The following is a 55,762-nucleotide window of genomic DNA, read 5'->3' as shown; positions in this document are numbered from 1 at the left end:
GCCGACGCTGGGATGCCGCACGGTGGCGGTGACCACGGTGGCGACGCGGGCGCCCGCCTCCTCGGCGCGCAGCCGGTACTCGTGGTCGTCGCCCCAGATGAAGAACTCCTCGCGCGGCAGGCCGATCCGGTCGACGAGCTCCTTGGTGACCAGGACCCCGTTGAACGGGATGACGATGCCGTCGATACGGTCCTCGCGCGCGGCGCGGCGCACGTCGTCGACCGCGTGCACGACGCGGGTGCTGCCGGGCATCCGGATCGGGAAGACCAGGCGGCCCGGGTCGGCCTCGTCGACCACGAGCGGACCCCAGAAGTCGAGGTCGGTCTCGTCGAGCAGCCGATCCAGGCAGTCGACGTCGGGGAGGCCGTCGTCGTCCATCAGCCAGACCAGGTCGGCCTCGCGGTCGATCGCCCACGCCAGGCCGTCGTGGAAGCCGCCGGCACCGCCCCGGTTGGTCGACAGCGTCCGCGACCGCATCGGGACCTCGCCCGTGGTGGGGCGGGCGGCGAGCCACGCTCCCGTGCCGTCGGAGGACGCGTTGTCGATGACCAGCACCTCGGCCAGGCCGTCGATCTCCCCCAGCCTCGCCACCAGCCGCTCGAGCAGCTCGAGGCGGTTGAAGGTGACCACGACCGCGACGATGCGGGGCAGGGGTCCGGTGGTCACGGCGTACACACTAGGGGCCGCCGTCGAGCCGTCAGCAAACCGCGCCGAGGTCCTCCGACTGGTTGGCGGCGTAGCCCTCGGAGAGGGAGCCGATCGAGCCGCCGGTGACGTCGTCGGGGGTGGTGGGCGCCGTCGGGGTGGCCGGCGCGGACGCGTCGTCGCCGGCCGGGGCCGGGGTCTCGGCCGTGCCGTCGGAGCCGGCGTCAGGAGTGGCGTCCGTCGTCGTCGACGCGGCGTCCTCCTCCGTCGGCGCGTCGGCCGCCGGGGCCGCCTCGGCGGTGTCCGGGGCGGGCTGGCGGCCCTCGGCCCGGGCGATCACCGCGGCGACCTTGCGCTGCACCAGGGCGATGTCCGGGTCGGCGGTGTTGATCATCGGCGGCACCAGCGACAGCGTGGCGATCTTCTGGCTGCGGGCCTTGAGGGCGAGCTCGACGAAGCGGTCGACCTCGCCGCGGGGGACGTCGGTGGAGACCATCGCCGAGCTCGCGCCGGCGATCTTCTCGAAGTTGCGCAGCGCGTCCTGGGGGCTGACCTGCTGGAGCATCGCGCTCATCACGCACTTCTGGCGGGCCATGCGGGAGTAGTCGTCGGAGCCCTCGCGGGCCCGGGCGAACCAGAGGGTGTCGTGGCCGTCGAGCGTGCGCTTGCCGGGCTCGATGTAGTGGAACGACTCCTCGTGCGGCAGGCCGACCGGGATCGGCTGGCGCACGTTGAGCTCCACGCCGCCGACCGCGTCGACGAGGTCCTTGAACCCCTCGAGGTTGACCATCGCCCAGTAGTTGATGTCGAGGCCGGTGATGCCCTCGACGCCCTGGACGGTCGCGTCGACGCCCGGGTTCTCCGAGCCCTTGAACAGCTCGGCGTGGTCGAGCGCCCAGGTGGCGAGGCCGTTGAGGTACATGCCCTCGACGTCGAAGCCGTCGGGGAACTGCTCGGCCATCACCGACCCCTCGGCGAACGGGAAGTTCTGCATGTTGCGCGGCAGCGAGATCAGCACGGTCTTGCCGGTCTCGGCGTCGATGCTGGCCACGGTCATCGAGTCGGGACGCAGCCCCCAGCGGCCCGCGCCGGCGTCGCCGCCCATGAGCAGCACGTTGTAGCGGCCCTCGGCGGCGCTCACCGCCGAGCCCTCGCCGAACATCGTGATCATGAACTGGCGCTGCACGCCGACGACGTGGGCGCCGAAGAGCAGGGCGCCGGCGACGCTGAAGCAGAGGAAGCCGTTGACCCCGACCACGGCGAGCCGGTGCTGGCGCTGGAGCGTCAGCGGCTGGCCGAGCCGCCAAGCGTCGACGAAGAGGTAGGCCCAGCCGACCGCGAGCGCCATCAGGCCCACGCGCAGGAGCTGGAGGAGGCCGGTGTTGGTGCCGGCCCAGAAGGCGACGCCGTGCCAGACGTACGACGCCACCGCGGCGACCAGCGCCAGGACGGCCAGCGTCAGCCACGTGCGGAGCGCGATCCTGCCCACCCGTCGGCTGCCGGCGACCAGCTGGGCCGATCCCGGGAGGACGAGGGTCATCAGCATCAGCGTCACCGCACGCCGGAAGCGCACGCGCTGGGCGCGGTGCAGCGTGGTGAACCGCGGCTGGGTCGACCCAGAGGGGACGGACGACATCGCAGGGCCTTTCTTGCTGGGGGAAGTCAGCCCGCCCAGTATCACCAGTCACACCTGTCACAGCCGGTCGCGACGCGCCGGGGCCACGAGGTCGTCGCCCCGGGGGTGGGGATCAGGCGTGGGCCGCGGTCATCCCTCGCGGCCCTCGTCGATCTCGGCCTTGCGCGCCAGCCGGTGCGAGCGCCGGATCTCGGCCTCGCGCCGGCGGCGTACGTCACCGGGGGTCTCGGTCTCCAGCGGCGGGACGGGCCGCGGCCGGCCCTCGTCGTCGATCGCGACGAAGACGAAGTAGGCGCTGGCCACGTGCACCGGCTCGTCGGTCGCGTTGCCCCACGGCTGCGCCTCGACCCGCACGCCGATCTCCATCGAGGAGGTGCCCGCCCAGTTGACCTGCGCGTAGGTCTTGATGATGTCGCCGACGTGGACCGGCGCGAGGAAGGTCATGTCGTCCATCGCCGCCGTGACCGCGGGGCCGCCGCTGTGCCGGTGCGCCACCGCGCCGGCCGTGGAGTCGGCGAGCTTCATGATCTCGCCGCCGTGGACGTTGCCGAGGAGGTTGGCCTCGCTCGAGTGGGCCATGATCCCCAGGCTCACCCGGCTGTAGGACGTGGGCCGCGGATCCGTCATGACCCGCACGGTAGCGTCCATGCGCATGGCTGATCGTCCGCAGGGCTCCGGCATGCCCGAAGAGGGGACCCCGGAGTACGACTGGCTCTACGGCAGCACGCCGAGGACCCCGCCCGGCGACGCCACCCAGCGCATGCCGGCGCAGTCGGCGGGGGGCGGGGGCGCGTCGTCGGCACAGCGCCCCGACGAGACCCGGGTCATGCCGGCCGCCCGTCGCGAGGCGCGCGGGTCCGGTGGGCAGCCGCCCGGCGGCACGCGTACGGCGACCGCCGCGCCGCCACCGCGTCCGCAGCCGGCGAAGCGGCGCTGGCGTCCCCGCTTCCGGCTCGGGCTCATCCCTCTGCTCCTGCTGCTCCTCGTGGTCTACCTCGTCGCCGTCCCGCTCTACCACTGGACCACGATCGACAAGGTCGACGCGGCGCCCGACGGCGACCGCCCGGCCGACCAGCCCGGCACCAACTACCTGATCGTCGGGTCCGACAAGGCCGACGACCTCTCCGCCGAGCAGCGCAAGCTGCTGCAGACCGGACCGCGCGGCGGCACCAACACCGACACGATCATCGTGCTCCACACCGGCTCCGGCGGGCGGACGATGATGTCGATCCCGCGCGACACCCTCACCGAGGTCCCTGGCCACGGCACGCAGATGATCAACTCGGCGTTCGCGCTCGGCGGCCCGCCGCTGCTGGTGTCCAGCGTCGAGGGGCTGACCGGCATCCACATCGACCACTACGTCGAGCTCGGCTTCGGCAGCATGATCAACACCGTCGACGCCTTCGGCGGCGTGGAGATCTGCCCGAAGCAGGACATGAAGGACCCGCTCGCCCGCCTCGACATCAAGAAGGGCTGCCAGGAGGTCGACGGCCTCACCGCGCTGGCGTACTCCCGCTCGCGGCACGTCACCGCGCTCAGCGACCTCGACCGCGTCGCCCGCCAGCGCGAGGTGATCAGCGCCCTCGGCGACGAGGCGCTCTCGCCGTGGACGTTCGTCAACCCGGTCCGCTACTGGGGGATCAACGACGCCGCGTCCGGTGCCATCCGGGTCGACGAGGAGATGAACCCGCTCGACCTCGGTCGCTTCGCCCTGGCGATGACCGGCGACAGCCAGACCTGCACCATGCCCAACCTGCCCGCGCCCAGCGACCCCAACCGGATCGTCGCCGACCCCGAGCGGGCGCCCCAGCTCTTCACCGCGATCATCGACGACTCCGAGGTCCCGAAGGCGGCGTGCACGCCGACCGGCCGCGCGCGCTGACCCTCGCGCACGCTGTGCGAGCCCGCACCCCGAGCGATGAGTGAGGCAGGTTCTGCGATCCCAGAACCTGCCTCACTCACCGCTCGGTGCAACTCCCTTGATCGGCGGCCACCCCCGGCGTACGCTCACGATATATCGCGATACGTCATCGATAGGTCTGCGATACATCACGACCGTCACCGACCGTTCGCTTCGTCTCCGACCATCTGACCGAGGGAGCACGACATGGGACACCACTGGCCCGGCGCCGACTGGCCCGGCAACGACCGCGACGACACGGCTGACCGGACGGACCGGGGCGAGCGCGCCGGCGCCGACTGGGGCAGCACCTGGAGCCACTTCACCTCCGGCGGCGTCGGCCGCGGCCGACGCCCGAGCGGCCCGCCGCCGTGGCTCGGCGAGATCTTCGGCCTCGCCACCGCACCACAGCGACCGCAGCCGCGCGGCCCCCGCGTGCGCCGCGGCGACGTGCGGATGGCGATCATCGACGTCCTGCACCGCGCGCGCACGGCCGACGAGCCGATCAACGGCTACCAGGTGATCCAGGAGATCGCCGAGCTGAGCAACGGCGAGTGGCGCCCCTCCCCCGGCTCGGTCTACCCGACGATCCAGCAGCTCCAGGACGAGGGACTGGTCGAGGCCGACGACGAGCGCGGCCGCCGCACGATCCGGCTCACCGACTCCGGTGTCGCCTGGGCCGCCGACCACGTCGACGAGCTGGCCGGCGTCTGGGCACCCTTCGCCCGCACCGAGACGCCCGCGACCGACCAGCCCTCGGGCCAGGCCGACTTCAAGAGCGAGATCGGGCAGGTGATGAGCGCCGTCTGGCAGCTGGCCACCCAGGGCTCGGAGCAGCAGCGGCGCGCGGCGCTCGACGTCCTCGTCGACACCCGTCGTCGCCTCTACGGCATCCTCGCGGACGGACGGGACGGCGAGCGATGAGCACGCCCGACCCCCGCATGCGGATCGCGGACAGCGACCGCGAGCGCGCCATGGCGGACCTCGCGGAGCACTACGCGGAGGGCCGCCTCGACCACGAGGAGTACGACGAGCGGCTCGACGCGATCTGGACGGCTCGTACGCGGGCGGACCTGGCGGTCCTGTTCAGCGACCTGCCGCGGCCGCGGGCGGCGCAGCCCCCCGCCCGACGTGCGCCGCAGCCGCGACCCGGTCGGTCCCGCGTCCCCCTGCTCCCGGTCCTGGCGGTGCTGATCGTGCTGAGCGTGCTCACCGGCGCCCCGTTCTGGCTGCTTGTCTTCCCGCTCATGTTCCTGCGCGGCCGGGGCCAGTCGTGCGGACAGTGGCAGTCCAGCCACCCCGGTCACGCCGGCCACCCCGGCCACCCCGGGGCGACGGACTACCGGCGACCGCGGGGCTCGGCCGGCTGGTAGGGCCGACCACGAGCGCACGCGCGGCTCTCTGAGAGCATGTGCGCGTGACGTTCGAGGCGAGGGTGGTGCAGGCGCGCGCGCCGCACGGCCTCGCCCGCGCCGCCGCGGCCACGGTCGTGGCGGTCACCGGCGCCGCCGCCGCCCACACGTGGGCCGGCGGCGAGGTGCCCACGGGGCCGGGGCTGGTGCTCGTCGCCGCCGTGGTGCTCGCCGGTGGCTGGCTGGTCCTCGGCCGGGACGTGCCCGCCTGGGCCCTGCTGCCCGTCGTCGCCGCCGCCCAGCTCGGGCTGCACGAGTCCTTCGGCCTCGTCGCCGGCCACGACCACCACGCCGCTGCCGTGCCCGACCCGGGCTGGACCTGGCAGATGGTGGCGGCCCACGCGTCCGTCACGCTCGCGACCGCCGTCCTCTGGTGGGCCGGCCGGCGCGCCGCGTCGTACGTCGTCACGCTGCTCGCGCACGCGTCGCTGCCGGTCACCCCGCGGCTGCGCCGGCGCCCGGCCGACGCCCCCGCGGGCACCACGCTCGTGCACCTGCTCGTCTCCCCGAGGCGCGGACCACCCCTGGCGGTCCTGCTCACCTGAGCCCGGTCCGGGCTCGGGGGCACACGCGACCCCAGACCCGCACCTCACCCAGGAGAACCATGTCCTTCGAGCTGTCCACCCGTGCCCTCACGCGCCTCTGCGTGCTGCCGGCCGCCACCACCGCCCTCGCCCTCTCGCTCGTCTCCCCCGCCTCCGCCCACGTCGGCGCGACGGTCTCGGACGCCTCGGCGGGCGCCTACACCATCGCCACCTTCAGCGTGCCGCACGGCTGCGACGGCTCGCCCACCACCCGCATCGAGATCCAGGTGCCCGAGTCGGTGCTGGCGGTGACCGCCACCCGCAACCCGTTCTACGAGGTCGAGACCACCATCGAGCAGCTCGACGAGCCGGTCACCGACGGCCACGGCAACGAGGTCACCGAGCGCACCGCCTCGGTCGTCTACACCGCCGACACCCCGCTGCCCGACGGCCAGCGCGACACCTTCGAGCTGTCCTTCCAGGTGCCCGACGCCGCCGGCGAGACCCTCGCATGGCCGACGATCCAGACCTGCGCGAAGGGCGAGACCGCCTGGACCCAGGTGCCGGCCGAGGGCCAGGACGCCGACGAGCTCGAGAGCCCGGCCCCGTCCTTCGAGATCCTGCCCGCGAGCGGCGGCGACGGCCACGGCGACGAGACGGCTGCCGAGCCGGCCGAGAGCGAGGCCGAGGCGGAGGCCGTGCCGGCCGAGCCGACCGAAGCGACCGGGGCGACCGAGGCGGAGGCCTCGGCGCCGACGGACGACGGCTCGTCCGCCCTCGGCTGGGCCGGGCTCGTCGCCGGGCTGCTCGGCCTCGCCGCCGGTGGTCTCGCCCTGGCTCGGACGCGCACCACCTCGTGACCTCGCCGGCGCGACCGGCGCGGAGGCGCCGCACCGGCGTCGTGGCCGGGGTCCTCGCCCGGGTCCTGGCCACCGCGCTGGTCGCGCTCGCGACCCTGCTCCTCGGCAGCTCGTCCGCCTCGGCGCACGCCGAGCTCGTCGAGACCGACCCCGCCGAGGGGGCCGTCGTCGAGACCGCTCCCGAGACCGTCACGCTGACGTTCAACGAGCCGGTGCGGCTGACCTCGCAGGAGGTTGCGGTCTACGACGCCGCCGGTCAGCCGGTCGACGCGACGGCCAGCGCCGGCGGCACGGACGTCACGGTCGACCTGCCCGGGGCGGCCGGGCTCGCCGACGGCACCTACGTCGTGTCGTGGAACGTCCTGTCGAGCGACGGCCACCCCTTCTCCGGCGCGCTGACCTTCTCCGTCGGCGCACCCAGCGCGTCGGTGACCGCCCCGCCCGAGCCGACGTCCTCCTCGGCCGCGGTCAGGGTGGTCCGCGACGTGGTCACCGTCGTCTCGCTGGTGGGTCTGCTCCTCGCGGCGGGGCTCGCCGTCTTCGTGGCCCTCGTCCTCCCCCGCTCCTGGGCGGGCACCGACGTCCGTGGCCGGCTCCGCCGGTTGCTGCGGTACGCCGCCGCGGTCGCCGTGGCCGGCGCCGTCCTCCAGGTGCCGGTGGCGTCCGTCTACGGCCAGGGCCTCGAGCTGGGCGACCTGCTCGACGCCTTCGACCAGGCACTCGTCCGCAACGAGATGCTGGCCGCCGCGCTCGTGGCGGCCGGGCTCGGCGCGGCGGTGCCGGCCTGCACGACCGCGCCGCCGGGCCGGTGGGACCGGCTGCTGCTGGCCGGCGGCGCGCTCGTCGCCGTGGCCGGTCCGTCCGTCGTCGGCCACTCCCGCGCGTTCACGCCGACGGCGCTGCTCGTCGCCTCCGACGTCCTGCACGTGGGCGCCGGGGCGATCTGGCTCGGCGGGCTCGTGGGGCTCGCGCTCACCTTGCGGGCGCTGTCCGGCCGCGAGCTGCTCGCCGCCCGGACCCTCGCCCGCTTCTCCGCCCTGGCCGGCGGCGTGCTCCTCGCCGTCGCCGCCACGGGGACCTTCATGGCCTGGCGCATCGTCGGGTCCTGGACGGGCCTGGTCGAGACGGCGTACGGCTGGCTGCTGCTCACCAAGGTCGCGATCGCCCTCGTGGTGGCCGGCGCGGGCGGCTGGAACCGCTGGCGCACCCTGCCCGCGGTCGAGGCGGCCGCCGGGTTCGGCGACCGCGAGCGCGCCGCGGCGGCGGTGACCCGCACGGTGCGCGTCGAGGCGGTGCTGCTGGTCGCGCTCCTCGGCGTGACGGGCTTCCTCGTCAACCAGTCCCCGCGGCCGGCCCCGGTGACCGTCGCGACCGGGTCGACCGGGGTCGGCGCCGCCACGGCGGACGACCTGCGGGTGCTCGCCGTGATGGACCCGCGCCGCACGGGCAGCAACACGCTGCTGGTCCAGGTGCAGGACGCCTCGGGCGAGCCGTACGACCCGCCGGTCAACCCCGTGGTCGAGCTCCGCACCGAGGGGCTCGACGTCGGCGAGGTCGCGGTGACGTCGATCGCCGCGGGCACCTACCGCGGGGAGGTCGTCGTCCCGCGGGCGGGCGAGTGGGAGGTGCAGGTCAGCCTCACGCTAGGCCGCTTCGAGAACCCGGTGACGACCGTCAGGCTGACCGTGCGACCGTGAGCTCGACCGGCACCGTGTGCAGGAAGCCGTCGACGCGCACCTGCACGAACAGCCGGTAGTCGCCGGGCTCCTCGACCTCGGCGTGGAAGGTCAGCTCGGACCCGTCCTCGGTGAGCTCGGGGGCCGCGAGCGGGTGCAGGTGCACCATCGCGCCGGTCCCGGTGTGGAAGCCGGTCACGTGCCCGTAGGCGCCGAGGAACGTGCCGATGTCGACCGGCTGCCCCTCCGCGTCGCGCACCACCAGCCGCAGCAGGCCGTTGTCGCCGGTGACCGGCGCCTCGGCCACCGAGACCTGCACGGCCCGGTCCTCAGCAGCGGTGTCGCCCGGGTCGCCCGGCGGGAGCGCGAGCGGGCGCCCGAGCACCACGTGGTCGCCGTTGCCGCCCTCGTCGACCGCGACGAACTCCGTGACGACGCGGTAGCCACCGGCGTCCGGGACGTCGAAGGGCGCCGTCCACGTGCCGTCGTCGGCGCGGGTGGGGTGCAGGTGGCGGAAGACGGTGAGCTCGTCGTTGACGAGGTAGAGGTGCAGCTCCTTGGTGAGCTCCTCGACGTAGTCCGTGACCGGCCGGCCGTCGGGGTCCTCGATCCGGAAGCGCAGCTCGCCGATGCCGTCGTCGGCCTGGCGCACCTGCAGCCCCTCCAGGGAGTAGCCCACCTCGCTGGTGCGGGTGCCGTCGCCCACGGGCATCGACACCATCGCGCCACCCGCGCCGTGGGAGTGCCCGGCGGCGACCTGGCCCTCCTCGCCGGTGCAGCCGGCGAGCGTGCCCACGACGACGAGGGCGCCGGCCAGTCCGAGAGCGGCAGCGCGGGTCCTCACCGGGTCAGCGTACGAGGTCCGCACCAGCGTGCGGCGCACGCCTGTCGCACCCGTGCGGGACCATCGACCCATGGCAGAGCCCGGCTACGACCCCGACTTCCTCGACACCACCCTCGCGCCCCCGCAGGCGCCCGACGAGCCCGGCCCGTTCCCCGAGCTGGAGCGCCCGCTCGACTACGTGCACTTCAGCCTCCGCATGCACCCCACGCGGCGGCTGGCGTGGTGGGTCGCCTGGAACATCGACGGGCTCCGGCTCTTCCCGGGTGACAGCATCAGCCGGTCGGGCGAGCGCTTCCGCGCCGACCCGCGGATCCCGGCGGAGGCGCAGACGCTCGACGCGGCCTATGCCGACAACCGCCTCGACCGTGGTCACGTCGCCCGCCGCTCCGACCTGCTGTGGGGCACCCTCGACGAGGCACGCGCGGCCAACTCCGACTCCTTCCACTTCACCAACATCACGCCCCAGCTCGACGACTTCAACCAGTCGGGGCGCGGGGGCAGCTGGGGCCTGCTCGAGAACGCCGTGCTCGCGCAGGAGGGGCTGGAGGACCGCCGGCTCACGCTGTTCGCGGGACCCGTGCTGCGCGCCGACGACCCGGACTACCGCGACATCGTCCAGGTGCCGCGCGAGCACTGGAAGGTCGTCTGCTACCGGATGGAGGGGCAGCTGCGGTCCAAGTGCTTCGTGCTGTCCCAGGACCTCGACGGCGTCGTCGACCGGTCCTTCCTCGACGACTTCGACACCTACCTCGTCCCGCTCGAGCTCCTCGAGGAGCGCACCGGGCTCGTGTTCGCCAGCCTGCGCGACGCGGTGCCGGCCGGGCTGCGGCTCCCGGACGGGCCCGTCCTGGTCGCCGACGCCGAGGAGGTGGACTGGTAGATCCGCACTCCTTCGAGGCTTGTTGAGGGGCGCCGGAGTGGGCAGGATTCGTGCATGGGGCAGGGAGCGGGCGGAGGGGCGTTCAACGCCTCGCTGTGCGCCCTGGTGGGGAGGTACACCTACCGTCCCGCCACGGACGAGTGGTGGTGGTCCGACACCATGTTCCGCATCCACGGGTTCGAGCCGGGGGCGGTCGTGCCGACCACGGCACTGGTCATGCGGCACATCCACCCCGAGGACGTGGAGGCCGCCTGGGAGTCGCGGGAGGCGGTCGTGGGCCGTGGAGAGGCCTACTCCTTCCTGCACCGCATCGTCACCGCCACCCAGGCGCACAAGGTGGTCATCGCCGCCGGCCACGTCGAGGACGAGGACGGCACCCTCGTCGTCTCGGGACACCTTGTCGACCTCACCGACGTACGCCGCGACGCCGTCAACGCCGAGCTGGAGTCGGCGGTCGTGGACTTCGTCGGGCACCGGGCGGTCATCGAGCAGGCCAAGGGCGTGCTGATGCAGCTCTACAGCGTGGACGCCGACACGGCGTGGGTCCTGCTGCGCGCCTTCTCCGTCGACACCAACCGCAAGGTGCGCGACATCGCCCGGGCCCTCGTCTCGGCGGCGGCGGACGACCGCACGCCCACCAAGCGGCAGCGCGTGTCCGCCCACGACATGCTCGAGCGGATCTACGCCGAGGCGCTGGAGGGCGCGCCGCCCGGCTGACCGGGCCAGACCGCGGGCTCAGAGCTCGCTCTGGACCCCTGCGAGCAGCTGGCGCGCCATCACGATCCGCTGGACCTGGTTGGTGCCCTCGTAGATCTGGGTGATCTTGGCGTCGCGCATCATCCGCTCGACCGGGTAGTCGCGGGTGTAGCCGTAGCCGCCGAGCACCTGGACGGCGTTGACGGTGACCTCCATCGCCACGTCGGAGGCGAAGCACTTGGCCGCGGCGCCGAAGAACGTCAGGTCGGAGTCGCCCCGCTCGGAGCGGCCGGCGGCGGCGTAGGTCATCTGGCGGGCCGCCTCGATCTTCATGCCCATGTCGGCGAGCATGAACTGGAGTCCCTGGAAGTCGGCGATCGACCTGCCGAACTGCTGGCGCTCCTTGGCGTAGTCGAGGGCGTGGTCCAGGGCTCCCTGGGCGACACCGACGGCCTGGGCCGCGATCGTGACCCGGGTGTGGTCGAGGGTCTTCATGGCGGTGGCGAACCCGGTGCCCTCCTCGCCGATCATCCGGTCGGCGGGGATCCGCACCTTGTCGAGGTAGACCTCGCGGGTCGGGCTGCCCTTGATGCCGAGCTTCTTCTCCGGGGCGCCGAAGGAGACGCCCGCGTCGGACTTCTCGACCACGAAGGCCGAGATCCCGCCGCGGGTCTTCTTCTCGGGGTCGGTCACGGCCATCACGGTGTAGAACTCGGACTCGCCGGCGTTGGTGATCCAGCGCTTCACGCCGTCGATGACCCACTCGTCGCCGTCGCGGACGGCGCGGGTCTTCATGCCACCGGCGTCGGAGCCCGCGTCGGGCTCCGAGAGGCAGTAGGAGAAGCCGCCCCCACCGCGGGCGAGCGCGCCGAGGTAGCGCTTCTTGAGCTCCTCGGAGCCGGCGATCTGCACCGGGAGCGAGCCGAGCTTGTTGACGGCGGGGATCAGCGAGGACGACACGCACGCGCGGGCCACCTCCTCGATCACCAGCACCGTGGCGAGCGCGTCGGCGCCGGCGCCGCCGTACTCCTCCGGCACGTGCGGGGCGTGGAAGTCCGAGGCGAGCAGCGCGGCGGCGGCCTCGTGGGGGTAGCGCGCCTCCTCGTCGACGGCGGCCGCGTGGGGGGCGATCTTGGCGTCGCACACCGCGCGGACGGCCTCGCGGATCGCCTGGTGCTCCTCGGGGAGGGCGTAGAGGGGGAACTCGCTCATGCACGAATTGTAGGACGTCCATCCTTTCTGGAGGAGGCGTCTACGGTGTGGGCATGACCACTCCGGCTGCTCCCGCCTGGCAGGACCACGAGGCCATCGACCGCATGCTCGACGAGCTCGGCACGTGGGCGGTCGTCGGCCTGTCCGGCGACCCGTCGAGGACGGCGTACTCGATCGCCGCGCTGCTCCAGGAGCGTGGCAAGCGGATCGTGCCCGTGCACCCGCAGTTCGCCGACCCCGCGGCCCCCGCGGTGCTCGGCGAGCAGGGCTACGCCTCCCTGGCCGACGTGCCGTTCGCGATCGACGTCGTCGACGTCTTCCGTCGCTCGGAGGCGGCCGGCGAGTTCGCCGACCAGGCGGTGGAGGTCGGGGCGCAGGCCGTGTGGTTCCAGCTCGGCGTCGTCGACCACGAGGCCTTCGCGCGCACCACCGCGGCGGGGGTCGCGATGGTGATGGACACCTGCCCCGCCATCGAGTGGCGGCGCCGCGGCCGCTAGCCCTCGAGGTCGACCGTCGCCTCGACCATCGTGATGCCGAGCTGGCCGAGGCACTCCTCGAGCACCCACTGCACGTCGAGGGTGTCGGCCAGCGGCATCACCGGGCTCTCGGTGAGCCCCGCGGCCAGGCAGCGCTGGACCTCCTCGACCTGGTGGACGTAGCCGGTGCCGGTCGGCGGCAGCTCGACCTCCTCGGCCTCCTGCCCGTTGCGGCGTACGACGACGCGGCTCGGGTGGTGGAACGGCGGCACGAGCTCGAGGGTCCCCTCGGTGCCGACGAGGAGCGCGCGTCCCGGCGTCGCGCTCGCGAGCGAGCAGGTCAGCGACGCGGCGCGCCCGTCGGCCCACGACAGCTGGATCGCGGCCGAGCGGTCCGCACCGTTGGGGTAGGTCGTCCCGGTCGCGGTCACCCGGTCCGGGCGGCCCAGGAAGTGCTGGGCCAGCGAGATCGGGTAGACGCCGAGGTCGAGGACCGCCCCGCCGCCGAGCGCCAGGTCGAAGAGCCGGTTGCCGGGGTCGTACTCGCGGAAGGCACCGAAGTCGGCCTGCACCAGCAGCACGTCGCCGATCGCGCCGCCGGCGACGAGGTCGCGCGCGTGCCGCAGCGCCGGCTGGAAGCGGGTCCACATCGCCTCCATGCAGAAGACCTCGGCGGCGCGGGCCGCCGCCACCACCTCCTCGGCGCCGGCCAGCGTGGCGGTGAAGGCCTTCTCGACGAGCAGCGCGGTCCCGGCCTCGACGGCGGCCAGCGCGAGCGCGTGGTGCTGCGGGTGCGGGGTGGCGATGTAGACCACGTCGACCTCGCCCCGCGCGCCCGCGTCGAGGAGGTCGCGGTGGGTGCCGGATGCGGCCGCCCCGAAGCGGTCCGCGAAGTCGGCGGCCGATCCCGGCGAGCGGCTGCCCACGAAGGCGAGCTCGGCGTCCGGCACCAGGGCCAGGTCGGTGGCGAAGGCCGCAGCCATTCCGCCGGTCGCGGCGATTCCCCAGCGCGTCGTCATGGCACGACCCTAGGGGCTCGGCTCAGGACCAGGCGCGGTCGACCACGTGCTGCGCGATGGCCAGGCTGGAGGTCGCGGCCGGCGAGGGCGCGTTGCGCACGCAGGTCACGCCGTCGGCGTGCGTGATGCGGAAGTCGTCGACCAGGCTCCCGTCGCGGTCCACCGCCTGCGCGCGCACGCCGCTGCCGGCGCGGCGCACGTCCGCGACGCCGATGGCGGGCACGTAGCGCGACGCGGAGCGCATGAACGCGCGCTGCGACGCGGAGCCGACCACCTCGTCGATGCCGGTGCGCCAGTGCTCACGGGCCAGGCGCCAGAAGCCTGGCCACGCCAGCACCTCGCGGAGGTCCGTCGCGGAGACGTCGCGCCGCCGGTAGCCCTCGCGCCGGGTGGCGAGGACAGCGTTGGGGCCGACCTCGAGCTCCCCGGTGACTCGGCGGGTGAAGTGGACGCCGAGGAACGGGTAGCGCGGGTCCGGGACGGGGTAGACCATCCCCCGCACCAGGTCCTGCTTGGCGGTGCTCACGGCGAGGTACTCCCCGCGGAACGGCAGGATGGCCGGCCCGCGCTCGCCGTCGACGAGCGCGGAGACCCGGTCGGCGTGCAGGCCGGCGGCCACGACGACGTGGTCGAAGTGCAGTGGTGTGGGATCGCCCTCGACCTGCACCGTCGCGCCACCCGCACGGCGCCGGATGTCGACCACCTTCGCCCCGAGCCGCACCCCTCCGCCGCCGGCGAACACGTCGTCGGCCATCGCCTGCGTGATCGCGGTGTAGTCGGTGATGGCGGTCTCCGGCGAGTGCAGCGCGGCGAGCCCGCCGGCGTGCGGCTCGACCTCCCCGATCTCCCCGGCCGCGAGGCGCCGCAGCCCCGGCACCCCGTTGTCGGTCGCGGTGTGCGCGAGGGCGTCGAAACGCCCCATCTCCTCACGGTCCACCGCGACGACGAGCTTGCCGCAGGCGTCGTACGCGATCGAGTGCTCGGCGCAGAAGTCGCGCAGCATCGTCCTGCCGCGGGCACACAGCTCGGCCTTGAGGCTGCCGGGCCTGTAGTAGATGCCCGCGTGCACGACGCCCGAGCTGTGGCCCGTCTGGTGCGCCGCGAGGCGGTCCTCCTTCTCCAGCACCACGACCTCGGTGCCCGGACGGCGACGGACGACCTCGCGCGCGATGGCGACGCCGAGGATCCCGCCACCGACGAGCCCCACCCTCATCTCCCCCATGCGGAGGACGCTGGTGGGTGCGGCAGCCACCGTCAAGCCACAATGTCGGGATGCGCGACCTCCACGTCCCCGCGGGCCCGGGCCTGCCCGAGGGCCTGGTCGTGCCCGCGACCGACCTCGTCGAGCGCTTCTCGCGCTCGCCGGGCCCCGGCGGCCAGTCGGTGAACACCTCGGACTCCCGCGTGGAGCTCGAGCTCGACGTCGCCGCGACCAGCGCGCTGACCGACACCCAGCGCACCCGCGCGCTGCGTCGCTGGCCCTCGGGCCGGATCGCGATCGCCGCGTCGGAGCACCGCTCGCAGCACCGCAACCGGGTCGCCGCCCGCGAGCGGCTCGCCGACGCGCTGCGCGAGGCGCTGGCCCCGCCGCCTCCTCAGCGACGCCCGACGCGACCGAGTCGCGGCGCCAAGGAGCGCCGGCTGCGCGCGAAGAAGGAGCGAGCGGGCACCAAGGCCCTGCGCGGCCGGGTGCGCGACCGGGACTAGAAGCCGACGCGGCGGGTCTGGCCCGCCGCCGCCTGGCGGACGACGTCGCCCTTGGCGTGCGCGGTCTCCGCGAGCGTCGACGCGTGGTCGAGCAGCCGCTGCCGGAGCTCGGGGTCGCTGGTCGCGAGGATGCGCGCAGCCAGGAGGCCGGCATTCTTCGCGTTGCCGATGGCGACGGTGGCGACCGGGATCCCGCCGGGCATCTGCACGATCGAGAGCAGCGAGTCCATGCCGTCGAGGTACTTCAGCGGCACCGGCACCCCGATGACCGGCAGCGGCGTGACGGAGGCCAGCATGCCGGGCAGGTGGGCCGCTCCCCCGGCGCCGGCGATGACCACCGACAGGCCGCGGACGTGGGCCTGCTGGCCCCACTCGATCATCTCGGTGGGCATCCGGTGGGCGGACACCACGTCGGCCTCCCAGGCGACGCCGAGCTCGGTGAGCGCCTCCCCCGCGGCCTGCATGACGGGCCAGTCGGAGTCCGAGCCCATCACGATCCCGACCTTCGCGCTGCCCTGCTGGACCTGCTCACTCATGGGTCGACCCTCTCGTCGGTCTCTGCTGGCTCGGGCTGGCTCGGGCTGGCTCGGGATGGCTCGGGATGGCTTCGGGTGGCTCGGCGCTCATTCGCTCTCGTCGCCCAGGTCGCCGCGGAACCAGGCGGCGGCGTGGCGGGCCCGCTCGAGGCAGTCGTCGAGGTCGTCGCCGTAGGCGTTGACGTGGCCGACCTTGCGGCCGGGCCGCAGGTCCTTGCCGTAGAGGTGCACGCGCAGGTGCGGGTCGCGCGCCATGGCGTGCGGGAGGCCGTCGTAGAGGTGGCCGCTGTCGGTGGGTCCGCCGAGGATGTTGACCATCACGGTCCAGCGGGCGCGCGGGGCCGGGGAGCCCAGCGGGAGGTCCATGACGGCACGCAGGTGGTTCTCGAACTGGGACGTCACGGCGCCGTCCTGGGTCCAGTGGCCGGTGTTGTGCGGACGCATCGCCAGCTCGTTGACCAGGATCCTGCCGTCGGTGGTCTCGAAGAGCTCGACGGCGAGGATGCCCGTGACGTCGAGCGCACCGGCGACGCGCAGGGCGATCTCCTGCGCCTGACCGGCCAGGGCGGGCGCGAGGTCCGGGGCGGGGGCGACCACCTCGTGGCAGATGCCGTCGAGCTGGGTGGAGGCGACGACGGGGTACGCCGCGGCCTGGCCGCTGGGCGAGCGGGCCACGAGGGCCGACAGCTCGCGGCGGAAGTCGACCAGCTCCTCGGCCAGCACCTCCACCCCGGCCGCGGTCGCGGCGTCGAAGGCGGCCTGCGCCTCGTCGGCGCTGCGCACCACCCACACGCCCTTGCCGTCGTAGCCGCCGCGGGTCGTCTTGAGGACGCACGGCATCCCGAACGCCTCGACGTCGGCGGTCGTGGTGACGACGGCGTTGCGGGGGCACGGCACGTCGAGCTCGGCGAGACGGCGACGCATGACCGCCTTGTCCTGGGCGTGCACGAGCGCGTCGGGACCGGGGCGTACGGCGACGCCGTCGGCCTCGAGGGCGTGCAGGTGCGCGGTCGGCACGTGCTCGTGGTCGAAGGTGACCACGCGGGCGCCCTCGGTCACCCGGCGCAGCGTGGCCAGGTCGGTGTGGTCACCCACGAGCTGGTCGGGGATGACCTGGGCGGCGGAGACGCCCTCGGCCTCGGCGAGCAGGCGCAGCGGCAGGCCGAGCGCGATCGCGGGCTGGGCCATCATCCGCGCGAGCTGGCCGCCCCCGATGACGGCGAGCGTGGGAGCACGGTGCGAACCGGTCGAGGACACGACCGGAGCCTATAGAAGCACCGGGGCAGGGGGTCGCCCGCCTCAGCTGGCGACGGTGCGCGCGCGGCTCTCGAAGCGCAGCCCGCGGCCGCGGTGCGTGGTGATCAGGGTCGGGTTGCGGGGGTCGTCGTCGAGCTTGCGCCGCAACCACCCCAGGTGCACGTCGATGGTCTTGGAGTTGGTGTAGAACGACGTCTGCCACACGTCCGCCATCAGCTCGCCGCGGGTGACGATGTCACCGGGTCGGGACATGAGGGCGTGCAAGAGCTGGAACTCCTTGCGCGAGAGCCTGATCTCGCGGTCGCCTCGCCACACCTGACGGGTGGTCGGGTCGAGTCGCACGTCCTGCACAGCCAACACGCGCTGAACGTAGGGAGGAGACGGTGCCCGGGGGGTCCTTATGGGTGAAAAATGGCCGAGTGGTCTGGTCCACCTGCGGGTCCGTCCCGCGGTGCACCCGGGCCGCTCAGCGACGGCGTACGGCCACCGGCTCGACCAGCCCGAACCCGCGCACCGGCCGGGCCGGGAGGCGCCGGCTCTCCCAGTCCTCGGCGGGCAGCAGGTCGGCGGTGTTCTGGTCGACGATCAGCCGGTTGCGCCGGGCCACCTGCGTGAGCCGGGCGGCCATGTTGACCGGCGGGCCGAAGATGTCGCCGAGGCGCTGGACCACCGGTCCGCTGGCCAGGCCGAGGCGGACGTCGGGCATCTTGGAGTCGCGGCCGATGACGTTGATGATCCCCTCGGCCACCGCGACGGCGTCCTCGGCGCCGCTGGTCACGAAGAGCACGGAGTCGCCGAGGCTCTTGATGATGCGACCGGCGTAGCGCGCCACGACGTCCTGGCAGCGGCTCTCGAAGACCTCGACGAGGTCGCCGATCTCGTCGCGGTCGAGGGTGTTGGACAGCGCCGTGAAGGACACCAGGTCGGCGAACCCGACGCTGACGTCGATGGTGTGGAGGTCCTCGTCCTTGGCGCCCATCGCCTCGATGCGGCCCACCGCGGCGGCGAGGTGGCGGCGCCAGGCGTAGACCAGCAGGCGCTCGAAGGGCGGGTTGACCTCGTCGATGAGGCGCAGCGCGGAGCCGATGCGCGAGCCGGTGGCCTCGGCGCCGGACTCCATCTCCTCGACGCGGCTGACGAGGGTGGAGACCTCCCAGTCGGCGAGCCGGGCCATCGTCTGGCCCACGCCGCGGGTGAGGTTGACGGCCGTGTCGAAGTCGACCGCCCCGGCGTCGACGAAGCTCATCAGCGTCGCGACGGCCTTGACGTCGGCGGCGGTGTAGGCCTTCTCGCCGACGAACTCGGGGAACCCGAGCGCGCGCCACAGCCGACGGGCCTGCTCGATGGTCACGCCGGTCTCGGTGGCCACCTCGAGCGCGTTGAACTCCGGGGCGCTGCGCAGGATGGCCTCGTCGAGCCTCTCCCCCGGCGCCTGCCTGGCTGCGGGCTCGGAGGGCGCTCGGGACGACTTGCGGTCAGGCGCCATCGTCTCGACGGTCACCACCGGACAGCCGGTGCAGCTCGTTGGCGACCTGGAGCTGGACCTGCTCGACGTCGGGGATGTCGTGGAGCAGGACGCTGCCGTCGGTGCTCGCGTCGGAGACCACGAGCGTGCCGCAGCCGAAGATCCGGTCGATGACGCCGATCTCGAAGTCGACGCCGCTGATCCGGTTGAGCGGGATCGTGCGGCCCTCCTTGGCGATGAAGCCGGAGCGCTTGATGAAGCGGCGGTTGGTGAACGTGTAGGTGGTGGTCAGCCACGCGACCAGCGGGCGCACGACGAACCACAGGACGATGAGGACGGCGACGATCCCCGCGCCGACGCCGACCGGTGTGGAGTCGGTCAGGGTGCTCAGCCAGATCACGGCCGCCACGAGGAGCACGAGCACCAGCGCCGGACCGATCAGCGCCTTGGGGTGCGTCCTCGTGGTGACGACGACGTGCTCGCCCTCGTTGAGGAGCTTGCTCGGGTAGGCCACGCGCCGATCATGTCACTAGGCCGGCCGCACGTGCACCACATCGCCGGCGGCCACGGTGAAGGTGCCGTCGCCGGTCCCGACCACCAGCGCCCCGGTGGCGTCGATGTCGAGCGCCTCCCCGCGGCGTACGACGTCCCCGGGCAGGTGCACGTCGACGGTCCGGCCCAGCGTGACGCACACGTCGGCGTAGGCGCGGCGCAGCGCCTCGGTGTCGTCGAGCAGGCCGAGCAGCCCGTGCAGCGAGCCGAGCACCTGGCCGAGCAGGCCGGTGCGCTCGACGGGCTCGCCGGTCTCGAGCGCGACCGACGTGGCGAGCGCGACGGGCAGCTCGTCGAGGGTCTGGTCGACGTTGATGCCGACCCCCACCACCGCCATCGGCCCCCGCTCGGCCTCGATGCGCTCGACGAGGATGCCGCACACCTTGCGCCCGGGCCCCGAGGCCGCGTCGACCAGCACGTCGTTGGGCCACTTGAGGGCGATGTCGGGCAGCCGGTCGGCGAGCGCGGCCTGCACGGCGTACCCGGTCAGGAGGGGCAGCCACGGCCACGACGTCGGCGCCACGTCGGGGCGCAGCAGCACCGAGAAGGTCAGCGAGGACCGCGCCGGCGTCTCCCACGCGCGGTCCAGGCGGCCGCGCCCGGCGGTCTGGTGCTCGGTCACCACGACGAGGCCGGGCTCCTCGCCCGCGCGGGCCCGCTCGGCGACGTACGCGTTGGTGGAGGGGGTCGCGTCCAGCAGCTCGACACGCCACCCGAGGGGCGCCGCGAGCCGGGCGGGGTCGAGGGGTGGTCGCGGTGCGGGTCTCTCCGTCATGGGTCTAGATTGCCGCAGAGATCGATCACGACGCAGACGTCGTGCGAGACGACCAGGAGGCCACCGCGTGAGTGCACAGCCGGGTGAGGGCACCGACGTCCCCCCTCAGGACATGGAGATCGACGTCCACACCACGGCGGGCAAGCTCGCCGACCTCGAGCGGCGCCTCGACGAGGCGGTGCACGCGGGCTCCGCGAAGGCGATCGAGAAGCAGCATGCCAAGGGGCGCGGGACCGCCCGTGAGCGCATCGAGATGCTCTTCGACGAGGGCACGTTCGTCGAGCTCGACGAGCTGGCCCGGCACCGCTCGACGGCGTTCGGGCTCGAGAGGACCCGCCCCTACGGCGACGGCGTCGTGACCGGCTACGGCGAGGTCAACGGCCGGATGGTGTGCGTGTTCAGCCAGGACTTCACCGTCTTCGGCGGCTCGCTCGGCGAGGTCTACGGCGAGAAGATCACCAAGGTGATGGACCTCGCCATGAAGACCGGCTGCCCGATCGTCGGCATCAACGAGGGCGCCGGGGCGCGTATCCAGGAGGGCGTCGTCTCGCTCGGGCTCTACGGCGAGATCTTCCGCCGCAACGTGCACGCCTCGGGCGTGATCCCGCAGATCAGCCTGATCATGGGCAACTGCGCCGGCGGCCACGTCTACTCCCCCGCCGTCACCGACTTCACGGTCATGGTCGACCAGACCTCCGCGATGTTCATCACCGGTCCCGACGTCATCAAGACCGTCACCGGTGAGGACGTCACGATGGAGGACCTCGGCGGGGCGCGGACGCACAACACCAAGTCCGGCAACGCCCACTACATGGCCTCCGACGAGGAGGACGCCATCGACTACGTCAAGGCGATGCTGTCCTACCTCCCGCAGAACAACCTCGACCCGTCGCCGACCTACGACGAGCGACCGGACATGGAGGTCACCGACCTCGACCGCAGCCTCGACACCCTCATCCCCGACAGCCCCAACCAGCCCTACGACATGCACGACGTGATCACCGCCGTGCTCGACGACGAGGAGTTCCTCGAGGTCCAGGAGCTGTTCGCGCCCAACATCCTCGTCGGCTTCGGCCGCGTCGAGGGGCAGTCGGTCGGCATCGTGGCCAACCAGCCCCTGCAGCTGGCCGGCACCCTCGACATCGACGCCTCGGAGAAGGCCGCCCGCTTCGTGCGGTTCTGCGACGCCTTCAACCTGCCGGTGCTGACGTTCGTCGACGTGCCGGGATTCCTGCCGGGCACCGACCAGGAGTGGGACGGGATCATCCGCCGCGGCGCCAAGCTGATCTACGCCTACGCCGAGGCGACCGTCCCGCTGGTCACGATCATCACCCGCAAGGCCTACGGCGGCGCCTACGACGTGATGGGCTCCAAGCACCTCGGCGCCGACATCAACGTCGCCTGGCCGACCGCGCAGATCGCCGTGATGGGCGCGCAGGGAGCCGCCAACATCCTGCACCGCAAGACCCTCAAGGCGGTCGAGGACGAGGGGGGCGACGTCGAGGCGCGCCGCGCCGAGCTCATCGACGAGTACGAGACCACGCTGGCCAACCCCTACATCGCCGCCGAGCGGGGCTACGTCGACGCCGTCATCGCGCCGCACGAGACGCGCGTCGAGATCGTCCGCTCCCTGCGGCTGCTGCGCTCCAAGCGCGAGACGCTGCCGCCGAAGAAGCACGGGAACATCCCCCTCTGATGGCCGCGTCAGAGGGACAGCAGGACCAGCCGCTGCTCCGGGTCGTCGACCCGGACGCGACCCCCGAGGAGGTCGCGGCCCTGGTCGCGGTGTTCGCCTCCCTGGGCTCGTCCGGTGGCGAGGCTCCACGCCGCCCGCGGCCGGCGTGGAGCCACCCGGCCCGCGGCGTCCGGCACCCGCACCGCAACGGGCCCGACGGCTGGCGGGCCAGCGGCCTGCCGTGCTGAGCCGTCAGCGACCCGGCGACCTGCGACGGCGACCGGCGATCAGGAGAGCAGGTCCGCCAGGTCCTGCGCCGCCTGCTGCGCGTCGTAGGTCTCGATGAGGTCGTGGGTGTCGGTCGTCTCCACGTCGAGCAGGACCAGTCCCTGCTCGTCCTCGTCGAGGAACCACACGGCGTAGTCGATGTGCGAGTCGTTGGTGGGGAAGGTGGTCCGCCGGACGAAGAACTCGCGTCGGCCGACGGTGATCGCCTCCGTGACCTGGACGTTCTGGCCGTTGTCCACCTCGCCGACCCGGCTGACGTCCTCTCGCGCCAGCTCGAGCTCGGCCGGGTCGTCGAAGCGGGCCACGACCAGGTCGGTCGCCGGGGGCGACCACGAGCAGATCAGCCGGTGCCCGCTGTCACCCAGCGTGCTGACGCCGACGTCCGGCGAGTCCTCGTCCAGGTCGTGCCCGGCGACCTCCGGGGTGTCGATCGGGCACGAGCCCGAGGACAGGACCGGGACGTCCCCGACCTGGTCGGCGTCCTCGACCGCCCGGTCCAGCTCGGCGTACCACTCCGGGTCGACACCCGTCTCCCGCACCGGCTCCGGCTCGTCGCTGCAGGCGGCCAGGGTGAAGGCCAGGGTGACGGTGAGAGCGGGCGCGAGCAGGGCGGCACGGGCGCGCGTCGTCATGGGCCGATGCTCGCACAGGGCGTCCGGCCGGACGTGGCAAGGTGTGGCCCATGCCCGGACCGAGCACCGCACGCACCATCGACGCCCTCTGCGACGCCTACGTCGACGACTACTGCGCCCTCGACCCGCTGACCGCCACCTCGATCGGCGTCGGCGGGCACGACCACGAGCTGACGGACTTCTCCCCCGCCGGGTTCGACACCCGCGAGGCACTGGCCCGCCAGGCCGTGGCGGCGGTCGAGGCGGCCACGCCGGTCGACGACCGGGAGGCGGCCGCGAAGGACGCGTTCCTCGAGCGCACCCGCCTCGAGCTCGAGCTCGAGGAGGCCGGCGTCAACCGCTCCCGGATGTCGGTGCTGTGGAGCCCGCTCCACGAGGTCCGGGGCGTCTTCGACCTGATGCCGACCGAGGGCGAGGACGCCGTCGCAGCGATCGCGGCCCGGCTCGCCGCCGTGCCCGCCGCCCTCGAGGGCCTGCGGGTCACGCTCTCCGACGAGGCACGCAAGGGCAACGTCGTCGCGGCGCGGCAGTACGCCGAGGTGGCCGAGCAGGTGCGCCGCTGGACCGGCCGGACCGGCGAGGCGGGCGACTTCTACCTCGGCCTCGTCGAGCGGCTCGACGTCCCCGACCGCACCGGGCTCCGGGCGCTGGCCGGCGCGGCGAGCGCGGCCACGGCGTCGTTCGGCCTCTTCCTCAGCGACGAGATGGAGCCCCAGGGCCGGGCGGAGGAGGGCGTGGGCCGCGAGGTGTACGCCCTCGCCAGCCGCTACTTCCTCGGCGCCGAGGTCGACCTCGACGAGACCTACGCCTGGGGCTGGGCCGAGCTCCAGCGGCTCTCCGACCTGATGCACGCCACCGCCGACCGCATCCTCCCCGGCGCCGACGTCGACGGCGCGGTCGCGCACCTCGACGCCGATCCCGAGCGGGTCGTGCACGGGCGGGAGGCCTTCCGCGACTGGATGCAGCGGCTGGCGGACCGCACGGTCGCCGACATGGCCGACGTGCACTTCGACATCCCGGAGCCGATCCGCCGGATCGAGTGCATGCTCGCCCCCACCAACGACGGCGGCATCTACTACACCGGCCCGTCGGAGGACTTCGAGCGCCCGGGCCGGATGTGGTGGTCGGTGCCCGACGGCATCGAGGACTTCCACCCGTGGCGCGAGGTGACCACGGTCTTCCACGAGGGCGTGCCCGGCCACCACCTGCAGGTCGCGCAGACGGCCTACCGCAGCGACACGCTCAACCGCTGGCAGCGCCTGATGTGCTGGTGCAGCGGCCACGGCGAGGGCTGGGCGCTCTACGCCGAGCGACTGATGGAGGAGCTCGGCTTCCTCGACGACCCCGCCGACCTGCTCGGCATGCTCGACGGCCAGTCGATGCGCGCGGCCCGGGTGATCGTGGACATCGGGATGCACCTCGGCCTCACCGTCCCCGAGGACAACCGGCTCGGCGCCGGCGGCGCCGCCTTCCACCCGGGCGAGACGTGGACGCCCGAGCTGGGCCTGGAGTTCATGCGGCTGCACTGCCGGATGGACGACGAGGTCATCCAGTTCGAGGTCAAGCGCTACCTCGGCCTGCCCGGCCAGGCGCCGTCCTACAAGGTCGGCGAGCGCATCTGGCTCGAGGCGCGGGCCGAGGTGCAGCAGCGGCAGGGCGAGGGGTTCGACCTCAAGGCCTTCCACCGTGCCGCGCTCGACCTGGGCTCGCTGGGGCTCGACCCGCTGCGCACCGCGCTGGGGCGCCTGTGACCCGGCTGGTCCTCGCCTCCGCCTCCCCCGCACGCCGTACGACGCTGCGTGCGGCCGGGCTCGACCCCGTGGTCGTCGTCAGCGGCGTCGACGAGTCGCAGCTGTCCGACCTGCCGCCCGCCGAGCTCGCGCTGCAGCTGGCCGAGCTCAAGTGCGCGGCGGTGGCCGCTCGGGACGACCTGCCCGCCGACGCGCTCGTCCTGGGCTGCGACTCGGTCCTCGAGCTCGACGGGGAGGCGCTCGGCAAGCCCCACGACCCGGCCGAGGCACGACGCCGCTGGCAGGCGATGCGGGGCCGCTCCGGCGTGCTCCACAGCGGCCACTGCCTGCGCGACGCCGCGACCGGACGGGTCGCGGCGGCCACCGGCTCGACGACCGTCCACTTCGCCGACGTCAGCGACGAGGAGATCGCTGCCTACGTCGCGACCGGCGAGCCGCTGGAGGTCGCCGGCGCCTTCACGATCGACGGGATCGGCGGGGCGTTCGTCACCGGCATCGAGGGCGACCACCACAACGTGGTGGGCGTCAGCCTGCCGCTGCTGCGCGAGCTGGTCCTCGAACTCGGGCACGGGTGGCCGGACCTGTGGGCGTGACCCGATAGCATCCCCGGCGTGGGGGGCCCCGGTTCGGTGAAGGCAGAGCCCGTCGCCGACCCCGAGAACCGCTACGGGGTGCGCGACGAGCGCCTGCTGACGGGCGCGACCGTCATCACCGGCGTGCGCACCGCCGCCTCCGTCATGCTGGCCGCCCTCGCGGCCCACCAGGACAGCCTCGAGCTGCTGGTCGCCGCGCTCGTGGTCTACTGGGTCGGCGACATGCTCGACGGGTTCTACGCCCGGGTCCGCGACTGCGAGACCCGCATCGGCGCGGTCCTCGACGTCATCTGCGACCGGTTCAACGCCGCCGCGTTCTACATCGGCCTGGCGTGGCTGCAGCCGGACCTGTCCCCCGCGATCTTCGTCTACCTCGCCGAGTTCATGGTGGTCGACTTCTTCCTCTCGATCGCGTTCCTCGCCTGGCCGGTGCGCAGCCCCAACTACTTCTTCGTCATCGACCGGCCCATCTGGCTGTGGAACTGGTCCAAGCCGGCCAAGGCGGTCAACAGCGCCCTCTTCGCGGTGCTGCTGCTGGTCACCGGGTGGATGTGGGTCGGCCTGGCCATCGCCTCGGCGCTGCTGGTGCTCAAGTGCGTCTCGCTGCACCGCCTGGTGCGGATCGGGCTGCCGGTGCCCGGGGCCGTCGGCTGATGCTCTTCTGGAGCGTCATGGGCGCCTCGATCGGCTCCGCCCTGCTCCCGTTGATCAACATCGAGGCCATCCTCGCGGTGGCGGTCAACCGTGCCCCCGACCAGATGTGGGCGCTGCTCGTCGCCGCGATCGTGGGGCAGATGCTCGGCAAGATCCTCTGGTACTGGGGCGGCATGCACCTCGACCGGGCCCCCTGGGTCGACCGGCACCTCGCCAAGCCCAAGGTCAAGGCGTCGCTCGACAAGTGGCACGAGCGCGCGGAAGGGCGGCCGTGGTTCACGGCCGCCCTCCTCTTCGTCTCCGCCGCCACCGGCTTCCCGCCGTACGCCGTCACGGCGGTGCTGGCGGGCATCCTGCGCGTCCCCTTCTGGATCTTCCTCGTCACCGGGACGCTCGGTCGCGGGCTGAGGTTCTGGGCGGTCGTGGCCGGGACCTCCGGGCTCGTCAACCTGTTCTGAGATCCGTCGTGAGGCCCCGGCCGCATCGCGGCTACTCCGCGCTGGACCACGCCTGGCGGAGGGTGACGCGGCCACCGGTCTGCAGCAGCGCCCGGCGGTAGAGGCGCTCGCCCACCCACACCGTCACCACGGCGAAGACGGCGAGCAGTCCCAGTGCGAGGAGCGGCTCCCACCACTCCACGCCACCGGCGAGGATCCGCTTGGGCATCACCACCGCGGAGACCGGCGGGATGTAGGACGCGATCACCTGGCTGCGGCCGTCGAGCGAGACGCCCCCGAAGAACATCACCAGCATGAGCATCGTCAGCGGCGTCGAGGTGGCCTGCAGGTCCTCGGTGCGCGAGGCCAGCGAGCCGGCCACCGCCCACAGGCAGGCGAGCGCGATGAAGCCCGCCAGGAAGAAGCAGATGAACCACGCGGTGGGTCCGGACAGCGCCGGGACGTAGGACTTGTAGGACGTGAACGAGAGCCCGACGAGGCCGACGGCGATGTAGATCAGCAGCTGGATCATCGCGAGGGCCGTGTTGCCGAGCACCTTGCCGGCGAGCAGCTGGCGCAGCGGGATGGCGGCGGCGATGATCTCGACGATGCGGCTCTGCTTCTCCTCGATCACCGAGGAGGCCAGCTGCATGCCGAAGATCAGGGCGGCGAAGTAGAAGAGGAAGACGAAGACGAACCCGACCGCCTGCGCGACCGCCGCCTTCTCCGCGTCGCCGCGCAGGAAGTCGGTCGACACGGTGCTGCCCGCCTCGAGGTCCTCGACCGACGTGCCGACGTTCGCCGCGTTCTCCGACAGCACCTGCTGGCGCACGACGGCGCTCGCCACCTCGGTCAGCGACTCCTGCTCGCTGGACTCCGAGGTCAGCTCCCACCCGTCGTCGACGGGGTGCAGCCAGGCGTCGACCTCGTCCTCGCGGAGCGCGGTCTCGGCGGCGGCCCGGTCGTCGAGCTCGACGACGGTGACCGCGACCTTGTCGTCGACGTCGGGAGCGGCCTCCTCGATGGCCGCCGCCATCGCGACCGAGTCGGGCGTGGCCCCCAGGGTGACCTCGGTGGTGCGCTCCTCCTGCCAGGCCGAGAACCCGATGAAGCCGACCAGCATGACGACCATGAGGACGGTGCCGATCATGAACGACTTGTCGGTGATGCGCGAGACGACCTCGCGGCGGGTGACGAGCAACCAAGCGGGCTCGGTCCCGGTGTCCCGGTCGTGCGCCCGGTCGTGCGTGCGGTCGTGGGTGCGGTTGTCGGTGCTCATGCGGTGGCCTCCCGGTAGATCTCGCTGAGCGCCGGGCGGACCCGGACGAACTCGTGGACGTCGCCGCGGCGCGTGGCCTCGGCGACCAGGTGCTGCTCGGCGCCGTCCTGGCGGACCTCGACGAGCGCGGTGGTGCCGTCCAGGTCCAGCACCTCGAGCCCGCGGTGGTCGCGGACCCAACCGGCGTCGCCGCCGAGGACGAGGCGGAAGCGCGGCACCCCCGCGTCGCGCAGCTCCGCAACCGTCCCGGCGGCGACCCGGCGTCCGTGGGCCAGCACGACCAGCCGGTCGCACAGGCGCTCGACGAGGTCGAGCTGGTGGCTGGAGAAGAGGACCGGGACGCCGTCGCGGGTGTACTCGCGCAGCAGGTCGACCATCGAGTCGACGGCGATCGGATCGAGGCCCGAGAACGGCTCGTCGAGGATCAGCGCGGCCGGCCGGGGCAGCACCGAGGCGATGATCTGCACCCGCTGCTGGTTGCCCAGCGACAGCTTCTCGAGGTGGTCCTTCGTCCGCTCGCCGAGGCCGAAGCGCTCGAGCAGCTCCAGGACCTGGGTCCGCGCCTCGACCCGGCCGAGGCCCTTGAGCTGGGCGACGTACACGAGCTGGTCGAGGATCGGCTGCTTCGGGTAGAGGCCGCGCTCCTCGGGCATGTAGCCGAAGGACCGACGGTCCAGCCGGGTGATCGGCCGGCCCTGCCACAGCACCTCTCCCCCGTCGATGCCGAGCACGCCCATGACCATCCGCATGGTCGTCGTCTTGCCCGCGCCGTTGCCCCCGACGAACCCGGTGAGGAGCCCGTCGGGCACCTCGAACGACACGTGGTCCACGGCGGTGTTGTCACCGAACCGTCTGGTCAGCTCCCGTATCTCCAACATGACCACGACGCTAGGGGCGCGGCAGTCGCGCCGGATCCCCCGCGGGACGGAACCTCGAGGTGGAGGGCGCGCCCTCGGCCTCAGCCCTCCGTCGGGAGGATGAGTCCGGCCTCGTAGGCGAAGACCACGGCCTGGACCCGGTCGCGCAGGTGCAGCTTGGCGAGGACGTTGGACACGTGGGTCTTGACGGTGGCCTCCCCGAGCACGAGCTCGCCGGCGATCTCCCCGTTGGACAGCCCACGGCCCAGCAGCACCAGCACCTCCCGCTCGCGGGCGGTGAGGCGGGCCAGCCCGGGAGGCTCCGGCCGGTCGGCCGCCCGACCCGAGGTGGGTGCCTCCGCGGCCGCCCGCTTCCCCGCCATCTGGGAGATGACCCGTCGGGTCACCTCGGGTGCCAGCAGGGCGTGCCCGCTCCCGGCCGCGCGGACGGCGTCGAGCAGCTGCTCCGGGCCGGCGTTCTTGAGCAGGAAGCCGCTGGCACCGGCCCGGAGCGCGTCGAAGAGGTAGTCGTCGCGGTCGAAGGTCGTGACGATGACGACGCGGCCGAGGTCCTCGGCCACCAGCAGGCGCGTCGCCTCGATCCCGTCCATGCGGGGCATCTGGACGTCCATGAGGACCACGTCGGGTCGCGTCGCCCGGGCCTGCTCGAGGGCCTGGAGGCCGTCGGCCGCCTCACCCACCACCTCCACGTCGTCCTCGACCGAGAGCACCATGGCGAATCCGGAGCGCACCATGGCGTGGTCGTCGACGATGAGCACTCTCAGCCGGTCGGTCACGTCGACGCCTCCAGCGGGTAGCGCACGCGGACGCGGTAGCCGCCGGTGACCCGCGGGCCGATGTCCACCTGGCCGTCGTGGGTGGCCGCCCGCTCACGGATCCCGAGCTGGCCGAGCCCGCTGCCCGACGTGCCGTGGCGCGGGCGGCCGTTGTCGACGACCTCCACCTCCGCGTAGGCCCGCGGCGGCGCCTCGTCGACCCGCACCACGACCGAGGCCGAGTCGGCGGTCGAGTGGCGGCGGACGTTGGCCAGCGCCTCCTGCACCGTGCGGTAGACCGCGAGCCCGAGGCCGCGCGGCAGCCGCGACGCCGCGCCCGGCTGCGCCTCGACGACGTCGAGGCTGACGGCGAGGCCCTGGCCGTCGACCTCGGAGACGAGGTCCGGGAGGTCGCCGACGCCGGCGTCGGTCGTCCGCGTGCTGCTGGTCTCCTCGCCCGTCCCCTCGCGCAGCGTGCCGAGCAGGCGGCGCATCTGGGCGACGGCGTCGCGGGACGCCTCCTCGACGTGGGACAGGGCGGTACGCGCGGCGTCGGGGTCGCGCTCGAGCACCCGTCGCGCCGCTCCCGCCTGGATGCCCATCGCCGAGACGCCGTGCGCGACCACGTCATGGAGGTCGCGGGCGATGCGGAGGCGCTCGTCCACGACGGCCTGCTGGCGCAGCCGGCCCGCCTGTGCGGCGATGGTGGCCGCCTGCTCCTCGAGGCGGTCGCGCTGGCGGGCCGAGCGCCACGAGAAGCCCCCACCCGCGATCGCGCCGCCGAAGTAGAGCGCGTTGATCGCCAGGGAGTAGCCGACCGCGGCCGGGATCCGCGGGAAGAACCCGACCTGGTCGGCGCCCTCCTCGTCGTCGAGCCACTCCTGGGCGGCGGAGCCGATGGCGAACTGCCAGCCGATCCACGCGAACATGAAGAGCACGATCACGCCGACGACCAGCAGCATCGCCCGCCGGTCGCGGGCCCACGCGACGCCGGAGAGCAGCGCGACGAAGTAGACGATCTGGAGCGACGTCTGCGCCATCACCTCGGGCATGGCCACCCCGGCGACGAACATGTGCAGTGCCGCGAGGCTCGCCACCACCAGCGGCCACCGGCGCCGGCCGAGCAGCAGCACCGCTCCCAGCGCCACGGCGAGCCACTGGGCCCACATCGGGGCGTCGGTGTGCTCGAATCCTCCGGCGGCGCTCCGCACCAGCTCGAGCGTCAGCAGGCCGACCGCTCCGACGCTCGCCGCGAGCACGACGTCCTGGCGGCCGATCGGAGGGCGTGGCCGCTCCCAGTCGTCGTCCACGCCGAACCACTCGAGGACGCGCTGGTTGAGCCGGGACATGGGGTGAGGGTAGGACCCGGCCGTCGCTGCTGGATCCGCCGGGAGGGGGAGATCGGGTGCTCGCCTGCGAGACTCCCCCGCATGACGGTCGCCAGGTCCCTGCTCCTCTTCGCCCTCGCCGCGGTCGCGGAGATCGGCGGCGCCTGGCTGGTCTGGCAGGGCGTGCGGGAGCACCGCGGCTGGCTCTGGATCGGCGGCGGGTTCGTCGCGCTCGGGCTCTACGGCCTGGTCGCGACCCTCCAGCCCGACGCCCACTTCGGGCGGATCCTGGCGGCGTACGGCGGGGTGTTCGTCGCCGGCTCGCTGGCGTGGGGCATGGCCGTCGACGGGTTCCGTCCCGACCGGTACGACGTCGCGGGCGCACTCATCTGCCTGGTCGGCGTCGCCGTGATCATGTACGCCCCGCGACCCGTCTGAGGGTCGCGGGGCGTCAACGGCTCGCCCGATCACATGACGGTCAGAGGCCGAACGTGGCCAGCCAGTCCTGGACGACGTCGATCTCGACGCGCTGGTAGCCGTCGATGTAGCGGCAGTTCGACGTGTAGCCGTAGCTCGTCACCCCGACGATCTCGCCGTCGAGGAGCAGCGGGCCGCCGGAGTCACCGAAGCACGTCCCGCCCGTGCCGGCGTTGTCGTTCTCGTTGCCGTTGGTCTGCAGGATCTGCGAGGTGAGCTTCTGGCCCGGCATGTCGACGTAGCGCCGCACGATCGGATAGCTCTGCGGCGTCGGCTTGCGCGGTCCGGAGGTTGCCTGACGCACCTCGGTGCCGTAGCCCACGGCACGGAAGATCGTGGTGCGCAGGTCGCGGCGCGCGATCGTGTCGAGCGTCCCCTCCTCGGCGATGGGGGTGATGGCGACGTTCGAGACCGGCGCGTCGAGGACGATGACGCCGACGTCGTTCCAGTTGTCGACGTCGGTGAAGTCGGAGTAGTCCGGGTGGGTGTAGGCCGTGCCCGAGAGGTAGCCGGTGCCGACGAGGTCGGCCGACGTGTAGCCCGCTGCCGGGTCCTTGGCGACCGGCAGGTTGGAGGGTGCGGCGTCGTCGACCAGGAGCTTGAACGTGACGGCCGTCTTGCCGTCGACGCCGAACGTGCAGTGCGCCGCGGTGAGCAGCACGGTCGGGCTGACCAGCGTCGCGGAGCAGCGGTAGCGGCTGCCCTCGTCGTAGAAGGCGATCATGCCGACGCCCGAGTAGGTGTTGTTCGTGTCGATGGTCCCGCCGGTGCTGGCGGAGGCGGGGCCGGACGGGGCCACGAGGGACAGTCCCACCGCGGCGGTGGCGAGGACGGCTGCGAGACGTGCGTGCATGGGGGGACCTTCCGGAAGGGGACGGGCGGAGGGTCAGCGCAGCACGACTCCCCGCCGCGCGAAACCCCCTCAGGAGGCATCCGCGCGGCGGCTGCCGCGCTGGGTCACTCGACCGGCAGGCCGAGCCCCCGGGCGATGAGCATCCGCTGGACCTCCGAGGTCCCCTCGCCGATCTCGAGCACCTTGGCGTCGCGGTAGAAGCGCACGACGGGGTACTCCTCCATGAAGCCGTAGCCGCCGAAGACCTGGGTCGCGATCCGGGTCGCGGTGACGGCCGACTCGGTGGAAAAGAGCTTGGCGACGGCGGCGGCCTGCTTGAAGGCGGCCATGGAGACCGAGGACGACCCGGCGTCCATGGCGTCCTTCATCGCGGCGGCCTTGTAGGTGAGCAGGCGCGAGGCGTCGAGCATGACCTGGAGGTCGGAGACCTGGAACGCGACGCCCTGCTTGCGGCCGATCGGCCCGCCGAAGGTCTGGCGCTCACCGGCGTACTGCAGCGACATGTCGAGGCACGCCTGGATGCAGCCGACCGCGAGGGCGGCGATCGCGACGCGGCCGTCGTCGAGCGTGGCGAGGAACTGGGCGTAGCCGCGTCCGCGCTCGCCCAGCAGGTGCGACTCGGGGACCCGGACGTCGGTGAAGGACAGCGGGTGCGTGTCGGAGGCGTGCCACCCGAGCTTGTCGTAGGCCTTCTCGGCCGTGAAGCCGGGCGTGCCCGACGGCACGATGATCGTCGAGATCTCCGGTCGGCCGTCCGGGCGGTCGCCGGTGCGCGCGGTGACGGTGACGACGGAGGTGATCGAGGAGCCGGAGTTGGTGATGAACTGCTTGGAGCCGTTGACGACCCACTCGCCGTCGTCGAGGACGGCCCTGGTCCTCGTCGCGCCGGCGTCGGAGCCGGCGCCCGGCTCGGTGAGGCCGAAGCCGGCGAGCTGCTCGCCGGCCACGAGCGCGGGGAGCCACGTCTTCTTCTGCTCGTCGGTGCCGAAGGTCAGGATCGGGTTGATGCCCAGGCCCACCGCCGCCTCGAGCGTGATGCCCATCGACTGGTCGACGCGACCGATCTCCTCGATCGCCAGGCACAGCGACGTGAAGCCGCCGTCCTCGCCGGCCATCCCGGCACCGCCGAACTCCTCCGGGGCGGTCAGCCCCATGAGTCCGAGCGCGCCCATCTTCTGCACGACGTCGGTCGGGAAGTGGTGCTCGCGGTCCCACTGCGCGGCGTGCGGCGCGATCTCGGCCTCGGCGAAGTCACGGACGCTGCGACGGAACTGCTCGTGCTCGGGGGACAGCTCGAAGGTCATGACGGCAGCCTAGCCGGAGGGGGTTAGCGATCGCTAACCCCCGGTGGCCCCCGTCACATCGGGCGCGCGCCTCCCCGCCCCCGGGTCGCGGTAGCCTGCCCAGCGGTACGCATCCCGGCCGCACACCCAGGAGTCCTCGCGTGAGTTTGAAGAAGGTCCTCATCGCCAACCGCGGCGAGATCGCCGTCCGTGTCGTCCGCGCCTGCAAGGACGCCGGCATCGGCTCGGTCGCGGTCTACGCCGACCCGGACCGCGACGCGCTCTTCGTGCGGCTGGCCGACGAGGCCCACTCCCTCGGCGGCGCGACCCCCGCCGAGTCCTACCTCGACATCGCCAAGATCATCGCGATCGCCGAGAAGTCCGGTGCCGACAGCATCCACCCCGGATACGGCTTCCTCGCCGAGAACGCCGACTTCGCCCAGGCCGTCATCGACGCCGGGCTCGTCTGGATCGGCCCGCCGCCCGCCGCCATCGAGGCGCTGGGCGACAAGGCGAAGGCCAAGCACATCGCCGCCAAGGCGGAGGCGCCCCTCGCGCCCGGCACCAAGGACCCCGTGCGGGACGCCGACGAGGTCGTCGAGTTCGCCAGGGCCCACGGCCTCCCGGTGGCGATCAAGGCCGTCTTCGGCGGTGGCGGCCGCGGCCTCAAGGTCGCCCGCACGCTCGAGGAGATCCCCGACGCCTACGAGTCCGCCGTCCGCGAGGCGGTCACCGCCTTCGGCCGCGGCGAGTGCCTGGTGGAGAAGTTCCTCGACAAGCCGCGCCACGTCGAGACCCAGTGCCTGGCCGACCAGCACGGGAACGTCGTGGTCGTCTCCACGCGCGACTGCTCGCTGCAGCGACGCAACCAGAAGCTCGTGGAGGAGGCGCCCGCGCCGTTCCTCACCGACGCGCAGCGCTCCGAGCTCTACGAGTCCTCCAAGCGAATCCTCCGCGAGGCCGGCTACCACGGCGCGGGTACCTGCGAGTTCCTCGTCGCCCAGGACGGCACGATCTCCTTCCTCGAGGTCAACACCCGCCTCCAGGTCGAGCACTGCGTGTCCGAGGAGGTCACCGGCATCGACCTGGTGCGCGAGATGTTCCGCATCGCCGCCGGCGAGGAGCTCGGCTACGACGACCCCGAGGTCCGCGGCCACTCCATCGAGTACCGCATCAACGCCGAGGACGGTGGCCGCAGCTTCATGCCCGCCCCCGGCACGCTGTCGGCGTGGAGCCCGCCGAGCGGGCCGGGCGTACGCCTCGACGGCGGCTACGAGAACGGCGAGACGATCCCCGGCTCGTTCGACTCGCTCATCGCCAAGCTCGTCGTCACCGGCCGCGACCGCACCCAGGCGCTCGAGCGCTCGCGCCGGGCGCTCGACGAGTTCGTCGTCGACGGCATGCCCACCGTGATCCCGTTCCACCGCGCCGTGGTGTCCGATCCCGCCTACGTCGGACCGTCGACCCCGTCGGGCGAGGGCGAGTTCCGCGTCTACACGCAGTGGATCGAGACCGAGTTCGACAACCGGATCGAGCCCTACGCCGGCGCCATTGCAGAGGCGGACGAGCCGGGCGAGCGGCAGAAGGTCACCGTCGAGGTCGGCGGTCGCCGCCTCGAGGTCGTCCTCCCGGCCGGCCTCGGTGGCCTCGCGACCGCCGGAGGTGGGGGCGGCACCGGGAAGGGCAGGGCCAAGCGGTCGGCGAAGAAGGCCGGAGCCGCGGCGTCGGGCGACGCGGTGACCTCGCCGATGCAGGGCACCATCGTCAAGGTCGTCGTCACCGAGGGCCAGGAGGTCGCCGAGGGCGACACCGTGGTCGTGATGGAGGCGATGAAGATGGAGCAGCCGCTCAAGGCCCACCGCTCCGGCACCGTCACCGGCCTCCGGGCCGAGGTCGGCGACACGGTGACCAACGGCGCGGTGATCTGCGAGATCACGGGCTGACGCTCGGCGACCGATGGTCCTCGTCCCCAATCGGGCGAATCCGGGGACCGATCCGCCACTCCCTCACTAGCCTCCTCCCGTCGGCACCGGTGCCGACGCACTAATATCCGGGGGAACGCATGTCGGCACGTCGTGGCTCAGCACTGCTCGTCAGCACCGTCGCGGGAGTCGTCGCGGGGGTCCTGCTGCCCGCCGTGGCACCGGCATCCGCGGCGGCGACCGCCCTGCCGGGCTACGCCACGCTGGTCAGCGAGTCCGGCGACCACATCGGGCAGGGGCAGTCACGGGCCTACCGCGGCGACCTGAACGCCACGATCACCGACAGCCGGGTCAGCATCGCGGCCGGGCCGTACTCGATGACGGTCGCGGCGCCGACGGGTGAGTCGCTCGCGCCCGGGACCTACTCCGACGCGACGCGGACGTCCACCGACGGCGGACCGGCCCTCAGCGTCTCGGGGGACGGCCGGGGCTGCAACACGAGCACGGGCCGCTTCACCGTGCACGACATCGGCCCGGACCGGGTGTGGTTCACCTACGAGCAGCACTGCGAGGGCACCGTTCCGGCGCTCTTCGGCGAGGTGCGCCTCGGCTACGCGCCGGCGACCGCGCTCGGCATCGAGGCCTTCGCCGTCCACTGGCCCGACTCCCACCCCGGCGTGGCGTCGCGCCCCTACGCCGTCCGGGTCACCAACACCGCCGCCACGCCGACCGCTGTCACCGCGGCGGTGGTCGAGGGCGCCGGTGACTACAGCGTGGTGAGCGACGACTGCCCAGCCTCCCTCGCGGCGGGTTCCTCCTGCACGGTCCGGGTCGGCCTGACCGCCGGCGTCGCGGGTGCCCGCACCGGCACCCTGCGAGTCGCCGACGACCGCGGCAACGTGCACACCGCCGAGCTCCGCGGGCGCGGCATCCCGGGGCGCACCCAGTGGCGGATGCACAGCGAGCCGGGTGACTTCGTCGGCGGCGCGCGCACCTACGACTACACCCCGCAGGCCGGTGCCCGGCTCAGCGCCGTCGGCACCGAGACCCACGTGCGGATGGCGGTGGACCACGCCGGGGACCGATGGACGGCCGACTTCGAGGCACCGGACAACCAGCTCCTCCTGCCCGGCACGACCTACACCGGCGCCACGCGCCACCCCTTCAACGTGGGCAACGCCGGCATGGACGTCAGCGGCAGCGGACGCGGGTGCAACCAGCTCACCGGGCAGTTCACCGTCCACGAGGCGACGTACGACGACGGCGACCTGGTCGCCTTCGCCATCTCCTTCGTGCAGCACTGCGAGGGCGCCGGTCCGGCCCTGCGCGGCGAGGTCGCCTGGCGCGCCGAGCGGGACGACCACTGGGTGCCCCCGACGCCGACGCCCACGCCCACTCCGACTCCGACTCCGACTCCGACTCCGGTCCCCGTCCCCACGCCGGTCCCCGCGCCGGTGCCGGTCCCGGTGCCGGTCCCGCTGCCGCTTCCCTACCCGACCCCGGCACCCAGCACCGCTCCGTCCGCACCCCGCACCGTCTCGCTGGAGGCGCTGCGCGTGTCGCGGCGCGTGGTGCGGCTGGACGGGCGCGCCGGCACCTGGGCGTACGGCGCACCGGCGGTGCTGCAGCAGCGCACGCCGCGCGGGTGGAAGGCCGTCCGGTCCCAGGACCTGTCCCCCTCGGGCTCGGTGAGCTGGCGGGTCAAGGTGGCTCCGCGCGCCACCGTCCGGTTCCGCCTGGTGGTCCGGGTCGGCCGCGACACCTCGACGTCGGCCCCCGTGCGGGTGCGGCCCGCGCGGTGACACGCTAGATAGCGAGCACTCGCTTTCTATGCGAGGATCCCGGGGTGATCGAGACCGGACCGCCGCTGCGGCGCACCCAGGCCCAGCGACGTGAGGGCACCATCGAGGCGCTGCTCGAGGCGACGGTCACCTGCTTGACCCACCGCGGGTACGCCGCCACGTCGACCGCTGCGGTGTGCGCCGAGGCCGGCGTCAGCCAGGGCGCGCTCTTCCGGCACTTCCCGACCCGGCAGGCGCTGCTCGTGGCGACCGCCGAGCGCGTGGCCACCCGCAACGTCGAGGCGTTCCGGGCGACCGTCGGCGCCGACGTCGAGACGGTCGACGACGTCGCGGCGGTGCTGGCCCACCTCCGCAGGGCGGTCCTGTCCCCGGCCAACCAGACCTGGCGCGAGCTGCTGGTGGCGGCCCGCGCCGACGCCGGGCTCCGCGCCGCCCTCGTCCCGGCGCGCGAGTCGCTCCAGGCGCAGATGCTCGACGCCGCGACCGACCTCTGGGGCGACCGGCTCGGCCCCGCGGACCTCGCCGCGGTGCTCAGCATCGTGGTCAACATGCTCGACGGGATGGCCTTCTCCGCCCTCGACCCCGACCCGACGGCCGCCCCCGGCCGCACCGTCGAGCGCGCGCTGCGCCTGCTCGCCGAGATGATCGTCCACCACTACCCGCAGGAGACGCCGTGAGCACGCCCGACTTCACCCCCGACGTCATCGTCGTCGGCGCCGGCCTGGCCGGGCTCGTCGCCACCCACGAGCTGGCCCTCGCCGGCCGGCGGGTGCTGGTCCTCGACCAGGAGAACCGCGCGAACCTCGGCGGGCAGGCGTGGTGGTCGCTCGGTGGCCTGCTCTTCGTGGACAGCCCCGAGCAGCGCCGGATGGGCATCAAGGACTCCCCCGAGCTCGCGTGGCAGGACTGGCAGGGCTCGGCGCAGTTCGACCGCCTCGGCGACGGCACCGACGGACCCGGCCGCGGCGAGGACCACTGGCCGCAGCAGTGGGCGAAGGCGTACGTCCGCTTCGCGCACGAGGAGAAGCGCGACTACCTCCACGCCCTCGGGCTCCGCTCGCTGCCGTTCGTCGGCTGGGCCGAGCGGGGCGACGGCCGCGCCACCGGGCACGGCAACTCCGTGCCCCGCTTCCACCTCACGTGGGGCACCGGCCCCGAGGTCGTCCGGATCTTCGCCGAGCCCGTGCAGCGCGCCGAGGCGGACGGGCTGGTCCGCTTCGCGTTCCGCCACCAGGTCGACGAGCTCGTGGTCGAGGACGGCGCCGTCGTCGGGGTCCGCGGCACCCTCCTCGCCGATGACGCCGCCGCGCGGGGCGTGCGGTCGGGCCGCGAGCGCACCGGCGACTTCGAGCACCGGGCCCCGGCGGTCGTGGTCACCTCCGGAGGCATCGGGCACAACCACGAGCTGATGCGTCGCAGCTGGCCGACCGAGCGGGTCGGCCCCGCGCCCGACCACCTGATCTCCGGGGTGCCGGCCCACGTCGACGGACGCATGCAGGCCATCGCCGAGGACGCCGGCGCGACCATGGTCAACCGCGACCGGATGTGGGCCTACGTCGAGGGCATCCACAACTGGGACCCGGTCTGGCCCGACCACGCGATCCGGATCCTGCCCGGTCCGTCGTCGATGTGGTTCGACGCGACCGGCAGGCGCCTCGAGGGGATGTCCGGCGTCCCTGGCGCCGACTCGATCGGCGCCATGAAGCAGATCCTGGCGGCGGGCGCCGACTACTCCTGGTTCGTGCTCACGCAGTCGATCATCGAGAAGGAGTTCGCCCTCTCCGGCTCCGAGCAGAACCCCGACATCACCGGCAAGGACCTCAGGTTCCTCGCGCAGAGCCGGCTCGCGAAGGGCGCGCCCGGCCCGGTCGAGGCGTTCAAGGAGCACGGCGTCGACTTCGTGGTCGCCGACGACCTCGACTCGCTGGTGACCGGCATGAACGAGCTGGCCCGGGGACCGAAGCTCGACGTCGAGGACCTCCGCTCCCAGATCGAGGCGCGTGACCGCGAGGTCGACAACTCCTTCTCCAAGGACATCCAGGTGATGGCCATCCACAACGCGCGCCGCAGCCGGACCGACAAGCTGATCCGCGTCGCCAAGCCGCACAAGGTGCTCGACCCCGCGCACGGCCCGCTCATCGCCGTACGCCTCAACATCCTCTCGCGCAAGACCCTCGGTGGCCTCGAGACGAACCTCGACGGCCAGTGCGTGGCCGCCGATGGGACCCCGGTCCCCGGCCTGTACGCCGCCGGCGAGGTCGCCGGGTTCGGCGGCGGCGGGGTGCACGGCTACAACGCCCTGGAGGGCACGTTCCTCGGCGGCTGCATCTTCTCCGGCCGCGCCGCGGGTCGCGCGCTCGCCCGCTGACACCCGGGCGGGCCGTCCGTCGTCCCGTCCCACGACGTCATGGCGCGTGGTCGCCGGGACGACCCGCCTCCATGACGTACGCCGACAGCGTCACGGCCGGCGGTCGCCGGGACGACCGCGCACCATGACGTCCCGCGTGACCCGGCCGGCCCGAGGTACGGACAGGTAACACAGGTCACAGAGGCCTCTCGATACGGTTCGCCCATGTTCTCCAAGGTGCTCGTCGCCAACCGTGGCGAGATCGCAGTCCGGGCCTTCCGAGCCGCGCGTGAGATCGGCGCGCGGACGGTGGCCGTCTTCCCCCACGAGGACCGCTGGTCCGAGCACCGCATGAAGGCCGAGGAGGCCTACCAGATCGGCGAGGTCGGGCACCCGGTCCGGGCCTACCTCGACCCCGAGGCCATCGTCGAGGTGGCGGTGCGGTGCGGCGCCGACGCGATCTACCCCGGCTACGGCTTCCTCTCCGAGAACCCGGCGCTCGCGGAGGCCTGCGCCGCCGCCGGCATCACCTTCATCGGCCCCTCCGCCGAGGTGCTGACCCTCACCGGCAACAAGGCGCGCGCGATCGCCGCCGCCAAGGCGGCCGGCGTACCCGTCCTCGAGTCGGTGCCGCCGTCGACGGACGTCGAGGAGCTGCTGGCGGCGGCGGAGCGGATCGAGGCGCCGCTCTTCGTCAAGGCCGTCGCCGGCGGCGGTGGTCGGGGCATGCGCCGCGTCGAGGACCGCGCCGACCTGCGCGAGGCCATCGAGACCTGCATGCGCGAGGCCGAGGGTGCGTTCGGCGACCCCACCGTCTTCATCGAGCAGGCGGTGGTCGACCCGCGCCACATCGAGGTGCAGATCCTCGCGGACGGCACCGGCTCGGAGGGTGGCGTCATCCACCTGTACGAGCGCGACTGCTCGGTCCAGCGCCGCCACCAGAAGGTCGTCGAGATCGCCCCGGCGCCCAACCTCGACCCGGACCTCCGTGACCGCATCTGCGCGGACGCCGTCCGCTTCGCGCGCGAGATCGGCTACAAGAACGCCGGCACCGTCGAGTTCCTCCTCGACCCGAGCGGGCGCTACGTGTTCATCGAGATGAACCCGCGCATCCAGGTCGAGCACACCGTGACCGAGGAGGTCACCGCGGTCGACCTCGTGCAGTCGCAGATGCTCATCGCCGCCGGCGCGACCCTGGCCGACCTCGACCTCACCCAGGAGTCGGTGCAGCCGCGCGGCTTCGCCCTCCAGTGCCGGATCACCACCGAGGACCCGGCCAACGGCTTCCGCCCCGACACCGGCAAGATCACCACCTACCGCTCCCCCGGCGGGCCCGGGGTGCGCCTCGACGGCGGCACGACCTACACCGGCGCCGAGATCAGCCCTCACTTCGACTCCATGCTGGCCAAGCTCACCTGTCGCGGCCGCACCTTCGAGTCCGCGGTCCAGAAGGCCCGCCGGGCGCTGCTGGAGTTCCGCATCCGCGGGGTGTCCACCAACGTCGGCTTCCTGCAGGCGGTCCTGGCCGACCCCGACTTCGCCGCCGGCGGCGTCACCACCTCCTTCATCGAGGACCACCCCGGCCTGCTCACGGCCCAGGTCGGCCGCGACCGCGCCACCAAGCTCCTGGCCTACCTCGCCGACGTCACGGTCAACCAGCCCCACGGCGCCGCCCCCGTGACGATCACCCCGGCGAGCAAGCTCCCCCCGCTCGACCGCTCGCAGCCGGCCCCCGCGGGCACCCGCCAGCTGTTGCGCGAGATCGGCCCCGACGAGTTCGCCCGGCGCTTGCGGGCCCAGGACCGCGTCGCCGTCACCGACACCACCTTCCGCGACGCCCACCAGTCCCTCCTCGCCACCCGCGTCCGCACCCGCGATCTCGTGGCGGTCGCCGACCACGTCGCCCGCACCACGCCGGAGCTGTGGTCGGTCGAGTGCTGGGGCGGGGCGACGTACGACGTCGCGCTGCGCTTCCTCGCCGAGGACCCCTGGGAGCGGCTGGCCGCCCTGCGGGAGGCGATCCCCAACATCGGCCTGCAGATGCTGCTGCGCGGGCGCAACACCGTGGGCTACACGCCCTACCCCACCCAGGTCACCGAGGCCTTCGTGCAGGAGGCCGCGGAGACCGGCATCGACGTCTTCCGGATCTTCGACGCCCTCAACGACGTCTCGCAGATGCGCCCGGCCATCGACGCGGTCCGCGCCACCGGCACCTCCGTCGCGGAGGTCGCGCTCTGCTACACCGGCGACCTGTCCTCGCCCGGCGAGACGCTCTACACGCTGGACTACTACCTCCGCCTCGCCGACCAGATCGTCGAGGCCGGCGCCCACGTGCTGGCGATCAAGGACATGGCGGGCCTGCTGCGCGCCCCCGCCGCCCGCACCCTGGTCACCGCCCTCCGCGAGCGCTTCGACCTGCCGGTCCACCTGCACACCCACGACACCCCCGGCGGCCAGCTGGCCACGCTGGTGGCGGCGATCGAGGCGGGGGTCGACGCCGTGGACGCCGCCTCGGCGTCGATGGCCGGCACCACCTCCCAGCCGGCGCTGTCCGCGCTGATCTCCGCGACCGACCACTCGGCGCGCGAGACCGGTCTCTCCCTCGCCGCGGTCAACGCGATGGAGCCCTACTGGGAGGCCGTCCGCCGCGTCTACGCGCCCTTCGAGTCCGGCCTGCCGTCCCCGACCGGGCGGGTCTACCGCCACGAGATCCCGGGCGGCCAGCTGTCCAACCTGCGCCAGCAGGCGATCGCGCTGGGCCTCGGCGAGAAGTTCGAGCAGGTCGAGGACATGTACGCCGCCGCCAACGACATCCTCGGCAACGTGGTCAAGGTGACCCCGTCGTCCAAGGTGGTCGGCGACCTCGCCCTCGCCCTCGTCGCCGCCGGCGCCGACCCCGCGCAGTTCGAGGCGGACCCGGCGTCGTACGACGTCCCGGACTCGGTGATCGGCTTCCTCAACGGCGAGCTCGGCGACCCGCCCGGCGGCTGGCCCGAGCCGTTCCGCAGCAAGGCGCTGGCCGGCAGGACGTGGAAGCAGCCCACCGAGAGCCTCACCGCCGAGCAGCAGGCCGACCTGGCCACCGACCGTCGCGGCACGCTCAACGAGCTGCTCTTCCCCGGCCCCACCGCCGCGTTCCACGAGTCGCGGGAGAAGTACGGCGACCTCAGCGCGGTCTCGACCATCGACTACCTCTACGGCCTGCGACGCGGCGAGGAGCACGGCGTCCTGGTGCGCGAGGGCCGCGAGATGCTCTTCGGGCTCGAGGCGATCAGCGAGCCCGACGAGCGGGGCATCCGCACGGTCATGGCGACGGCCGACGGCCAGCTCCGGCCCGTGCAGGTGCGCGACCGGAGCATCTCCGCCGACGTGAGCGCCGCCGAGAAGGCCGACCCGACCGACAGCGGCCACGTGGCGGCGCCCTACGACGGCGCGGTCACCGTGACGGTCGCCGAGGGCGACCGGGTCGAGGCCGGGCAGACCGTCGCGACCATCGAGGCGATGAAGATGGAGGCCTCGATCACCGCGCCGGTCGCCGGCACGGTGACGCGGCTGGCCGTGCCGTCGACGCAGGCGGTCGAGGGTGGCGACCTGGTGCTGGTGATCGGCCGGGGCTAGCCGGCCGGCTCGTTGAGGACGATGGCGTCCGGGTCGGGCTCGGCGTGCTCGGTGACCTCGGGCTCCTCACCGGTCACCTCGCGGTAGACCTCCCCCGCGGCGGCACGCATGCCGTTGACCTTGGGGTGGAACGGCGCGGCGACCCCGAGGCGGAACTGCGGCCCGTTGACCCACGCCCGTCCCCTGGCGCACACGTCGTGCCCCTCCGAGGGGCCCTCGAGGTCGACGTACGACCCGCCGCCGGCCGTGGCGCCCCGGCGCAGGGACGCGTTGAGCACCCCGGCGACGTCGGCCACCGGGCCGAGGACGTCGGCGGAGACGCCCAGCGCGGCGCAGGTGCCCTCGGTGGGGAGGATGTCGGGGTAGCCGACGACGAGGACCTCGGCCTCCGGCGCCGCCTGGCGGACCCGGCGCACCGCCTTCTCGACGCGGGCGGCGACCTTGCCCGCGTCGGCCCTCAGGTCCGCCACCGGGCAGGCCTCGGCCCCGCCGGCCTGGCAGCGGATGAGGGAGTCGTAGATGCCGAAGTCGTTGCCGCCCATGCCGATCGTGACGAGGTCGGTGTCGGCCGAAACCGCGTCGAGCTGCGGCCCGGTGGTGGCGCCGTTGAACATGACCATCGGCGCGTAGAGGTCGGCCGTCGTCGCGGCCGAGCAGGTGACGTCGGTGTAGCTCTCGACGTCGAGCCAGTCGGCGAGGAACGCCGGGTAGTTGTCGCGCGAGCGGGCGCAGCCCTCGGGGTCGCTCCGCATCGCGCCGATGAACGGCCCGGCGGAGAACGAGTCGCCCAGCGCGACGTAGTCGATGCCCGTCGTCACCTCGGTGTCGACGACGGGGTCGGGCAGGGCGCCGTCGCCGTCGTTGCCGGTCGAGCAGCCGGACACAGCCAGGACGAGCGCCGCGAGCAACGCGGCGGCACGGTGGAGCCCGGTCACTGGCGCGCCGGACCCTTCTGCCGCGGGGTCACGCTGAAGGTGAACCAGTCGGAGTAGAGGCCGAGGGTGGAACGCACGGTGTCACCGTCCACGCGGGCCGTGCCGGTGGTGCCGACGAACGCCATGTCGGCGACCCGACCACCCCAGTCGCCGTTGCCGTCACGCGAGGTGACCTCGATCGAGGTGAGGTCGCCGATGGCGGGCCAGTGCTTCTCGACCTGGGTGTCGTCGACCGTCGTGGTCCAGGTGGAGTACTGGTGGCCGCTCACGCCGTCGTAGGGGTCGGGCTGGGCGACGAGGTAGGGCATCGACCCGGCTGAGGAGTGGCCGCCGTTGCTGGCGGAGAACTGGGTGAACGCCGGCCGGCCGTCGTGGAAGACGCCCCGGCCCGCCGTGGCCCGGATCGCCGCCGTCGCCGCGGGGTGCTCGACGTCCACGCCGCCGTAGACCTGGCACTGGGTGGTGTCGCAGAGGTCGTAGTGGCCCGCCGCGGGGTGCGAGCGCTCGAAGGCGGCATAGGTGCGCGCGGCCACCGACTGCGCGCTGACCGCGGCCGGCTCCCACAGTGCCGGGACCTCCTGCGGGACGACGCCGCGCAGGTAGGCCTCCATGCCGACCCGGTTGACCGTCTGCCGCCTGCCCTGCCCTGAGGTGACCGACTGCAGCGTGCCGCGGTAGTCGCGGCGGGCGCCGGGCAGCACCAGCGTCAGGGGCCCGCGGTTCGAGGACAGCTCCGCCTGGCCCGGCACGGTCCGCCAGGTGCGCCAGGCACCGCCGGTCGTGCGCTGCACCCGGGTGTCGTCACCCGCGGCGACGAGCCGCCACTTCTTCGCGGGGAGCTGCGGCAGCCGCCACGCGCGGTTGCGCTGCAGGCTGCGGACCTCGATGCCCGGGCGTGCGACGACCTGGACGTCGCGCCCGGTGTCGGCGGTGATCAGCACGCGGATCGTGCCCGTCACGGCGCCCCACGTCGTGCCGGGGTAGTAGAACTCGACGATCTGCTGCCACGGGACGCCCTGCTGGGCCGCGCCCTGGGCGCCGTACTGCGAGAGGCCGTGGCCGTGACCGAACCCGTGCCCGGTGAGCGTGATCGCGGTGCTGCCCGGCGTCAGCCAGGTCTCGACCGCCCGGCGCGGCTCTCCCGCGTCGGCCTGCGCCGGCGCGGCGGGCAGGACCGGGAGCAGCATCGCGCCCGCCGCGACGCCCAGCAGCAGGCGGGCGGTGCGGGTGCGGGTCAGGTGGCGTGGTCGCGACATGGTCGGTGAGGTCTCCCCCGGGACGTTCGACAGCAAGACGACCGAGCGTACAGCCGAGTGGTGAACGGCTGCAGGGATCCGCGGGAGCCGCCCGCCCCGGGACCGGGCGTGTGGCAGGCTCCCGGCATGTTCGGGGGACGGCGTCGACGCCGCGAGGAGGAGCTCGCCCGGCTCGACCGCTGGCGCGTGGCTCGCCGGCTCGTCGACGAGGACGTCACGGTGCTGGGCGAGCAGGTCGCCGAGCTGCACCTCGACATCCTCGCCGAGGACCTCGACCCAGTGGCCCACGGCCACTACCGGCGTGCGATCGAGCACTACGACCAGGCCAGGGCCCTGCTCGCGGCGAGCACCACGGTCGAGGACGTGGTGGCGGTCGAGCAGGTCGTGGCCGACGGTCGCTACCACCGCGCCGCCGTCGTCGCGGTCCTCGCCGGAGACCGGCTGCCCGAGCGCCGCGAGCCCTGCTTCTTCGACCCCCGCCACGGTCCGGCGATGCAGGACGTGCGGTGGACCCCGGCCGGAGGCGTGCCGCGGACGATCGCGGCCTGCGCGGCCGACGTACGGCGTCTGTCGGCCGGCGAGGCGCCGCTGGAGCGCCTGGTGCGGGTCGGCGACCGCTGGGTGCCGTGGCACCTCTCGGGCGGTGTGGACGGCGCGATCGACGCCGGGGCGCAGCTGGCCCGTCGGTCCGGGCACGGTGTCCACGGACAGCAGAACCTGGCTCAGGCCTACCTCCACCAGACCACCGGCGGCGCCGACGGCGTCGGCTCCGGGACCTGAGGGGCTGTCAGGGGCTCCTGTGACACTGGAGGGGTGCCCGAGGGAGACAGCGTCTGGAAGCTCGCCCGCCGGTTGGACCGCCAGCTGGCCGGCCACACGGTGGTGCGCTCCGACTTCCGCACCCCCGCCCTGGCGACCCGTGACCTCTCCGGTCGTGAGGTCCTCGGTCACGACACCCACGGCAAGCACCTCCTCACCCGCTTCGGCCCGATGGCCGGATCGCCGGGCGCGACGCTCCACAGCCACCTGCGCATGGACGGGTCCTGGTCGACCCTCGCGCCGGGCAAGCGACTGCCGGGCGCGGTCCAGCCGCACGTGCGGCTCGTGCTCGGCCTCGACGACGGCCGCACCGTCCACGGCATCCGGCTCCACGACCTCGCGCTGGTGCCGACCGACCGCGAGGGCGACCTCGTCGGCCACCTCGGTCCCGACCCGTTGCGCGACGACTGGGACGCCGAGGAGGCCGTCCGGCGCCTCCGCCGCGACCCCACCACCCCGCTGGTCACCGCCCTGCTCGACCAGCGTGCCATGGCCGGGCTCGGCAACCTCTGGGTCAACGAGCTCGCCTTCCTCAGCGGGGTGAGCCCGTGGACCGCGATCGGTGACGTCGACGTGGCGCACCTGGTGGACCGAGCGGCCCGGATGCTGCGCCACTCGGCGACCGTCGAGGGTGCCTACCAGGTGACGACCGGATCGTCGGCGCGCGGCGACGACCACTGGGTGACCGGCCGCCAGCGCCAGGGGTGCCGGCGCTGCGGCGGACCGGTGAGCGTGAGCGCCGAGGTCCCGGGCGACGCGGCCAACCGCCGCACCTGGTGGTGCCGCGCCTGCCAGCCCGGTCCCGGGCCGGAGGCGCGGGTCGGTGCGGGACCCGGCGTCAGACCCCGTGCAGGCGCCGGGCGGCCTCGGCGATCGAGCCGCTCATCGACGGGTAGACCGTGAAGGCGTGAGCCAGCTGGTCGGCGGTCAGCGACTCGGCGACCGCGACCGAGACCGGGTGGATCAGCTCGGAGGCACGCGGGCCCACCACCACTCCGCCGACGACGATGCCGGTGCCGGGGCGGCAGAACAGCTTGACGAACCCGTCGCGCACGCCCTGCATCTTGGCGCGGGCGTTGCCGGCCAGCGGCAGCGTCACCACCTCGGCCTGCATCTCCCCGGCGTCCACGGCCTGCTGGGACCAGCCCACGGTGGCGATCTCCGGTGAGGTGAACACGTTGGAGGAGACCTTCTTGAGGTCGAGCGGGGCGACCGCGTCGCCGAGGAAGTGCCACATCGCGATCCGGCCCTGCATCGCCGCGACCGACGCGAGCATCAGCACGCCGGTGCAGTCGCCTGCGGCGTAGATGCCGCGGGCGGAGGTGCGCGAGACCCGGTCGACGACGATGAAGCCGCCGTCGTCCGTGGCCACCCCCGCCTCCTCGAGGCCGAGGTCGGCGGTGCTGGGCACCGAGCCGAGGGCCAGGATGCAGTGGCTGCCGGAGACGGTGCGGCCGTCGGTGAGCGTCACGGTGACCGTGTCGCCCTCGCGGGTCACCGACTGCATCCGGGACTGGCCCAGGACGTTCATCCCGCGCCGGGTCAGCACGTCCTCCAGCACGGCGGACGCGTCGGCGTCCTCGCCCGGCAGCACCCGGTCGCGGCTGCTCACGAGCGTGACGTCGATGCCGAGAGAGAGGTAGGCGCTCGCGAACTCCGCCCCGGTGACCCCGGAGCCGACCACGATCAGCTTCTCGGGGACCTCGGTGAGGTCGTAGACCTGCTCCCAGGTGAGGATCCGCTCGCCGTCGGGCTGCGCGCTCGGCAGGGTACGGGGCGCGGCACCGGTGGCCACGATGATCGCGTCGGCCTGCAGGGTCTCCTCGCCGTCGGCCGTGACGGCGGTGACCGTCAGGTCCGGCCCGAGGCGGCCGCGGCCGGTCACGAGGCGTACGCCGTCGCGGTCGAGGCGCTCGGCGATGTCGACCGACTGGTCGGCCGCGAGCTGCTTGACGCGGGCGTTGACCCGCGCCAGGTCGACGGTGATCGTCGTCGCCGCGTCACCCTGGTGGTCGTGGAAGTTGACGCCCAGCTCCTGCGCCGACGACATGTCGGTCATCAGCTCGGCGGTGGCGATCAGCGTCTTGCTCGGCACGCAGTCGGTGAGGACCGCCGAGCCGCCGACGCCGTCGGTGTCGACGACCACGACCTCGGCGCCGAGCTGCGCCGCGACGTGCGCCGCCTCGTAGCCGCCGGGGCCGCCGCCGATGATGACGATGCGATCGGGCATGTCAGAGGTTGATCATGTGGCCGGCGATGCCGTGGACGGCCTCCTTGACGGCCTCGCCCAGCGTCGGGTGCGCGAAGACGTTGCGGGCCACCTCGTCGGCGGTGAGGTCCCACTTCTGGGCCAGCGTCATCACCGGCAGCAGCTCGGTGACGTCGGGGCCGATCATGTGGGTGCCGATGATCTCGTTGTGCTCGGCGTCCGCGACGACCTTCACGAACCCGAACGCCTCGCCGAGGCCCATCGCCTTGCCGTTGGCGGTGAAGGGGAACGTCGAGGTCTTGACGTCGTAGCCCATCTCCTTGGCCTGCGCCTCGGTGTAGCCGAAGGAGGCGATCTGCGGCATGCAGTAGGTCGCGCGCGGCACGAAGTCGTACTCCACCGGCATCGTCTCGGCGCCGTTGATGGTCTCGGCGGCCACGATGCCCATCGCCTCGGCCACGTGGGCGAGCATCAGCTTGCCGGTGCAGTCGCCGATCGCGTAGACGTTCGGCACGTTGGTGCGGCAGTAGTCGTCGATCTCGATCGCACCGCGCTCGGTGACGTCGACGCCGACGTTCTCGAGGCCGAAGCCCTTCACGCGGGGGGCGAAGCCGAACGCGGCGAGGAACTTGTCGGCCTCGAGCACCTGCTCGTCGCCGCCGGCGGCCGGGGCCACCGTGACCTTGACGCCCGAGCCGGTGTCCTCGACGCCCTTGACGGCGGTGGAGGTCAGCACCTTCACGCCCAGCTTCTTGTAGTGCTTGGCGAGCTCCTTGGACACGTCCGCGTCCTCGGTGGGGACCATCCGGTCGAGGAACTCCACGATCGTGACGTCGACGCCGAAGTTGGCCATCACGTAGGCGAACTCGACGCCGATCGCGCCCGAGCCGCCGATGATGATCGAGCTCGGGAGCTGGTCGGTGAGGATCTGCTCCTCGTAGGTGACGACGTTCTCGCTGAGCTCGACGCCCGGCACCAGGCGCACGGTCGCGCCGGAGGCGATGACCAGGTTGTCGAACGTGTAGCGGGTGGTCTGGCCGTCCTTGTCCTTCACGTCGACGTCGTTGCGGCCCTGGAGGGTGCCCCAGCCGTCGATCTCGGTGATCTTGTTCTTCTTCATGAGGAAGTGGACGCCCTTGACGATGCCGGCGCTGACGTCGCGGCTGCGCTTGTGGGTCGGACCGAACGACATGGTCACGTCGCCCTCGATGCCGTACTTGGCCTTCTCGTGCTGGAGCGTGTGGGCCAGCTCGGCGTTCTTCAGCAGGGCCTTGGACGGGATGCACCCGACGTTGAGGCAGACACCTCCCCAGTACTTCTCCTCCACCACGGCCACCTTCTGGCCGAGCTGGGCTGCGCGGATCGCGGCGACGTAGCCACCGGGGCCGGCGCCGAGGACGAGGGTGTCGAAGTGCGTGTCGGTCACGGTGCCAGCCTAGTTGTCCGGCCCACGGCGGGGACACCCGAGGTCGGGGCTCAGTATCCTGTGGCCCGTGACGCTCTACGCCGCCTACGGGACGAACCTCGATCCCGCCCGGATGAGCGAGCGCTGCCCCCACTCGATCCTCCACTCCACGGGGTGGTTGACGGGCTGGCGGCTGACGTTCGGCGGGGAGGAGCACGGCTGGGACGGCGCGCTGTCCACGATCGTCCAGGACCCCTTCGAGCAGGTCTTCGTCGCGGTCTACGACGTCACGCCGGAGGACGAGCGCGCCCTCGACGGCTGGGAGTCCGCCGACACCGGGCTCTACCGCAAGACCAAGGTGCGGGTCTCGACGATGACCGGCGAGCTCGTCGTGTGGGCCTACGTCCTCGACGCCTACGAGGGCGGCCTGCCCTCGGCGTCCTACCTCGGCGTGCTCGCCGACGCCGCCGAGGCGGCGGGGGCACCCGAGGACTACGTCGGCGCGCTGCGGCGCCGGGCCTGCCGCTCGACCGGCCTGTGACCCGGCACTCCGACTGCGCCTAGAGTGCCGCCCATGGACGACCAGACCCCGTACGAAGCCGCCGGCTCCGCCGCCGAGAGGCTCGCCGAGCTCACCGGCGTCGAGCGCCACGACATCGCCCTGGTCCTGGGCTCGGGCTGGCTGCCGGCCGTCGACGCGCTGGGCGAGGCCACCGCGGAGATCGCGACCACCGACCTGCCGGGGTTCCACGCCGCGGGCGTCACCGGGCACAGCGGCAGGATCCGCTCCGTCCGGACCTCGTCGGAGAGCGGCGACCGCAACCTGCTGGTCTTCCTGTCCCGCACCCACTACTACGAGGGCAAGGGCGTCGCCGCCGTCGTCCACCCGGTCCGGACCGCGGCGGCCGCGGGCTGCTCGGCGATCGTGCTGACCAACGGGTGCGGCGGCCTCAAGCCGGGCTGGCAGCCGGGCCAGCCGGTGCTGATCTCCGACCACATCAACCTGACCGGCACCAGCCCGATCGTCGGGGCGAACTTCGTCGACCTCACCGACCTCTACAGCCCCCGGCTCCGGGAGATGTGCCGGGAGGTCGACGGCTCGCTCGACGAGGGCGTCTACGTCCAGTTCCCCGGGCCGCACTACGAGACCCCCGCCGAGGTGCGCATGGCCGGCATCCTCGGCGGCCACCTCGTCGGCATGAGCACCACGCTCGAGGCGATCGCCGCCCGCGAGGCGGGCATGGAGGTCCTCGGCATCAGTCTCGTCACCAACCTCGCAGCCGGCCTGAGCGGCGAGCCGCTCGACCACGCGGAGGTGCTCGAGGCGGGCCGTGCCGCGGCCAGCCGGATGGGCGGCCTGCTCAGCCAGGTCGTCACGAGGATCTGACGTGCGCGTCCTCGTCACCGGCGCGGCCGGCAGCATGGGCCGGGTCGTCACGGTCGGACTGGTCGACCTCGGCCACGACGTCGTCGGGCTGGACCTGGTGCCGGCACCCGAGGGCACGACGTTCACCTGGCACGAGGCCGACTGCGCCGACGCCGACGCGGTCGCCGCCGTCCTCGCCGAGGAGCGCCTGGACGCGGTCGTGCACCTCGCCGGCGTGCCGGAGGAGGTGTCGCTGCCCGACGAGCTGACCTCGCACGTCATCACCACCGCGGCGCTGCTCGACGCAATGGTCGCCCACGACGTCCCGCGCCTGGTCTACGCCTCCTCCAACCACGCGGTCGGTCGCACCCCACGCGCCGACGGCGAGCTCACCGAGCACGTGCCGCCCCGCCCGGACACCTACTACGGCGTCGCGAAGGTCGCCGCCGAGGCGCTGATGCGGCTCTTCGCCGAGCGCCACGGCATGGACGCGGTCGCCTGCCGCATCGGCTCGTTCCTCGAGGAGCCGACGAGCACGCGCGCGCTGTCGACGTGGCTGTCCCACGGCGACGGCGTACGCATGGTGGAGGCGGCGCTGACCGCCCCGGCCCCCGGCTACGCCGTCCTCCACGGCATCAGCGCCAACACGCGGGCCTGGTGGGACCTCGAGCCCGGCCGCCGCCTGGGCTACGAGCCGCAGGACGACGCCGAGGACCACGCCGACCGCGTCGAGCCGGGGCCCGACGACGAGGCCGAGGCGGAGTTCGTCGGCGGCCCCTTCGCGACCGCGCAGTTCCACCGTCCGGCGCTGGGCGACTGACCTCCTCCGGCGGGCCGCGCGTCGCCGGAGCCCTTGACTTGGAGTGCGCTCGAAGTCGGACACTGGTCCGATGACCAGCCTGAGCATCGCCGAGGCGGCCGAGCGCACCGGCCTGACGGCCCACACCCTGCGCTACTACGAGCGCGACGGGCTGCTGCTCGGCTCGGTCGAGCGCGCCTCGTCCGGGCACCGGCGCTACACCGAGCGCGACCTCACCTGGATCCAGATGGTGACCCGGCTGCGCGCCACCGGGATGCCCATCCGCGACGTACGACGCTATGCCGCGCTGGTCCGCGAGGGCGACGGCAACGAGGCCGAGCGCCTCGCGCTCCTGCTCGCCCACCGCGAGGTGGTCGAGCGCCAGCTGGCCGAGGTGACCTCCCACCTCCGCGCGATCGACCACAAGATCGCCATCTACGACAGCGTCGTCACCCCCGCAGGCTGATCCACGCAGGGAAGGCGCGGAGGGGGCTTGACTTCGAGCGCACTCCAAGGAGTTTGGTGGGAGTCATGACCACCACTTCCATCGGCCAGCGCACCCTCGGCACCACCTCCTCGCTCTCCGTGAGCACCCTCGGCCTCGGCTGCATGGGGATGTCGGAGTTCTACGGCACCCCCGACGAGCAGTCCGGGATCGACACGATCCGCCGGGCCCTCGACCTCGGTGTCACGTTCCTCGACACCGCCGACATGTACGGCCCGTTCACCAACGAGCGGCTCGTCGGCCGTGCCCTCGAGGGCCGGCGCGACGAGGTCCAGCTCGCCACCAAGTTCGGCAACGAGCGCAACCCCGACGGCTCGTGGGTCGGCATCAACGGCTCCCCCGACTACGTCCGCAGGGCGTGCGACGCCTCCCTCGAGCGGCTCGGCGTCGACCGCATCGACCTCTACTACCAGCACCGCGTCGACAAGACCGTGCCCATCGAGGAGACGGTCGGGGCGATGAAGGAGCTCGTCGAGGCGGGCAAGGTGCGTCACCTCGGACTCTCCGAGGCGGGCGCCGACACGATCCGCCGCGCCCACGCCGTGCACCCGGTCACGGCCCTGCAGACCGAGTACTCCCTGTTCACCCGCGACCTCGAGGACGAGGTCATGCCGGTGCTGCGCGAGCTCGGGATCGGACTGGTCCCCTACTCCCCGCTGGGCCGCGGCATGCTGACCGGCGCGGTGACCCGCGAGTCGCTCGAGGCCGACGACTCCCGTGCCACCGGGCGCTTCCCCCGGTTCTCCGGTGACGCCCTCGACGCCAACCTCGCGCTCGTGGCGAAGGTGAAGGAGCTCGCCGCCGACAAGGGCTGCACCCCCGGGCAGCTCGCGCTGGCGTGGGTGCTCGCGCAGGGCGACCCCGACCTGGGCGTCGTGCCGATCCCCGGCACGAAGCGCGTGGCCTACCTCGAGGAGAACGTCGGCGCCGTCGCCGTCGAGCTCACCCACGACGACCTCGCCGCGCTCGAGCAGGCCGTCCCCCGCGACGCGGTCGCGGGCGAGCGCTACGGCGACATGTCGACCATCGACGCCTGACGCGCACGAGGTGCCGGGTCAGGTGGAGGTGATCCCGACCCGGCCCTCGCGGAAGGCGTCCACGAACAGCGCGTGGTCGTCGCGCACGCGGGCGGCGTACGCGATCCCCCACTCGCCCAGCCACGACACCAGCTCGTTGCGCCGGCCGTCCAGGGACTTGTGGATCGCCTCCTCGACCTGGAAGTCGACCAGGTCCTGCTGGCTGTCCTCGTCGGAGGCGCAGTGGATCTTGGCCGTCGCGCGGCCGAGCAGGTCGACCACCGACCGCATGTCCTCGGGCTCGTTGATCTCGCTCCAGTCGAGATCGACCTCGTAGGGCGAGACCTCGGAGACGACGTAGCCGGTGCCGTCGATGCTCGTGTGCCCCAGCAGCGGGTCGGTGTGCACCTGCAGCGCCCGCTGGCTCACCACCGTGCGGTGCCCCTCGTGGTCGAAGTAGGCGTCGACCTCGGCGCTCTCGACGAACCGGCTCAGGGCCGGGACGTTGGCCTGCTTCATGCTCAGCACCACGTCGTTGTCGAGCGCCTGGCTGTAGCCCTCCACGAGCACGTTGAAGGCCGGCAGGCCCGCGCTGCCGATGCCGAAGCCCGACTTGCCGACGACGTCGCGCAGCTCGTAGAAGAGGTCCCGGTCGAAGCGCTTGGACTCCGGGATGGTCTCGAGGTAGCCGTGGAAGGCCGCCACGACCTTGGCCCGCTCCGTGCTGGACAGACGCCTCGTCGTGCCGTCCTCGCTGAACCTCCGGACCCCGTGCTGCATCACCGTGATGCGGTCGAGGAGGTCGGCGCGCCGCTTCGTGCGGGCCGACTCGAGCGCCGTGAGGACCGGGCCCTGGGCGGTGTCGAGCCGGATCTCGAAGGTCTCGTCCTCCTCGGTGCCGGTGTAGTGGTTGACCTGGGCGAGGTAGGACCGCGCGTAGCGGCTGATGAGCTTGCGGATCGCGTCCTCGGGCAGGGCCTTCTGCCACCCGAGGAGCGCCAGGCTCGCCGCGAACCGCTGGAGGTCCCAGGCGAAGCGACCGATGTAGGCCTCGTCGAAGTCGTTGACGTCGAAGATCAGCCGGCCGTCGGAGTTGAGGTAGGTGCCGAAGTTCTCGACGTGCAGGTCGCCGTGGATCCAGATGCGCTCGGCGCCGTGGTCCGCCCAGGGGTCGTCCTCGCCGGTGACGTCGCAGTAGAACAGGCAGGCCGTCCCGCGGTAGAACGCGAGCGGGTCGCGCGCCATCTTGCGGTACTTGGCGCGGAACGCCACCGGGTCGGCGCGCATGAGCGGGGCGAACGCGTCGCGCAGCACGTCGATGATGACGTCCGCGCGCTTCGAGGTGGTCACCTCCGCACTGTAGAGCCAGCGACGAGCGGTCAGGGCGGCTGCGATAGGAATGCCCCATGGCAACCACACAATTCGGCGACACCACCGTCAACACCGTGGGCGAGCTGCCCGCTGTCGGCTCGCAGGCACCGGGGTTCGACCTGGTGGACACGAAGTTCCAGTCCCTCACCGACGCCGACGTGGCCGGCAAGCGGGTCGTGCTCAACATCTTCCCGAGCATCGACACCGGCGTGTGCCAGGCGAGCGTGCGCCGGTTCAACGAGCTCGCGGCCGGCCTCGACAACGCCGCCGTCGTCAACGTCTCCGTCGACCTCCCGCTGGCGCAGGCCCGGTTCTGCGGCGCCGAGGGCATCGAGGACGCGCTGGTCGGCTCGGCCTTCCGCTCCTCGTTCGGCCAGGACTACGGCGTCGCGATGGCCGACGGCGCCTGGACCGGGATGCTGGCGCGCGCGGTCGTCGTCCTCGACCAGGACCGCACCGTGCTGCACACCCAGCTGACCGACGCGATCGGCCAGGAGCCCGACTACGACGCAGCGGTGGCCGCGCTGGGCTGACGCGTCACAGGCGGGAGGCGAGCCACTCGTGCTCGGCCTCGGCCAGCACCCGGGCCGAGACGAAGACCTCGGCCAGCTCGCGATCGCCCATCCAGGCCCGCAAGAACATCGGCACGGTCAGCCCGTGCGCCGGCCGGTGGACCACCTCGATCGGGTCGTCGCGCTCGATCACGCCGGCCTCGCGCACGGCGAGGTAGGCACCGGTGCGTCCCCGGTCGCTGAAGCGGCGCACCCAGCGGGGCTCGGCCATGTGCTTGGCGAAGGTCGCGCACGGCACGCGCGGCCCGCACACCTCCAGCAGGGTGAGGCCGACGCGCCACAGCTCGCCGACCTCGGCGGCGTCGACGTCGATGCCGCTGGTCGTGAGGTTCTCGCCGAACATCCCGTCGGCCAGGTCGCGACCCAGCTCCCGGCCCCACCAGTCCAGCTCCTCGCGGGCGACGGCGTAGACGGCCTGGGTGGCGCCACCGTGGTGCTTGCGGCTGTAGATCGCGTCACCCACGACGCCGCTGCCGAGCCCGCCGCGCTTGGGGCCCGGGTCGCGGACCTCGATCCGCTCGACCGGGTGCTTGCGGATGCCGCTGGGGCGCCGCAGCCCCTCGACCGGCGCCAGCGGGCCGGTGTTGACGGAGCGGACGGTGGCGATCACCCGCCCACGCTAGTCGCCGGTGTGGCAGACCGCCTCGACGTTGTTGCCCTCGGTGTCGCGGACGAAGGCGCCGAAGTAGCCGGGGTGGTAGTCCGGCCACAGCCGCGGCTCGTGGAGCGACTCCGCCCCCGCCGCGACGGCCTCGGCGTGCCAGGCCCGGACCGTGGCGGCGTCGGGTGCCAGGAAGGCGACGTGCACCTCCCGGTTGGGCCCCACGCCCTCGAAGGTGCTGAGCCAGAAGTCCGGCGTGTCGGT

General features: G+C 73.1%; 57 protein-coding genes (2 of these 57 running past the window's edge). 30 read left to right on the top strand and 27 right to left on the bottom strand.

Translation table 11 applies throughout. The annotated features are described in order from the left end of the window. The 3 genes from HN031_RS12610 to HN031_RS12600 form a co-directional block, all read right to left on the bottom strand. Positions 1 to 666, bottom strand: the 5' portion of a protein-coding gene (locus HN031_RS12610; RefSeq protein ID WP_367650748.1) for a glycosyltransferase family 2 protein. 261 nt of this gene lie to the left of the window's left edge; only the first 666 of its 927 coding nucleotides appear in the window; the start codon lies at positions 664 to 666; its stop codon lies off the left edge, out of view. A gap of 31 nt (positions 667 to 697) precedes the next feature. Next, positions 698 to 2,281, bottom strand: coding sequence for an LCP family protein (locus HN031_RS12605; protein WP_172270377.1), 1,584 nt, complete (start codon positions 2,279 to 2,281; stop codon positions 698 to 700). 129 nt (positions 2,282 to 2,410) lie between these two features. Continuing rightward, positions 2,411 to 2,908, bottom strand: coding sequence for an acyl-CoA thioesterase (locus tag HN031_RS12600; protein WP_172270375.1), 498 nt, complete (start codon positions 2,906 to 2,908; stop codon positions 2,411 to 2,413). A 25-nt stretch (positions 2,909 to 2,933) separates the two neighbouring features. On the opposite strand from HN031_RS12600, the gene HN031_RS12595 reads away from it, so the two are divergent. The 6 genes from HN031_RS12595 (at position 2,934) to HN031_RS12570 (ending at position 8,674) form a co-directional block, all read left to right on the top strand. Next, positions 2,934 to 4,163 carry an LCP family protein gene (locus tag HN031_RS12595; RefSeq protein ID WP_172270373.1) on the top strand — a complete coding sequence of 410 codons (1,230 nt, stop codon included), beginning with the start codon at positions 2,934 to 2,936 and terminating at the stop codon, positions 4,161 to 4,163. A 225-nt stretch (positions 4,164 to 4,388) separates the two neighbouring features. Then, a complete protein-coding gene (locus HN031_RS12590; RefSeq protein ID WP_216652124.1) occupies positions 4,389 to 5,105 on the top strand; it encodes a PadR family transcriptional regulator in 717 nt (238 codons plus the stop codon). Further along, entirely contained in the window at positions 5,102 to 5,554 is a 453-nt protein-coding gene (locus HN031_RS12585; RefSeq protein WP_172270371.1) for a DUF1707 domain-containing protein, read from the top strand. The genes HN031_RS12590 and HN031_RS12585 overlap by 4 nt, the downstream gene beginning before the upstream one ends. A gap of 44 nt (positions 5,555 to 5,598) precedes the next feature. Beyond that, on the top strand, positions 5,599 to 6,138 hold the full coding sequence (locus HN031_RS12580) for a hypothetical protein (protein WP_172270369.1): 540 nt from the start codon (positions 5,599 to 5,601) through the stop codon (positions 6,136 to 6,138). A 59-nt stretch (positions 6,139 to 6,197) separates the two neighbouring features. Beyond that, a complete protein-coding gene (locus HN031_RS12575; protein ID WP_172270367.1) occupies positions 6,198 to 6,977 on the top strand; it encodes a YcnI family protein in 780 nt (259 codons plus the stop codon). Continuing rightward, on the top strand, positions 6,974 to 8,674 hold the full coding sequence (locus HN031_RS12570) for a copper resistance protein CopC (protein WP_172270365.1): 1,701 nt from the start codon (positions 6,974 to 6,976) through the stop codon (positions 8,672 to 8,674). The genes HN031_RS12575 and HN031_RS12570 overlap by 4 nt, the downstream gene beginning before the upstream one ends. On the opposite strand, the gene HN031_RS12565 is transcribed toward HN031_RS12570, so the two are convergent. Further along, complete coding sequence (locus tag HN031_RS12565; RefSeq protein WP_172270363.1) at positions 8,652 to 9,497, bottom strand: hypothetical protein; 846 nt, start codon at positions 9,495 to 9,497, stop codon at positions 8,652 to 8,654. The genes HN031_RS12570 and HN031_RS12565 overlap by 23 nt on opposite strands. A gap of 70 nt (positions 9,498 to 9,567) precedes the next feature. On the opposite strand from HN031_RS12565, the gene HN031_RS12560 reads away from it, so the two are divergent. After that, a complete protein-coding gene (locus HN031_RS12560) occupies positions 9,568 to 10,377 on the top strand; it encodes a DNA/RNA non-specific endonuclease (RefSeq protein ID WP_172270361.1) in 810 nt (269 codons plus the stop codon). A 54-nt stretch (positions 10,378 to 10,431) separates the two neighbouring features. After that, positions 10,432 to 11,094, top strand: coding sequence for a PAS and ANTAR domain-containing protein (locus HN031_RS12555; protein ID WP_172270359.1), 663 nt, complete (start codon positions 10,432 to 10,434; stop codon positions 11,092 to 11,094). Between the two features lie 18 nt (positions 11,095 to 11,112). Here the strand turns inward: HN031_RS12555 and HN031_RS12550 are convergent, their stop codons facing one another. Continuing rightward, a complete protein-coding gene (locus HN031_RS12550) occupies positions 11,113 to 12,285 on the bottom strand; it encodes an acyl-CoA dehydrogenase family protein (protein ID WP_172270357.1) in 1,173 nt (390 codons plus the stop codon). A gap of 53 nt (positions 12,286 to 12,338) precedes the next feature. Here HN031_RS12550 and HN031_RS12545 point away from each other — a divergent pair, with 53 nt between their 5' ends. Next, positions 12,339 to 12,782 carry a CoA-binding protein gene (locus tag HN031_RS12545; RefSeq protein WP_172270355.1) on the top strand — a complete coding sequence of 148 codons (444 nt, stop codon included), beginning with the start codon at positions 12,339 to 12,341 and terminating at the stop codon, positions 12,780 to 12,782. Here HN031_RS12545 and HN031_RS12540 read toward each other — a convergent pair. After that, positions 12,779 to 13,780, bottom strand: a complete 1,002-nt coding sequence (locus tag HN031_RS12540; protein ID WP_172270353.1) for a Gfo/Idh/MocA family protein — start codon at positions 13,778 to 13,780, stop codon at positions 12,779 to 12,781. The genes HN031_RS12545 and HN031_RS12540 overlap by 4 nt on opposite strands. 22 nt (positions 13,781 to 13,802) lie before the next feature. After that, on the bottom strand, positions 13,803 to 15,002 hold the full coding sequence (gene lhgO / locus HN031_RS12535; protein WP_172270351.1) for an L-2-hydroxyglutarate oxidase: 1,200 nt from the start codon (positions 15,000 to 15,002) through the stop codon (positions 13,803 to 13,805). 50 nt (positions 15,003 to 15,052) lie between these two features. Here lhgO and arfB point away from each other — a divergent pair, with 50 nt between their 5' ends. Further along, the gene (gene arfB, locus HN031_RS12530; protein ID WP_172270349.1) at positions 15,053 to 15,487 is read left to right on the top strand and encodes an alternative ribosome rescue aminoacyl-tRNA hydrolase ArfB; all 435 of its coding nucleotides are present in this window, start codon (positions 15,053 to 15,055) and stop codon (positions 15,485 to 15,487) included. On the opposite strand, the gene purE is transcribed toward arfB, so the two are convergent. The 6 genes from purE to HN031_RS12500 form a co-directional block, all read right to left on the bottom strand. Continuing rightward, the gene (purE, locus tag HN031_RS12525) at positions 15,484 to 16,023 is read right to left on the bottom strand and encodes a 5-(carboxyamino)imidazole ribonucleotide mutase (RefSeq protein WP_172270347.1); all 540 of its coding nucleotides are present in this window, start codon (positions 16,021 to 16,023) and stop codon (positions 15,484 to 15,486) included. The two genes, arfB and purE, sit on opposite strands and share 4 nt — an antisense overlap. 87 nt (positions 16,024 to 16,110) lie before the next feature. Continuing rightward, positions 16,111 to 17,280 carry a 5-(carboxyamino)imidazole ribonucleotide synthase gene (locus HN031_RS12520; RefSeq protein WP_172270345.1) on the bottom strand — a complete coding sequence of 390 codons (1,170 nt, stop codon included), beginning with the start codon at positions 17,278 to 17,280 and terminating at the stop codon, positions 16,111 to 16,113. 42 nt (positions 17,281 to 17,322) lie between these two features. Continuing rightward, the gene (locus HN031_RS12515) at positions 17,323 to 17,640 is read right to left on the bottom strand and encodes a winged helix-turn-helix domain-containing protein (protein WP_172270343.1); all 318 of its coding nucleotides are present in this window, start codon (positions 17,638 to 17,640) and stop codon (positions 17,323 to 17,325) included. Between the two features lie 106 nt (positions 17,641 to 17,746). Next, positions 17,747 to 18,766, bottom strand: a complete 1,020-nt coding sequence (locus HN031_RS12510; protein WP_172270341.1) for an adenylate/guanylate cyclase domain-containing protein — start codon at positions 18,764 to 18,766, stop codon at positions 17,747 to 17,749. Further along, positions 18,756 to 19,259 carry a PH domain-containing protein gene (locus HN031_RS22350; protein ID WP_172270339.1) on the bottom strand — a complete coding sequence of 168 codons (504 nt, stop codon included), beginning with the start codon at positions 19,257 to 19,259 and terminating at the stop codon, positions 18,756 to 18,758. Before HN031_RS22350 ends, HN031_RS12510 begins: the two co-directional genes overlap by 11 nt. Positions 19,260 to 19,274: 15 nt before the next feature. Beyond that, positions 19,275 to 20,072, bottom strand: a complete 798-nt coding sequence (locus HN031_RS12500) for a biotin--[acetyl-CoA-carboxylase] ligase (RefSeq protein ID WP_172270337.1) — start codon at positions 20,070 to 20,072, stop codon at positions 19,275 to 19,277. 112 nt (positions 20,073 to 20,184) lie between these two features. Here HN031_RS12500 and HN031_RS12495 point away from each other — a divergent pair, with 112 nt between their 5' ends. Then, positions 20,185 to 21,768 carry an acyl-CoA carboxylase subunit beta gene (locus HN031_RS12495; protein ID WP_172271664.1) on the top strand — a complete coding sequence of 528 codons (1,584 nt, stop codon included), beginning with the start codon at positions 20,185 to 20,187 and terminating at the stop codon, positions 21,766 to 21,768. Further along, entirely contained in the window at positions 21,768 to 21,995 is a 228-nt protein-coding gene (locus tag HN031_RS12490; protein ID WP_172270335.1) for an acyl-CoA carboxylase subunit epsilon, read from the top strand. Before HN031_RS12495 ends, HN031_RS12490 begins: the two co-directional genes overlap by 1 nt. A 39-nt stretch (positions 21,996 to 22,034) precedes the next feature. On the opposite strand, the gene HN031_RS12485 is transcribed toward HN031_RS12490, so the two are convergent. Then, positions 22,035 to 22,667, bottom strand: a complete 633-nt coding sequence (locus tag HN031_RS12485; RefSeq protein WP_172270333.1) for a hypothetical protein — start codon at positions 22,665 to 22,667, stop codon at positions 22,035 to 22,037. A 50-nt stretch (positions 22,668 to 22,717) separates the two neighbouring features. Between HN031_RS12485 and HN031_RS12480 the strand changes: the two genes are divergently transcribed. Genes HN031_RS12480 through HN031_RS12465 form a run of 4 tightly spaced genes read left to right on the top strand, consistent with a single transcriptional unit; the run spans position 22,718 to position 26,123 of the window. Continuing rightward, positions 22,718 to 24,418 carry a DUF885 domain-containing protein gene (locus HN031_RS12480; protein ID WP_172270331.1) on the top strand — a complete coding sequence of 567 codons (1,701 nt, stop codon included), beginning with the start codon at positions 22,718 to 22,720 and terminating at the stop codon, positions 24,416 to 24,418. After that, a complete protein-coding gene (locus HN031_RS12475; RefSeq protein WP_172270329.1) occupies positions 24,415 to 25,011 on the top strand; it encodes a Maf family nucleotide pyrophosphatase in 597 nt (198 codons plus the stop codon). The genes HN031_RS12480 and HN031_RS12475 overlap by 4 nt, the downstream gene beginning before the upstream one ends. An 18-nt stretch (positions 25,012 to 25,029) precedes the next feature. Next, a complete protein-coding gene (locus HN031_RS12470) occupies positions 25,030 to 25,665 on the top strand; it encodes a CDP-alcohol phosphatidyltransferase family protein (protein ID WP_367650747.1) in 636 nt (211 codons plus the stop codon). Then, positions 25,665 to 26,123 (top strand): VTT domain-containing protein, encoded by a 459-nt coding sequence (locus HN031_RS12465; protein WP_172270327.1) that lies wholly within the window; start codon positions 25,665 to 25,667, stop codon positions 26,121 to 26,123. Before HN031_RS12470 ends, HN031_RS12465 begins: the two co-directional genes overlap by 1 nt. A 31-nt stretch (positions 26,124 to 26,154) precedes the next feature. Here HN031_RS12465 and HN031_RS12460 read toward each other — a convergent pair whose 3' ends face one another. The 4 genes from HN031_RS12460 to HN031_RS12445 form a co-directional block, all read right to left on the bottom strand. Beyond that, positions 26,155 to 27,381 (bottom strand): ABC transporter permease, encoded by a 1,227-nt coding sequence (locus HN031_RS12460; RefSeq protein ID WP_172270325.1) that lies wholly within the window; start codon positions 27,379 to 27,381, stop codon positions 26,155 to 26,157. Continuing rightward, complete coding sequence (locus HN031_RS12455) at positions 27,378 to 28,259, bottom strand: ABC transporter ATP-binding protein (RefSeq protein WP_172270323.1); 882 nt, start codon at positions 28,257 to 28,259, stop codon at positions 27,378 to 27,380. The genes HN031_RS12460 and HN031_RS12455 overlap by 4 nt, the downstream gene beginning before the upstream one ends. An 80-nt stretch (positions 28,260 to 28,339) precedes the next feature. After that, positions 28,340 to 29,035, bottom strand: a complete 696-nt coding sequence (locus HN031_RS12450) for a response regulator transcription factor (RefSeq protein ID WP_172270321.1) — start codon at positions 29,033 to 29,035, stop codon at positions 28,340 to 28,342. Beyond that, positions 29,032 to 30,363 (bottom strand): sensor histidine kinase, encoded by a 1,332-nt coding sequence (locus tag HN031_RS12445; RefSeq protein WP_172270319.1) that lies wholly within the window; start codon positions 30,361 to 30,363, stop codon positions 29,032 to 29,034. The genes HN031_RS12450 and HN031_RS12445 overlap by 4 nt, the downstream gene beginning before the upstream one ends. 81 nt (positions 30,364 to 30,444) lie before the next feature. On the opposite strand from HN031_RS12445, the gene HN031_RS12440 reads away from it, so the two are divergent. Then, a complete protein-coding gene (locus HN031_RS12440) occupies positions 30,445 to 30,780 on the top strand; it encodes a YnfA family protein (RefSeq protein ID WP_172270317.1) in 336 nt (111 codons plus the stop codon). Between the two features lie 40 nt (positions 30,781 to 30,820). Here the strand turns inward: HN031_RS12440 and HN031_RS12435 are convergent, their stop codons facing one another. After that, positions 30,821 to 31,672, bottom strand: coding sequence for a trypsin-like serine protease (locus tag HN031_RS12435; RefSeq protein WP_172270315.1), 852 nt, complete (start codon positions 31,670 to 31,672; stop codon positions 30,821 to 30,823). 104 nt (positions 31,673 to 31,776) lie between these two features. Further along, entirely contained in the window at positions 31,777 to 32,976 is a 1,200-nt protein-coding gene (locus tag HN031_RS12430; RefSeq protein WP_172270313.1) for an acyl-CoA dehydrogenase family protein, read from the bottom strand. Positions 32,977 to 33,116: 140 nt separating this feature from the next. Between HN031_RS12430 and HN031_RS12425 the strand changes: the two genes are divergently transcribed. From HN031_RS12425 to HN031_RS12405, 5 genes are all read left to right on the top strand, one after another. Next, complete coding sequence (locus HN031_RS12425; protein WP_367650746.1) at positions 33,117 to 34,898, top strand: biotin carboxylase N-terminal domain-containing protein; 1,782 nt, start codon at positions 33,117 to 33,119, stop codon at positions 34,896 to 34,898. Positions 34,899 to 35,017: 119 nt separating this feature from the next. Then, positions 35,018 to 36,679, top strand: coding sequence for a hypothetical protein (locus HN031_RS21075; protein ID WP_216652123.1), 1,662 nt, complete (start codon positions 35,018 to 35,020; stop codon positions 36,677 to 36,679). A 44-nt stretch (positions 36,680 to 36,723) separates the two neighbouring features. Then, the gene (locus HN031_RS22345; RefSeq protein ID WP_172270311.1) at positions 36,724 to 37,356 is read left to right on the top strand and encodes a TetR/AcrR family transcriptional regulator; all 633 of its coding nucleotides are present in this window, start codon (positions 36,724 to 36,726) and stop codon (positions 37,354 to 37,356) included. Further along, on the top strand, positions 37,353 to 39,047 hold the full coding sequence (locus tag HN031_RS12410; RefSeq protein ID WP_172270309.1) for an FAD-binding dehydrogenase: 1,695 nt from the start codon (positions 37,353 to 37,355) through the stop codon (positions 39,045 to 39,047). Before HN031_RS22345 ends, HN031_RS12410 begins: the two co-directional genes overlap by 4 nt. 204 nt (positions 39,048 to 39,251) lie before the next feature. Further along, positions 39,252 to 42,644: a pyruvate carboxylase gene (locus HN031_RS12405; protein WP_172270307.1), complete on the top strand. Its 3,393-nt coding sequence runs from the start codon at positions 39,252 to 39,254 to the stop codon at positions 42,642 to 42,644. Here the strand turns inward: HN031_RS12405 and HN031_RS12400 are convergent. Continuing rightward, positions 42,641 to 43,579, bottom strand: a complete 939-nt coding sequence (locus HN031_RS12400) for an SGNH/GDSL hydrolase family protein (RefSeq protein ID WP_172270305.1) — start codon at positions 43,577 to 43,579, stop codon at positions 42,641 to 42,643. The two genes, HN031_RS12405 and HN031_RS12400, sit on opposite strands and share 4 nt — an antisense overlap. Continuing rightward, a complete protein-coding gene (locus tag HN031_RS12395; protein ID WP_172270303.1) occupies positions 43,576 to 44,871 on the bottom strand; it encodes a SpoIID/LytB domain-containing protein in 1,296 nt (431 codons plus the stop codon). The genes HN031_RS12400 and HN031_RS12395 overlap by 4 nt, the downstream gene beginning before the upstream one ends. A 90-nt stretch (positions 44,872 to 44,961) precedes the next feature. Between HN031_RS12395 and HN031_RS12390 the strand changes: the two genes are divergently transcribed. After that, complete coding sequence (locus HN031_RS12390; RefSeq protein WP_172270301.1) at positions 44,962 to 45,615, top strand: hypothetical protein; 654 nt, start codon at positions 44,962 to 44,964, stop codon at positions 45,613 to 45,615. Between the two features lie 33 nt (positions 45,616 to 45,648). Continuing rightward, complete coding sequence (locus HN031_RS22340) at positions 45,649 to 46,557, top strand: Fpg/Nei family DNA glycosylase (RefSeq protein WP_172270299.1); 909 nt, start codon at positions 45,649 to 45,651, stop codon at positions 46,555 to 46,557. On the opposite strand, the gene HN031_RS12380 is transcribed toward HN031_RS22340, so the two are convergent. Both HN031_RS12380 and lpdA read right to left on the bottom strand, forming a co-directional pair. Beyond that, on the bottom strand, positions 46,493 to 47,884 hold the full coding sequence (locus tag HN031_RS12380) for an NAD(P)H-quinone dehydrogenase (RefSeq protein WP_172270297.1): 1,392 nt from the start codon (positions 47,882 to 47,884) through the stop codon (positions 46,493 to 46,495). The two genes, HN031_RS22340 and HN031_RS12380, sit on opposite strands and share 65 nt — an antisense overlap. Before the next feature lies 1 nt (position 47,885). Then, positions 47,886 to 49,289 carry a dihydrolipoyl dehydrogenase gene (gene lpdA, locus HN031_RS12375; protein ID WP_172270295.1) on the bottom strand — a complete coding sequence of 468 codons (1,404 nt, stop codon included), beginning with the start codon at positions 49,287 to 49,289 and terminating at the stop codon, positions 47,886 to 47,888. Between the two features lie 67 nt (positions 49,290 to 49,356). Between lpdA and HN031_RS12370 the strand changes: the two genes are divergently transcribed. The 5 genes from HN031_RS12370 (at position 49,357) to HN031_RS12350 (ending at position 52,975) form a co-directional block, all read left to right on the top strand. Then, positions 49,357 to 49,809: a gamma-glutamylcyclotransferase gene (locus HN031_RS12370; RefSeq protein ID WP_172270293.1), complete on the top strand. Its 453-nt coding sequence runs from the start codon at positions 49,357 to 49,359 to the stop codon at positions 49,807 to 49,809. Between the two features lie 33 nt (positions 49,810 to 49,842). Then, positions 49,843 to 50,655, top strand: coding sequence for a purine-nucleoside phosphorylase (locus HN031_RS12365; RefSeq protein ID WP_172270280.1), 813 nt, complete (start codon positions 49,843 to 49,845; stop codon positions 50,653 to 50,655). Position 50,656: 1 nt separating this feature from the next. Beyond that, a complete protein-coding gene (locus HN031_RS12360; protein ID WP_172270278.1) occupies positions 50,657 to 51,454 on the top strand; it encodes an NAD(P)-dependent oxidoreductase in 798 nt (265 codons plus the stop codon). A 70-nt stretch (positions 51,455 to 51,524) separates the two neighbouring features. Beyond that, positions 51,525 to 51,899, top strand: a complete 375-nt coding sequence (locus HN031_RS12355) for a MerR family transcriptional regulator (protein ID WP_172270276.1) — start codon at positions 51,525 to 51,527, stop codon at positions 51,897 to 51,899. A gap of 65 nt (positions 51,900 to 51,964) precedes the next feature. Next, positions 51,965 to 52,975: an aldo/keto reductase gene (locus HN031_RS12350; protein WP_172270274.1), complete on the top strand. Its 1,011-nt coding sequence runs from the start codon at positions 51,965 to 51,967 to the stop codon at positions 52,973 to 52,975. Positions 52,976 to 52,993: 18 nt separating this feature from the next. Here HN031_RS12350 and HN031_RS12345 read toward each other — a convergent pair whose 3' ends face one another. After that, positions 52,994 to 54,304 (bottom strand): DUF2252 domain-containing protein, encoded by a 1,311-nt coding sequence (locus tag HN031_RS12345; protein WP_367650745.1) that lies wholly within the window; start codon positions 54,302 to 54,304, stop codon positions 52,994 to 52,996. 56 nt (positions 54,305 to 54,360) lie between these two features. Between HN031_RS12345 and tpx the strand changes: the two genes are divergently transcribed. Next, a complete protein-coding gene (gene tpx / locus HN031_RS12340; RefSeq protein ID WP_172270272.1) occupies positions 54,361 to 54,858 on the top strand; it encodes a thiol peroxidase in 498 nt (165 codons plus the stop codon). Positions 54,859 to 54,862: 4 nt separating this feature from the next. Here tpx and HN031_RS12335 read toward each other — a convergent pair whose 3' ends face one another. Beyond that, a complete protein-coding gene (locus tag HN031_RS12335; protein WP_172270270.1) occupies positions 54,863 to 55,507 on the bottom strand; it encodes an MOSC domain-containing protein in 645 nt (214 codons plus the stop codon). A gap of 9 nt (positions 55,508 to 55,516) precedes the next feature. After that, positions 55,517 to 55,762 carry the 3' portion of a VOC family protein gene (locus HN031_RS12330; RefSeq protein WP_172270268.1) on the bottom strand. Its footprint extends 123 nt past the window's final position, so the window shows 246 of its 369 coding nt (coding positions 124-369); its start codon lies beyond the right edge, outside the window; it ends in the stop codon at positions 55,517 to 55,519.

Origin of the sequence: Nocardioides sp. zg-1308, from assembly GCF_013155375.1 — a bacterium.
Classification (GTDB): domain Bacteria; phylum Actinomycetota; class Actinomycetes; order Propionibacteriales; family Nocardioidaceae; genus Nocardioides; species Nocardioides renjunii.
Note: the sequence above shows the minus strand (reverse complement) of the source record. Positions and strands in the feature narration are given on the sequence as shown.

Excerpts from the sequence above, each read along its gene's own strand:
- HN031_RS12605 (WP_172270377.1), bottom strand. The coding sequence starts at position 2,281 with ATGTCGTCCGTCCCCTCTGGGTCGACCCAGCCGCGGTTCACCACGCTG.
- HN031_RS12600 (WP_172270375.1), bottom strand. The coding sequence starts at position 2,908 with ATGACGGATCCGCGGCCCACGTCCTACAGCCGGGTGAGCCTGGGGATC.
- HN031_RS12595 (WP_172270373.1), top strand. The coding sequence starts at position 2,934 with ATGGCTGATCGTCCGCAGGGCTCCGGCATGCCCGAAGAGGGGACCCCG.
- HN031_RS12590 (WP_216652124.1), top strand. The coding sequence starts at position 4,389 with ATGGGACACCACTGGCCCGGCGCCGACTGGCCCGGCAACGACCGCGAC.
- HN031_RS12585 (WP_172270371.1), top strand. The coding sequence starts at position 5,102 with ATGAGCACGCCCGACCCCCGCATGCGGATCGCGGACAGCGACCGCGAG.
- HN031_RS12575 (WP_172270367.1), top strand. The coding sequence starts at position 6,198 with ATGTCCTTCGAGCTGTCCACCCGTGCCCTCACGCGCCTCTGCGTGCTG.
- HN031_RS12560 (WP_172270361.1), top strand. The coding sequence starts at position 9,568 with ATGGCAGAGCCCGGCTACGACCCCGACTTCCTCGACACCACCCTCGCG.
- HN031_RS12555 (WP_172270359.1), top strand. The coding sequence starts at position 10,432 with ATGGGGCAGGGAGCGGGCGGAGGGGCGTTCAACGCCTCGCTGTGCGCC.
- HN031_RS12550 (WP_172270357.1), bottom strand. The coding sequence starts at position 12,285 with ATGAGCGAGTTCCCCCTCTACGCCCTCCCCGAGGAGCACCAGGCGATC.
- HN031_RS12545 (WP_172270355.1), top strand. The coding sequence starts at position 12,339 with ATGACCACTCCGGCTGCTCCCGCCTGGCAGGACCACGAGGCCATCGAC.
- HN031_RS12540 (WP_172270353.1), bottom strand. The coding sequence starts at position 13,780 with ATGACGACGCGCTGGGGAATCGCCGCGACCGGCGGAATGGCTGCGGCC.
- lhgO (WP_172270351.1), bottom strand. The coding sequence starts at position 15,002 with ATGGGGGAGATGAGGGTGGGGCTCGTCGGTGGCGGGATCCTCGGCGTC.
- arfB (WP_172270349.1), top strand. The coding sequence starts at position 15,053 with ATGCGCGACCTCCACGTCCCCGCGGGCCCGGGCCTGCCCGAGGGCCTG.
- purE (WP_172270347.1), bottom strand. The coding sequence starts at position 16,023 with ATGAGTGAGCAGGTCCAGCAGGGCAGCGCGAAGGTCGGGATCGTGATG.
- HN031_RS12510 (WP_172270341.1), bottom strand. The coding sequence starts at position 18,766 with ATGGCGCCTGACCGCAAGTCGTCCCGAGCGCCCTCCGAGCCCGCAGCC.
- HN031_RS12500 (WP_172270337.1), bottom strand. The coding sequence starts at position 20,072 with ATGACGGAGAGACCCGCACCGCGACCACCCCTCGACCCCGCCCGGCTC.
- HN031_RS12495 (WP_172271664.1), top strand. The coding sequence starts at position 20,185 with ATGGAGATCGACGTCCACACCACGGCGGGCAAGCTCGCCGACCTCGAG.
- HN031_RS12490 (WP_172270335.1), top strand. The coding sequence starts at position 21,768 with ATGGCCGCGTCAGAGGGACAGCAGGACCAGCCGCTGCTCCGGGTCGTC.
- HN031_RS12485 (WP_172270333.1), bottom strand. The coding sequence starts at position 22,667 with ATGACGACGCGCGCCCGTGCCGCCCTGCTCGCGCCCGCTCTCACCGTC.
- HN031_RS12480 (WP_172270331.1), top strand. The coding sequence starts at position 22,718 with ATGCCCGGACCGAGCACCGCACGCACCATCGACGCCCTCTGCGACGCC.
- HN031_RS12465 (WP_172270327.1), top strand. The coding sequence starts at position 25,665 with ATGCTCTTCTGGAGCGTCATGGGCGCCTCGATCGGCTCCGCCCTGCTC.
- HN031_RS12460 (WP_172270325.1), bottom strand. The coding sequence starts at position 27,381 with ATGAGCACCGACAACCGCACCCACGACCGCACGCACGACCGGGCGCAC.
- HN031_RS12455 (WP_172270323.1), bottom strand. The coding sequence starts at position 28,259 with ATGTTGGAGATACGGGAGCTGACCAGACGGTTCGGTGACAACACCGCC.
- HN031_RS12445 (WP_172270319.1), bottom strand. The coding sequence starts at position 30,363 with ATGTCCCGGCTCAACCAGCGCGTCCTCGAGTGGTTCGGCGTGGACGAC.
- HN031_RS12440 (WP_172270317.1), top strand. The coding sequence starts at position 30,445 with ATGACGGTCGCCAGGTCCCTGCTCCTCTTCGCCCTCGCCGCGGTCGCG.
- HN031_RS12435 (WP_172270315.1), bottom strand. The coding sequence starts at position 31,672 with ATGCACGCACGTCTCGCAGCCGTCCTCGCCACCGCCGCGGTGGGACTG.
- HN031_RS12430 (WP_172270313.1), bottom strand. The coding sequence starts at position 32,976 with ATGACCTTCGAGCTGTCCCCCGAGCACGAGCAGTTCCGTCGCAGCGTC.
- HN031_RS21075 (WP_216652123.1), top strand. The coding sequence starts at position 35,018 with ATGTCGGCACGTCGTGGCTCAGCACTGCTCGTCAGCACCGTCGCGGGA.
- HN031_RS12405 (WP_172270307.1), top strand. The coding sequence starts at position 39,252 with ATGTTCTCCAAGGTGCTCGTCGCCAACCGTGGCGAGATCGCAGTCCGG.
- HN031_RS12390 (WP_172270301.1), top strand. The coding sequence starts at position 44,962 with ATGTTCGGGGGACGGCGTCGACGCCGCGAGGAGGAGCTCGCCCGGCTC.
- HN031_RS12380 (WP_172270297.1), bottom strand. The coding sequence starts at position 47,884 with ATGCCCGATCGCATCGTCATCATCGGCGGCGGCCCCGGCGGCTACGAG.
- HN031_RS12365 (WP_172270280.1), top strand. The coding sequence starts at position 49,843 with ATGGACGACCAGACCCCGTACGAAGCCGCCGGCTCCGCCGCCGAGAGG.
- HN031_RS12355 (WP_172270276.1), top strand. The coding sequence starts at position 51,525 with ATGACCAGCCTGAGCATCGCCGAGGCGGCCGAGCGCACCGGCCTGACG.
- HN031_RS12350 (WP_172270274.1), top strand. The coding sequence starts at position 51,965 with ATGACCACCACTTCCATCGGCCAGCGCACCCTCGGCACCACCTCCTCG.
- tpx (WP_172270272.1), top strand. The coding sequence starts at position 54,361 with ATGGCAACCACACAATTCGGCGACACCACCGTCAACACCGTGGGCGAG.